We start from the raw sequence: 57,671 nt of genomic DNA on the forward strand, positions 1-57,671 counted from the left end.
GAAACCCTTCAAGACCTCAGAGGATGAGGATTTCCATGATCTGATCGCGGAGCGGTACGAGCGGTGCCCGACGATCATCACCAGCAATCTGGACTTCTCCGAATGGGGAGAAGCCTTCAACAACAAGCTCTTGGGGGCCGCGACCCTGGATCGCTTGCGGCACGGAGCATACAAGGTGGTCCTCGAAGGTCGAAGTTTCCGAAGCTCCAGGGAAGAGGCCATGATCAAAAACTGCGTTGCCGGTGCAGGGGAAAACAACTAGATGTTTAACACGTCCGAAGCCCGGAAACGCTGATCCAAGTGGCTCCATTAGGGGCGGACATGGGTGGCTCCATTAGGGCGGTCAATGACAACCTTGATCAAAATGGCTATAGCACCATTGACATCACCTGAGGAGCATTCGCCATTACAAGTCCAAAATGACCCAAGTTTGAAGGAATGATCCATCCCAGAGACGGGGTCAACTTGAAAGATATCTATCTTATCAGGCTCTAACGATAACGCAACAGAGGACCATGTGTCATTATAGTGAACAATGAGTTCAGAACCTGATGTAATAAAAGAACTATCACCAACATAAGCCCTAAACAATCCATGCGCTATAGCAACTAGAAAATCGAACTTGCTCATTTGCGGCTTAAAATGTTGTTGATCACTGTCAGCATAAGCACATAAATGAGTATCAACAAATTCTGGCTTAACCCACGCATTGATATCTAGGATTAATCCAGTCAAACTTTTATCAATTCTCTTCCAACTCAGCACATTTTTAGCAACAATTTGCGATACAACGTTAAGCCATGGGCTATGAAAAGGCCGCAACGAAAGGATTTGACTTTTTGAAACGGCAAAAGCAACATCACGTGAATGTACGTTATTTGCATTTTCCATTAAAGAGTCACTGCTACTACTAGAAATCCTGGCAGTCCCACGAATTTTATTACCGTTAGATTTAACTGCTTTTTCAGCAACAGTGTACAACACAACATGATCACGAAAAGAATTGATATTACTGCAAATTGCAATGCCAATCGAAAATGAAAGTTGAATATTATCTCCCGTAGATTGTTCAAAAAATGGACTATCCTTTGCCGACCTATACAATTCATATGCAACCAATAACGACTCATCTGCATGCTTTATAGGAAGCAAAAAAGAATATTCGTCACCGCCAACATGAAGAGCAATTCCATTTCTTTCTGCTGCATGCGCAATCAAACCAGACATATGATAAATCAGTATGTCACCGACAGCATGGCCATATTTATCATTTATTTCCTTGAATTTATCTAAATCAATATAGAAAAAGGCAACAGCTAACTCTTTGTGCAAATACCTAGATATCGTTTTATTCAAAAAAGATTTTGCTTGTGGCATGTGCAAAGAAGGTAAATTTGACTTGTCATCGCGTAAATCTGGCTTCCAAAACGCCTTTACAAGCTTTAACAATTCATTAGTACACTCATCCAAAACTTCAGACAAAATTTCAGGTTCAATTTCATTCTTTGGCCACAATTTTATTGTACAACTAGTTCTTCCTCCAACTCCCAATGGAACATTCTTAGAGCTCTTAGACTCACCATCTCCAGGTGATCCTGAAACTATTACAGGAAAACCAGAGGTATTGATTTCACAAATAAAACCATCCAGTGGGCAATTTGTATCCTGTAAAATACTGGTACACATTTCATAAAACTCATCATTTGAAATCAAATAATCATGAGATTCTGCAACGTTGCTTTCAATTGTCTTAAACCAAGTAGTCTCAATCATGACAAATTTTCCCTCCGTGAACATGTATTATCTTCACGAAAATACCTCCTCGCTTGCCGAACAACACGTAGGACTTCTATGGCACCTTTTTCAACATTATACTTACACTTATAATCACTATGACTTACGGCTTCATCAGATGAATGTCCTACACAAACACCTATGCCAGCCCATTCAAGCATTTCAGCATCATTATCATTATCCCCTAATGCAAGAACTTCATCCCTAGAGAGTCCCAATACTTTTGCAACTGAAACAAGGGCACTGGCTTTATTTGAACCGTGAGGTCGGATTTCAATATGTTTCCCCCCGCTAAAAGTTATAGATATCTCTTTGAAAGAAACAAGGGAATCGCGTGCAGCTTTAAGTACATCGAGACATTCACTATGAATTAATATTGCTGAAGCATTAAGATTTGGCAAATCATTCAAGTCCTTGCGCCAATCAACTGGAAGTCCATTAAATTCATTCTTAAATTGAGAACATTTTGTCCAACCGCACACTTTCTCCTGAAAATCAAACGGACTAATAAATAAATCTGAAGGGCTCAAAAAATAATATACAAGAACAGTGACTTGTGTTTGACCTAGAACACCCAATACCTCTCTCACCACTCTACGATCAATTGATTTATGCTGTATAATCTTTGTTGTTCCACAGCGCAAAACCACACTTCCATTATAAAGGACCATGGGCATTCCACGAGGAATTCCTATTTTCGACACAAGATTCGCAACACCTGAAAAAGCTCTGCCTGTAGCAATTGTTACTCCGACATCATACCTTGAGTGAGCAAGGCTACTGCGCAACTTTGCAATTACATTAAATATGTCAGATGCTCCTTGCTGAACAAGGGTTCCATCAAGATCCGCTGCTATAAGACGTATGCGACCAAAAGGCCGTGCATCTTCTGGAGTCAACCGGTCCCAACTAGGTAGTTCTTTAGGAATTTTCAACCAAGTACATCCTATGCTTTACAGACCGAGATCGTTTCGTGCTTGTATATCCGGTCGCATTGATTTCAAATTCAGTGACTAGACCATGGAGTTGAAGTATTTTTTTTGCATCCATAGGGCTTATAAAACCGTCATCGGAATAATGAAATACAAGCACCCTAAACTTAGAAAATTTCAATAAATCTTCTAACGCTTTCGTAGCACTTCTGGCGCTGTTAAATTTAGATCTGCGAAAATCATAGACAGGCATTCCTGACAAACCGGTCACAGCGGGCTGCAATCCCAGTGCAATCGTTTCTGGGAGATGATAATATCGCGCGTATGACCTTCCATTATACGGTGGATCGAGGTACAATATATCTGAACTATATGCCTTGACCATAGCACTTGCATCCATGCGGTAGGAACGACACCCCGATGCACCGATGCTCGGTGTAATCAATTCAAAACAAAATGGATTGCTTGCCTTTCTGTGCCAGGACTTTAGAAATGCATAGTATGTTCCGGCCGTATTTGCAACTTTATCCACACTATTAATCAATGATGCTATCAGAGTCGAATACTCATACTTTGTAAGCAGCCCTTTCTTTTTCCAGTTCAAAATCTTTATATAGCATGCATCAATGCGCCTAGCATTATATTTTGTAAAAAACTTCCTTTGTACCCCATATTCTCTTGTCAACCAGCCGGTCACAGGCTTTACTGCATTTAAATAATCTGTAATTTCCATTTCATTCGAAATTTTTAAAACTGATTTAAGCCTTTCAAATGTCGGACAGCTGTCTTGCTCAATCTTGGCGACTTGATAGGTATGTGCAAACTCAAGAATATCCCCTGTAATGACCGCATATCCCTTTTGTTTAAAATACGACCCTACAGTTCCTATCCCACCAAACGGATCACAAAAAGACCCCGATGGAATCTTTCCTGAGACTACGCTATAAATCTGCTCTACTACAGATGTTTTTGAGCCAAAATATCTCATCACCCACCTACAAGTGCAGACAGACATAGACAACTAACCGCGTAGACATAGCCATGAAATCCAAAGAAACATTACCGTATCATTCACCATTAATCTTTGGGTAGGGATTATCGTTAGAGGCACCTGCTACCTATCTCCCTCCCATCCGGTCGAAATTGCCGATGATGCAGAAGCCCATAAGGGATTTGGCTCATATCGGGAGGGGGCGTCAAGCACAGGTTGATTGGCAATCCCGTTTAGCTGTCAAACCTCGCAGCTGTGAGACTTCTGGGTGAGAGCTCACCTTGGGGTTAATTCGTCTTTGAGTTCTTCAATCTCGATGAAGATTAGTCCCAACACTGAGCTTGATCCCCCTAGTTTAACTACCATCTCGTAGAGCGTGGACTCTTATTGAGGAAACTGTGAGATGGGCGAGTTGTTGCCCCCTTAATTTCCTCTGGGTACCAATAGGGTACCAACAAGAAAAAGGGCCTACGGTGTTTATTCCGTAAGCCCTTGATTTCTCTGGTTGCGGGGGTGGGATTTGAACCCACGATCTTCGGGTTATGAGCCCGATGAGCTACCGGTCTGCTCCACCCCGCGTTGCTGAGAAAGAGGGTTTACGCCGGGGGCCCCTGGGTGTCAACGACTATTTCAAAAAACCTGAAAATAGTTTCTAGCCGCAGCACTTCTTGAACTTCTTGCCGCTGCCGCAGGGGCAGGGATCGTTGCGGCCCACCTTGGGGCCGGACGCCACCACGGGCTCCTTGGTGGACTTCACCTTGCCGTCCACATAGCGCCACTCGCCGCCCTTCTTGCGGAAGCGGGCGCGCTCGCGCATCTGCTGCACTTCGCCGTCCATCTCGAAGCTGGCCACGAATTCGACCTCGCCCTCCTCGTCTCCAGGGCCTCCGGCCTTGGTGGAGAGCACGGCCAGCCCCTGCCAGTTGGCCTTCTCGGACCACTCGCGCGCGCCGTCCTCGTCGAAGGAGGACTGCCAGCGCTGGTCCAGGGAGCGTTTCAGGTGGGCCATGTCGCCGATGGCGTAGGCGGTGTAGCGCGAGCGCATGAGCGCCTCGGCCGTGGGTGCGAGGCGCACGCCGGTCACGATGGGGCCGCAGCAGTCGCCGTAGGCCAGTTCGGAGCCGCAGGGGCAGGAATCAGTCTCGTTCATGTGTGTCACCAACCGGTTAGATAGCGTTCAACAGGTGCATAGTCGTCAGTCAGGACAAGGGCTCCGTCCAGCTCCGGCGCGGGCTGGCGCTGGTCCAGGCGCGCCTGCGCGGACTCGTCCGGGCTTATCCAGGGGCGCGGCGCGGGGCTCTTGAAGCAGACCAGCAGGACGTTCTGCATGTCGGTCTTCAAGCCGGGGCTCCAGGTCCTGACGGGGTGTACCTGCGGGAAGACCCGTGCGTATGTGGCGTAAAAGGATTTGTAAAGCCTGGAACGCGGGCCTTCCAGCGCGGTGATGGTGTTCACCAGCAGCACGCCGTCGTCGTCCAGTGCTGCGGCCAGACGCCGGGCGGTCTCCAGGGTGGCCAGATGGAAGGGGATGGACGCGTGGGAGTTGAACACGTCCACCACGATGGCGTCGTAGCGCCCGGTGTTGGCGTTCAGGAACGTCCGGGCGTCCTCATGGCGCACGTTCAGGCGAGGGTCGTCCGGCAGGAAGAAGTGCGCGCGGGCCAGTTCCGTGATGCCGGGATCGAGCTCCACCACGTCCACGCGCGCCTGCGGGTGTTTGCCCAGCACGTATTTCGGGAAGGCGTAGGCTCCCCCGCCAAGCACCAGCACCCGGCGCATGTCCGGCGCGAAGTGCGAGGCCAGGGTCAGATAGCGCGTGTAGTTGAGGGCCAGGGCCTGGGGATCGTCGGGGTAGACGCCGCCCTGCACGCCCTCCGGCCCGGTGCTCATGGCCAGCATGTCCCTGCCCGTGGTGAAATCGCGCGAGGGATAGACCAGCACCCGCTGATAGGGCGTGTCCACGTCGACGATCCCGCTGGCAGCCAACGAGCGCGCGTCGGAGGCCGCAAGCAGGTACAGGGCCACGAACACCCCGGCCAGCCCGGCCTTCAGGGGCCAGCTGCCTACGTGGCACAGGATGGAGGCCAGGGCCAGCACCCCGGCCATCAGGAAAAGGATGGCCGCGCTGCCGAACCAGGCGATCAGGAAGAAGCCGCCCGCGAAGGTGCCCACGATGCTGCCCATCGTGGACAGGGCGTACAGGCGGCCCACGGTGCTGCCCGCGCGTTCGGGGTCGGTCATGCGGATGCGCGCGGCAAAGGGGGCCACCATGCCGAGCAGTGTGGCCGCCGGGGCGAAAAGCAGCAGCACCGCCTGGAGCGACCCGGCGTGCAGGCCAGCGCCGGACGCCTGGATCATCTCCACCACGAAGGAGCGGGAAAAGCCGATGAGCGCCGTGCAGACCGCTGCGCCGAGGATGATCAGGGAGAGGGCCTTGGGATTGGGATGGCGGTCGGCGAGGCGTCCGCCCCACCAGTACCCCAGGGACAGCGCGCCCAGGATGACGCCGATGATGCTGGTCCAGACCACGGTGGACGTGCCGAGAAACGGCGCGAGCACCCGCGTGGCCGCCAGCTCGATGACCATGACCACCGCGCCGCACAAAAAGACCACCACTTCCAGCATGGCAACTCCTCAAAGGCGGACGGAGACGGGGAAGGCTGCGCCGGACGACAGGGGCAGACGGCGTCAACTCGACCCGGGCGTCCGCGACAGAAGGACGATCACAGTGCGGTGTGCGGAAGGTCCCGCACCCGGCAAAATATCTCCGGTCAGTCCGGCTTCCTGCCGATGACCACCCGGTCCAGCCCGGCGAGGTCGGGCAGCACGGCCACAGCCTCGAACCCGAACTCCGTGGCCTCCAGCAGGTGCTTCACGTCCTGGCCCTGCTTCCAGCCGATCTCCAGCATCAGCACGCCGCCAGGAGCCAGCCGTTTGAAGGCGGCGGCGACCACCGCAGGGTAGGCTTCCAGCCCGTCCTGCCCAGGCACCGGCACCAGCGCGGACTTGGGCTCGAAGGAGGCCACCTCCGGCGAGAGGGCCTCGTACTCTGCCTGGCTGACGTAGGGAGGATTGGACACGATGAGGCCGTAGCCTCCGGACACTGGCGGAAGCTCCGAAAAGGTGGCCTCCAGAAATTCCATGCGCTCGGCCACGTTGTGCCGGGCGGCATTGCGCCGGGCCACGGCCAGCGCGCCAGGGCTCAGGTCCAGGGCGGTGACGCGCGCGGACGGGAAACGGGTGGCCAGGGTGACGGCCAGGCAGCCCGATCCGGTGCCCAGATCGGCCACGGCCATCTCGGCGTCGCCGGGGAAGAGGCGGATGGCCTCCTCCACGATCAGCTCGGTCTCGGGCCTGGGGATGAGCACGTCGGGGGTGACCTCGAAGGCCAGACTGAAGAACTCGCGCTCGCCCACGATGTAGGCCACGGGTTCGCCACGGCCGCGCCGGGCGGCCAGCGGGCGCACAGCGTCCAGCTCCGAGGCCTGAAGGGGCCGGTCCATGTCCAGAAACAGGCCCATGCGGTCGAGCCCGAGGCCGTGGGCCAGGATCATCTGGGCCGACAGACGCGGGGAATCGACGTTCTTCTCGCGCAGGTAGGTTTCGGTCTTCTGGAGGATGTCTCGGACAGTGGGCTGTTTGGTCATTCCTGGAAGCTATCCTACCCCCGGCAAGTCGGGATTCCAAGCGTTTTCTGGCTTGCGCCGGGGGTGCGCCGGAGCGCGTCAGGCTGTTTGCGCCCTGCCCTGCCCCAGCTTCTTGCGGATGGTTGAAAAGAGTATCTCGGGCATGACCGGCTTGGTGAGATAGCCGTCCATGCCTGCCTCCAGGCAGCGCTCCTGGTCTCCGGACATGGCGCGGGCCGTGAGCGCCAGCAGGAGGATGGGGTTCGCGCCGTCGCGGCCCCGGATGGCGCGTGCCAGCTCGTAGCCGTCCATCACGGGCATCTGCACGTCCAGCAGGGCCACGTCGAACTCCTCGCGGCCAAGCATTTCCAGCGCCTCGGCCCCGCTCTCGGCCACCTGCGGCAGCATCCCGGCCATTTTGAGCAGTTCGGCGGTGAGCTCCCTGTTGAGGGAGTTGTCGTCCACCACCAGCACGCGCACACCCTTCAGGCGCTCGTCCTCTTCGGCGGCGCGCTCAGGGTGCCCGGACTCGGAGACGTCCAGCTCGAAGGGGGCGGTGAAGGAGAATTCGCTGCCCGCGCCGGGCTCGCTCTTCACGGTGATCTCGCCCTGCATGATGTCCACAAGCCGACGTACGATGGAGAGCCCGAGCCCCGTGCCGCCGAAGCGGCGCGACGTGGAGCTTTCCGCCTGGACGAACGGGTTGAAGATGTACGACCGCTGCTCCGGGGTCATGCCGATGCCGGTGTCGCTGATGGAGAACGACAGCATCACCACGCCTGGATTGGCCTGGGCGAAGCCGACCGTCACGCGCACAGCGCCCTGGCTGGTGAACTTGACGGCATTGCCCACCAGATTGATGAGCACCTGCTCCAGGCGCAGGCTGTCGCCTATGAGGGCGGTCGGCATGCCGTCCTGGATGTCGATGGAGAAGGCGAGGCCTTTTTCCCCGGCCTTGGCGGAGAAGATGTCCCCCAGGCGGTCCAGGACCTTTTTCAGGCTGAAGGACACGGGGCACAGCTCCATGCGGCCCGCCTCGATCTTGGAGAGGTCCAAAAGGTCGTTGATGACGCCCAGCAGCACGTGGCTTGCGGAGATTATCTTGTCCAGGTTGCCGCGCAGCTTCTCCGGCGGGTTCTGGCGCAGTGAGATTTCGGTCAGGCCCAGGATGGCGTTCATGGGCGAACGGATTTCGTGGCTGATGTTGGCCAGGAAGTCGCTCTTGGCCTGGCTTGCGGCCTCGGCCTTCTCGCGCGCGTCGATGAGGTCGAACTCCAGCTTCTTGCGGTCGGTGATGTCCGACACCAGCCAGAGCACGCTTGCCTCGCCAAACACGTCGATGAGCGCCGCCGAGGACAAAACGTGCATGATGGTTCCGGAACGCGCGCGCATGTCCAGCTCGCGGTTCAGCACCACACGGCTCTTCTGCACTTCGTCCAGGAGTTTCTGGCGCTTTTCGCGGTCCACCCACAGGCCAAGCTCCGCCGCACTGCGCCCCAGGATCTCCTCGGCGGAGAAGCCCGTGAGCGAACAGAATGCCTTGTTCACCTGAAGGATGCTGTTGTCGCGCAGGGAGGAGATGGCCACGGCCACCGGGCTGTACTGGAAGATGGCCTGGAAGCTCTGCTGGCTGTCGCGCAGTTCGGCCTCGGCCTTGACGCGCTCCTCGATCTCGACACGCAGCGACGCGGTCTGGCGGTCAACGGTTTCCTCAAGCTCCTTGCGGCGCGCCTTGAGGGCTGAGAGCCGCATGGAATAAATTCCGTACAATCCGGCCAGGACCAGAAGGGCCGCCACGCCCTTGAACCACATGGTCCGCCAGTAGGGAGGGACCACCGTCATGGTGACGGTCAGCGGAGTGCGGCTCCACACGCCCTCGTCGTTGGTGGCCTTCACCAGGAACACGTAGTCGCCGGGGTCGAGGTTGGTGTAGGTGGCCCGGCGCGTCGTGCCGCTTTCCACCCAGTCCTGGTCGAAGCCCAGCAGCTGATAGGCGTAGCGGTTCTTCGCCGGGTTCGTGAAGTCCATGGACGTGAACTCGAAGGTGACCGTCTGGGCGCTGGGCGTCAGCACCACGTCTGCGGGCTTGCCGCCAGCTTTCAACGGTCTGGGCTGGTTGTTGACGCGAAGCTCGGTCAGGGCCGCGTCGGGGGGGTGCTTGTTGGGCAGGACGTCCTTGGGGAAGAAGGAGTTCACGCCGGAAAAACCGCCGAAGAACATCTCCCCGGTGGCGCCCTTGTGAAAGGCGTTCATGTAGAATTCCACGCCGACCAGGCCGTCGCGGCGGGAATAGTTGCGTATCTCGCCGGTGGCGGGGTTCATGCGGGAGATGCCCTTGAAGGTGCTCATCCAGAGGTAGCCCTTCTCGTCCATGGCCATGCCCTGGATGCCGTCGTCGGCCAGCCCGTCGCGCTCGCCATAGCGCGTGGAAATCCTGGTGACCGGGTCGAAGCGGTTCAGGCCGTTGTCCGTTCCCACCCAGAGGATGCCGGAGGGGTCCTCGACGATGGGGGTCACCCGGTCGTTGGAGAGGCTCTGGGGGTTTGTGGGGTCGTGGCGCCAGTGCTCGAAAATCTTCGTGGACGGGTCGAAGCGGTTCAGGCCCGCGTTGGTGCCCAGCCAGAGCGCCCCGTCGCGCGTCTGGATGATGTGGCGGACCCGGTCGTGGCTTATGCTTTCCGGGTTCTTGGGGTCGTTCAGGTAACGCGTGACCTTTCCGGTCTGCGGGTCCAGGCGGTTCAGGCCGCCCTTGCTGGTCCCGGCCCAGATGATCCCGTCGCGGTCCTCGAAGATCCACCAGATCTTGTCCTGGCTTATGCTCTGGGGATTGCGGGGGTCGTGCACATAATGGGTGAAAGCGCCGCTCTCTCTGTCCAGGACGCTGATGCCCGACTCCACCGTGCCCACCCAGATGCGCCCACGGGAGTCCTCCATGACGCAGTTGATCTGGTCCTCGGCGAGACTGGCGGGATCGCGGGGATCGTGGCGGAAGCGTTCGACCACCTTCCTGGTGCGGTCCAAGCGGGCAAGGCCCGCGTAGCGTGTTCCCACCCACAGGCTGCCGTCGCGCCCCAGGTGCACCGCGCTCACTTCCTTGCCCGGCAGGCTCTCCTGGTCCCCCGGAATGTGCCGGTAGGAAGCGAACCAGCGCGAGCCGGGGATCAGCTTGTTCAGGCCGCCGGAGTATGTTCCGGCCCAGAGGATGCCGGAGGAATCCTCCAGAAGCGATATGACGTCGTTCTGGCCGATGGAGTCGGGGTCGTAGGGGTTGTGGCTGAAGACCTCGAACTTTCTTCCGGACCCGTTTTCCACCAGACGAGCAAGGCCCGCCGCCGTGGCGGCCCAGAGCGTGCCCCATCTGTCCAGCATGAGCTTGAACACGCCCGTGGAGGCCATGTGCGGCTCCACCGCGCCGGTGGCGAGGTTGAGCCGGAAAAGCCCGGCAACGTCGCTCACGATCCACAGGATGTTGCGCCCCTCGCAATAGATCTGGTTGATCTGGGCGTTTATGATGTCCTTGGCCATCTTCTCGTTCACGATGGAGACGAGCGACCCCGTCTCGGTGTCCAGCCGGAACACCAGCTTGCGCGAGGCGGCCCAGATCTGCCCCTTGTCGTCCTCGGTCACGGACACGATCTCGGTGGGGCCTTTGGTCTGGGGCTGGGACACGGGAATGCGGGTGAACACGCCGCTGGACTTGTCGAACACCGCCATTCCGGCGGCTGTTCCCACGCGGATGACGCCCTGGGAGTCCTGGTGGACGGCGTTCACCTCGTTGCTCGGGATGCTCGACGGGTTGGAGGGAACGTGGAGATAGTTGGCGAAGGAATCCGTGAGCGCGTCATAGCGCGACAGCCCGCCGCTTCGCGTGCCCACCCACAGCGCGCCGGACGCGTCCACGGTCAGGGCGCGGATGTTGGCGTCGGCCAGGGAGCCGGGTTTGCTGAGGTCGGAGGTGTAGAGCTTGAAGGTGTAGCCGTCGTAGCGGTTCAGGCCCGCATAGGTGCCCACCCACAGGAAGCCGGAGCGGTCCTGGGCCAGGCAGACCGCCGAGGACTGGGACAGGCCTTCCTCGACGCCGAAGTGCTGGAAACGGGGAGTAAAGCCGGACTGCGCCCAGGCGGAGTGCGGCGCGGCAAGGTATGCCCATGCAGCCAGGAGGCAGCCGAACAACCACCATGCGGCCCTGGCCCGGATGACAGGGATGTTGCAGTGGTCAAGCGGTGAATAATACTGCAAAATCGTCCCCAAACTTCATTATATTACATACGCACGCGAATCTTTGGCATGGCTTGGGAATGATGTAAAGCGTCAGGGACGGTGCGGCCTGCGCGTCTGCTGCCCCATGAGCGGCCTTGGGGCCGGAAATTCCGGCCCCGCTGTTCTCTCCAGGCTATTTTACCGGAGCGTCTTTTTTATAGGAAGCGATCAGAACAGCCTCGGCCACGGAATCCACGATATGGTCCCAGCCGATGAGGCTGTCGGTCCCGAACCGTTGCAGGGTGGCCATGAAATGCCCTCTGTTCCCGGCAAGGTACAGCTCGATCCCGCGCGTTTTGCACTTCTTGACGAACCCTTCCAGCGCGTTGATTCCGGTGGAATCGATTGTCTGGGCGTGGGTCACGTCCAGGATGAACACGCGCGGCTTTCTGGAGACGATGTCCAGGATGTCCTGGAAGCGGTCTGCAATGCCGAAGAAGAACGGGCCATCGATTTCATAGACCTGGATGTCGTCGTCAATGGCTGACTTTTCCGTAGGTATGGCGCAGGAATCCTTGGCGTAATTGGAATCCTCGCCGCCCGCCGAGATGTCGGACATGCGCACCGCCTCGTCCAGGTTGTCGCTGGCGGGCAGCCTGCACACGCCGATCTCGGTCATCTCGCTCATGCGGCGCATGAACAGCAGCGAGGCCAGCAACACGCCCACGTACACGGCCACGGTCAGGTCGATCAGCACCGTCAGGGCGAAGGTGGTCACCAGCACGGCCACGTCCGAGCGGGGCGCTTTCAGCAGCCGGGCGAACCTGCGGTATTCGCTCATGTCGTAGGCCACCACCAAGAGCACTGCGGCAAGGCTGGCCAGGGGGATGGCCGAGGCCACCGGCGCGGCCACCAGCACGAAGGCCACCAGCACCAGGGCGTGGACGCAGCCCGCGATGGGGGAGACGGCCCCGGCCTTGATGCTGGTCACGGTGCGGGCGATGGCCCCCGTGGCCGGAATGCCGCCAAAGAGCACCGAGGCGATGTTGGCTGTGCCCTGGGCCACCAGCTCCGCCGAGGAGTCGTGCCGGTCGCCGGTCATGCCGTCGGCCACCACGCAGCACAACAGGGATTCGATGCCCGCCAGCAGGGCGATGGTCATTGCGTCGGGCATCAGGGCCTTGATGGAGGCCCAGTCCAACGTGGGAGGCACGAAAGCGGGGAGCGAGCTTGGGATGCCCCCGAACCGCGTGCCTATGGTGTCCACCGGCAGCATGAAGGCCGCAGCCGTCACCGCGCCCACGGCCACGCCGAACACCGGCGCCGGGATGACCGGGAAGAAGCGCCGCGCCAGCAGTATCGCACCCAGAGACACCAACCCCACTCCCGCCGTGGCCGGGTCCACCCTGTCCAGGGAGGAGCCCAGCACCGACAGCTTGGGGATGAACTCGGCAGGCACCTGGGTGATCTTCATGCCCAGGAAGTCGGTGAGCTGGCTGAAGAAGATGAGCACGGCGATGCCGCTGGTGAACCCGGTGGTGACCGGATACGGAATGAACTTGATGAGCTTTCCCAGGCGCGCAAGCCCCATGATCACCAGCATGCCGCCCGCCAGCAGCGTGGTCATCACCAGCCCCTGGTAACCGTGACGGTCCACCACGCCCGCGATGATGACCACGAAGGCTCCGGTTGGGCCGCCCACGGCGAAGCGCGATCCGCCCATGAAGGAGATGATGAAACCGGCCACGATGGCCGTGAAGAGCCCCCGCTCGGGCGGCACGTGGGAGGCGATGGCGAAGGCCAGGGCCAGCGGCAGGGCCACCACGCCCACGGTGAGGCCAGCCAGGACGTCCCGGCTCAAATCGCGAGGCGAAAGGCCCCGGCGCAATACCTTGAACAACTTGGGCACGGGCCAGAGTGCCTGCCCGCGCCCGGAACGTATCTCAGTGTCCAAAACTCCCTCCTCAAGACCCAAGGCGGGTTGATGCCCGAAGACAACAGCTCGGTAAAATTAGGAAAATGCAAGGCTATTCTAAAACGGTCTGGAGCGTACGCTCTTTGTCCAGTATTTCAAGAGGGTATATTGAGCAAAAATTCCGCCTGAATGACTCTGATATTGTGAACGAAATGCTATTGCGGAGCTGTGACCCTGCGACAAAAGAAAAGCGCCCGGAGAGCATCATCTGCTCTCCGGGCGCTTGAGATTCCCGAAAGGGGCACCCGGCCTGGCGGTCCGATCAGGCGTTGTCGGCCTGGTTCTTGAGCGCCTCGGTCTGGTAGTGGTTGGTCAGGGCGTTCATCATGTCCTCGATGTCGCCATCCAGGATCTTGTCCAGGTTGTGCATGGTGTAGTTGATGCGGTGGTCGGTCATGCGGCCCTGGGGGAAGTTGTAGGTGCGGATGCGCTCCGAGCGGTCGCCCGAGCCCACCTGCTGGCGGCGGTTGGCCTCCACCACCAGGCGCTGCTTCTCCTGCTCCAGGTGCAGAAGGCGCGAGAGAAGCACCTTCATGGCCTTGGCCCTGTTCTTGTGCTGGCTCTTTTCGTCCTGGCAGATGACCACCAGGCCCGACGGAATGTGCGTGACGCGCACGGCAGAGTCGGTGGTGTTCACGCTCTGTCCGCCGGGGCCGCTGGAGCGGTACACATCCACGCGCAGCTCGTTGGGGTCCAGCTGCACGTCCACCTCGTCGGCCTCGGGCAGCACGGCCACGGTGGCGGCCGAGGTGTGGATGCGTCCCTGGGATTCGGTGGCGGGCACGCGCTGCACGCGGTGCGTGCCGGACTCGTACTTCAGGCGGCTGTAGACCTTCTCGCCGGAGATGCTGGCGATGATTTCCTTGTAGCCTCCGGTGTCCGAGGGAGATTCACTCATGATCTCCATCTTCCAGCGCTTGCGCTCGGCGTAGCGCATGTACATGCGGAAGAGGTCCGCCGCGAAGAGGGCGGCTTCCTCGCCGCCGGTACCGGCGCGGATTTCCAGGAGGATGTTCTTCTCGTCGAGTGGGTCCTTGGGCAGCAGCAGGAGCTTCAGCTCCTCCTCGAGCCTCGGGGTCTCCTCCTCGATGGCCGCGATCTCGGCCTTGGCCAGCTCGCGCATGTCGGGGTCGGAGTCTTCCAGCAGGAGGGTGTTCTCCTCCATGTCCTCGCGCAGCTTCTTGAAGCGGCGGTAGACCGCCACCACGTCGCCCAGGTCAGCGTGGGCCTTGGTGAGCTTGCGGTAGCGCTCCTGGTCGGAGACGGCGTCGGGGGAGGAGAGTTCCCTCTCCAGTTCCAGATATTTGGCTTCGATGCTTTCGAGCTTGGCGAACATGATGATGGGTCCGTTTTACTTGCGGCCCAGCGCGCCCTTGAGCGCGGCGATGGCCACCTCGATCTGGGCGTCGTCTGGCTCGTGGGTGGTGAGCATCTGCATGGCGAGGCCGGGGCAGGCCATGGCCTTGCACAGGATGTTCTTATGGAATTTCCCGGAGAACTTGATGATCTCGTAGGAAATGGCGCTGATGGGGACCATCAGCAGAAATTTCACGCCGATGATGTAGGCCTGCTTCAGGATTGCGTTCTCGGGCGACCACACCCCCAGCAACAGCGGCACCAGGAAGGTGTAGAGCACGATGGACACGCCCAGCACGAAGAGCAGGAAGGTGGTGCCGCAGCGCGGATGCAGGCGAGAGAAATCGCGCACCGCGCCCGGTGACAGCTCCACGCCGTTCTCGTGCGCCCAGATCACCTTGTGCTCCGCCCCGTGGTACTGGAACACGCGCCGGATGTCCGGGATGTAGGAGATGGCCAGGATGTAGCCCACGAACATCAGCAGCTTGAACAGGCCGTCCCACATGTGGAAGGACAGGGCCTCCGCGTCGCCGGAGAGCCCGAGCAGGTTCATGCCGATGGAAAAAACGTGCGGGGCCACCACGAACAGCAACAGGGCAAACCCGATGGCCGAGGCCATGGTCAGGGCCATGGCCCAGGGGGAGAGCTCGCCCTCGTCCTCGTCAAGCGAATGCTGGGCCGAGAAGTTGAGCGCCTTGATGCCGTTGACCAGCGTCTCCAGCAGCACTGGAAAGCCCCTGATGAAGGGTTTCTTCAGCCAGGCGGCGCGCGTCAGGGTGAACCAGGGGCGGGTCTCCACGAAAATCTCGCCGCTGGGCTTGCGCACGGCAATGGCCAGGCAGTCCTTGGAACGGATCATCACCCCTTCCATGACGGCCTGTCCCCCGACGGTATCGTTGGCTGCGAGCGCGTTGTTCATAAGCTCCATACAATAGGAAAAAGCGGCGCACGGAGCGCCGCTTCACGCTTGTGGGCCTGGGGGGACGGCACTGGGGACGAAACCGCCGACGCCTGCGGCGCATACGCTCCGCAGCGCGAGGCGCGAGCCCCGGAAACACCGCTTGCAATCCACGCGAAAACGGCGCGTCCGACGGGCATTCCCCCAGCCGGACGGCCGCGCAATACGATACAGGCCCCGCAGCGGCGCAGAACGCCTTCGCAGGACGCGTGGAACACTAGGCTTTCGGTTCCTCGAACTTCGCGTACTTCTTGCGGAAGCGGTCGATGCGGCCAGCGGTGTCCACGAAACGCTGCTTGCCGGTGTAGAACGGGTGGCAGTTGGAACAGATTTCAACCGTCACCGTCTCGCCCTTGGTGGACAGGGCATCAGCCTGGAATCCGCAGTTACAGACGAGTTTCGCCTTGTAAGTCTTGGGATGGATATCGCTCTTCATGAAAAGCTCCTTGATCAAATCGAAGACGGGACCTATACACCTGCCCCAGCCGGGTGGCAAGCGAAAAACGGACCTTTTCCGCGCGGGTTCTCCGTGCTAGAGACAGGGCCGTTCCCGCGCTGGAACACCACCGACGTTGCCAATACACGAGGGCAGCGCCCGCCCTCTGATTCCCCAACCAACCCCTCTCGAGGTCGAACCATGTCTCTTACCAGTAAAAACGCCATTGTCGCCACGTACCTGAGCACCCACGGGCAGGCCATCGCCGCCCATGAACACATGGGCGTGGAGGACATCCGCTCCGGCCTGGACGCCGGACGCATGGCCCTTCTGGCCAACCCTGCCCATAAGAATGTGTCGCCCACCCTGATCGGTCAACCCGCCCGGGTGAAAGTCAACGCCAACATCGGCACCTCCCCCATGATCAACAACGTGGAGATGGAGGTCCAGAAGCTGCGCCTGGCCGAAAAAGCCGGAGCCCACACCGTGATGGACCTCTCCACCGCCGGAGACCTGGACGTGGTGCGCGTGAGCATGCTGGAAGCCTCCCCCCTGCCCCTGGGCACGGTCCCGCTCTACTCGGTGGCCCAGCCCTACGTGGCGCGCGGACAGGACCCCAGCGACTTCACCGTGCAGGAGCTCCTGGAGGAGATCGAGAAGCAGGCCGAGCAGGGCGTGGACTTCATGACGCTGCACTGCGGCGTCACCGCGCGCGGCGCGGCCATGGCCTCCGACGGCCGCCGAATCCTTGGCATCGTGTCGCGCGGCGGAGCGCTCATGGCCCGCTGGATGAAGCGCCGCAATGTGGAAAACCCGCTGCTCACCCACTATGACGACCTTTTGAAGATCTGCCTCAAGCACAACGTGACCATCAGCCTCGGCGACGGCCTGCGCCCCGGCGCGGGCGCGGACGCAGGCGACGCGGCCCAGTGGGAAGAGGTTTCCGTGCTTGGCGACCTGGCCCGGCGCGCCGTGGAGCATGGCGTGCAGATCATGATCGAAGGCCCCGGCCACGTGCCCCTTCATCTGGTGCAGAGCCAGATCCAGGGCATCAAGCGCCTGACCAACAACGCCCCGCTCTACGTGCTCGGCCCCCTGACCACCGACGCCGCAGCGGGCTACGACCACATCGCCGGAGCCATCGGCGGCGCACAGGCCGCCTTCTACGGCGCGGACTTCCTGTGCTACCTGACCCCTGCCGAGCACGTCACCCTGCCCGGACCCGAGGACGTGTGGGACGGCGTGAAAGCCAGCCTCATCGCGGCCCAGAGCGCCGAGAACTCCCTTGGCCGCCCCTGGGCCGTGGAGCGCGACCTGGCCATCTCCAAGGCGCGCGCCGCCCTGGACTGGGAAGCCATGGCCGACAACGCCCTGGACCCCCACACCCTGCGCAAGCGCCGCAAGGACTTCCATCAGGAGAAGGAGTGCGCCATGTGCGGCTCCTTCTGCGCCATCCGCATGCTGGAAGGCGTGGATGAGGCCATGATCGTCTGCAAGAAGCACGACTAGCCGCCTCTCATCGCGAACGTGACGCAGCCCGGGGAACGCCAATGTTCTCCGGGCTGTTTCTTTTGGCATGTGCGCGTGATACACGGCGCCTATGAATCCCGCGTTCCATGGTATGGAGCGCAGCCCGACAGAGCCTGCCGGACAGTCCGGCAGCGGGCCTTCCGGCACGACCGGAACGCCCCCGAAGCCCGACAACAACGGAGAACCGCCATGCATACGCTCGTGCTCGTGCGCCACGGCCAGAGCCAATGGAACCTGGAGAACCGCTTCACCGGCTGGACCGACGTGCCGCTCTCGCCCCTGGGCGAGAGCGAAGCCCTGGCCGGGGCCAAGGCCATGATGGACGCAGGACTGACCTTCGACCTGTGCTTCACCTCGTATCTCAAGCGAGCGGTGAAGACTCTGGACATCATCCTGGAGGCCATGGACCTCATGTGGCTGCCGGTGACCAAATCCTGGAAGCTGAACGAACGCCATTACGGCTCGCTCCAGGGCCTGAACAAGGCCGAGATGACCGAAAAATTCGGCGAGAAGCAGGTGTTCGAGTGGCGCAGGAGCTACGACGTGCGCCCCCCCGCCCTGGAGAACGACGACCCGCGCCATCCGCGCTTCGATCCGCGCTACGCGGCGCTCACCCCGGAGGAACTCCCGGCGGTTGAGTGCCTGAAGGACACCGTGGCCCGCGTGATGCCCTACTGGCACGAGGTGCTGGCCCCCACGATTAAATCAGGCAGGCGCGTGCTGGTGGCTGCGCACGGCAACTCGCTGCGCGCACTGGTGAAATACCTGGACGCCGTAAGCGACGAGGCCATCGCGTCGCTCAACATCCCAACTGGCGTGCCCCTGGTGTACGAGCTCAGCGACGACCTCAAGCCCGTCGGGCACCATTACCTGGGCGACCCGGACGAGATAGCCCGCCAGATCGAGGCCGTGGCCAACCAGGCCAAAAAGAAATAACCGTAGAGACTTGCAAAATTCGCAGTAGGGGAACGCCTCCGGCGGCCAAAAGGCTGCGCCCTTTGGAATCCGCAATTATCCAAGGCAGTTATCGGATTGTCATTCTTATAGGAAGGGCGGTTCGATGTGTTTTGAAAGGCCTCACACGAAAAGCCGCCCGACGGTTCCCCGCCGGGCGGCCTTTATTTGCCGTATTGCCCGCATTTCGCGGCGTCAGCTCTTATCAGGCTCCTTTGGTCCTTCCGGCGCTCCAGGCGCTCCCGGTCCAGCGGGAGCTTCCGGAGTTCCCTGCCCTGCGGGCGCGAGGCCCTCTCGCAGCTGCGGCCTGCGGTCCTGCTCAGGCGGCAGCGGGGGTTCGGGGCGCTTAACCTTCCTGAGCTCCGGCTTTCGCCACGCCCTTCCGTCGCTGAACGAGTCCCAGCCCCAGCGCAGCCAGCCCAGCAGCGAGAACGCCATCCACAAGGACCAGGCCAGCATCACGCCCCGGTACCACCACAGGGACACCGAGAACACCTGCGCCTGGGGCAAGGTCTCGCCCACGCGGTCGAAGGACCAGATGAGCCTGTAGGCCGACGAGCCGTTGCCCATGATGTGCATGGTGGGCGAGCCCAGAAGCCCGGTGCGGATGGCCTCGAACAGGCAGGACAGGCCTATGAGGGTCAAAATCGCCAGCCCGATCTGCATGGCGTTGAAGCCGAACCAGTCGGAACTGGAGGATGCCTTGTACCCCCGGCGAAGGCCAAGCGCGATGATCCAGGCCACGGCCAGCAGGGCCACGCCCGGCGACACCTGCGTGAGCCCCAGGCCCAGAAGCAGCCACTGCCAGCGCCGAAGCGGCGTGAAGGGCAGGAACCCCAGGCCGAAGGCCACCAGGGCCGTGGCTCCCAGCGCGCTCCAGAACAGGATGGCCGGGGCCATGCGCGTGGCTCCGCGCGCCCAAAGAATCCAGCGGTCGCGGGGCATCTCCACGGTCAGCACGGCGTTCACAGCCTCGTGCCCCAGGCTGACAGCAGGCGTGGACACCGTGGTCAGCGACTCGCGCGGCTGCCTCCAGGACACCAGGACGGACTGCCTGCCCGGCGTGAGCGCCAGCCCGATTTCGCCGGGCTTGTCCCCGGACCAGGGCGAGGGTTTGCCGCCCACCACCACCCCGGTGACCTCGGCCTTCTCCGGCAGGTGCAGCACGTGCCGCCCGCCCAGGGCCGAGCGCAGGGCCATCTCCAGGGAGACGGCGTCCAGGCGCTCGCCGGGCGTCAGGCGAAGCTTGGCGGAGTCGATGGTCAGGCTCTGGCCGGGAGCAGGCGCGGGGCGCGTCACCGCGATGCGGGCCGTCTCGCCGGGCCAGGGCCGCCACAGGGGCGCCCAATGCCCCGAAGCGTCCAGGCTGGAGGACACCGGGATGCCCGAGAGCGCCACGTCCCAGGACGGGGCCGCCCGAAGCCGCCAGATCTCCACCCAGTTGACGCCCTGGGGTGCCGACAAGTCGAGCGCGGGCTGAATTTCCAGGCGCGAACGCCAGCTGAGCTGGCGCTGCCCTGCGCCCAATGCGGCCACGGCCTTGCCGTCCGCCACGCGCACGTCGCGGTCCAGCACGGACTCGCCGGGCAGGAGCGGCACCTGGATCACCACGGGCTCGCCGGTCTGGGTCAGGCGGCGCACGGTGGTCACGGCCTCCCAGCTGAGCCCGAGCTCCAGGGAGCGCTCCACTTCCAGGAACGGCTGGATGACCGCCGTGATCGCCGTAGCGGCGCTGCCCGGCTTGCCAGCCTGGGACGCGTCCTCCCGGCGGGAGAACTTGAGCCCCCCCTCCAGCGCGCCGTCAGGCCCCAGGCCCAGGACGCTCCATCCGGGCGCATCCACCACGGCCCGGCGCGTGGAGAACGGGGCCGAGATGCTAAACGACACTCCGGCGGGAGCCGCACCGCTCACGATGACCTTGTGCGGGCCGGGATCAAGCAGCGCCCACAATCCGCCGTTCTCGGCAAAGAGCACGGCAGGCTTTGAGTCCACGGTCACGGACTGGGGCCGCCAGCCGTCGCCCACCACGGGCAGCGGCAGGGCGAGCCGCGTGGCCGCCCCGGTCTCCAGGGTCAGGCGCAGGACTTTGGCGTCCAGCACCACGCCGAGCTCCGAGATTCCGGCGCAGTCCGGGAAGCAGTCCGACGGTTTGATGAGCCGGGCGCGCAGTTCATCAAGGATCTCCTTGGGCGGAACGCCGGACCGGAACGCCTCCTGCGATTCCGGAGCGGCCAGAAGCGCGCCGGGAGCCATGAGCAGGGCTGCGGACAGCATTGCCGCGAGGCAGGCAAGCTTGGCCGGGGAAGCTCCTGAGCTTCCTGAAGCGCCATCACCCGCCGCAGGCCCGGTTGCCTTCGAGCCCAGGAGCCCCCCCTCGCCGCGCAGACGCCTGAAGTCCGCCAGGAGCCACAGGGCGGCCAGCAGCAGGATCACCCGCGCAAAACACAAGGCCGCGTTCATCATAGGCGACACCAGGGTCAGGCGCACGGTCTGGGCCGGGTCCACCGGACCGTTCCAGGTAAGGCCCACGGTGCGCCAGTTCCAGTTGGGGATGCCCGGCCCGGTCTGGATCAGGCTGTTGGGGTCCTGCTCCAGGCCCTGGTAGGCATACGGGCCGGACGGCTCGCGCGCGGCCTTGCGCACCTCCTTGCGGGAATCCTTGGCCGCCATGGGCGCGGGAGCCTGGGCAGGAGCGGCAACGTCCTGGGATTCCATGCCTGAATCGAGGTCCGCCGCCCGCTCGGCCATGGTGGATATGAAGCGCACATCCTCCAGTTGCGGATAGACGCCCGTGCGTATCTGGCTGAACACGAAGGGCAGCGCCGCAAGCACCATGAGCCCGAGCGCCATCATGTGAAACGCCCTGGCCCCGCGCGCGGCCTTCTGCCAGGACTCCTTGGATGCCTGCCTGTCCAGGGCCTTCAGGATGCCCAGCGCCGCCAAAAGCAGGAGCCACAGCTCCACGGGCGCGGCCTGCTCGTGCTGGGCGGCCACCAGATAGGCCAGCAGCACGCCTCCGGCAGCAACGCCGCGCAGCTTCCAGGCCCCAAGCACCATGAAGAGCGTCAGGAAGATGTTCAAGAGGTTCCAGCGGCTCACCCAGGACTGGCTGACCGTATCCGGCCCCGAGGCGTGAAAGAGCCTCCAGCCCGGCGGCAGCTTCAGTTCCGCCGAAAGCGACGTGACCCCGGCCAGCCAGCCCGAAGCCGGGACAGCCGCCCCCGCGTCCGGATAGCGGGACTCGGCGGTCAGGTTCACGGCGGACTCGCGCAGTTCCACGCCCGGAAGCTTGTCCTCGCCCAGGAGCACCACTGGCAGGTCCTTCCCGGCCTGGGCCGCACGGCCAAGCTCGCCCGGCGCGTTCATGGACAAGGACCAGCCGTGGCGCAGCGCGCCGGACAGGCGGTCCTGCACGGTGAATCCCGCGCCGTCGAAATCAAGCCACAGGGTGCGGCGCACGTTCAGGTCGTCGCTGCGCGGCCCGGACTCCCCGCGCCGGATGACGTCCAGGGTAAGGACGGCGTCCTTTTCCGCAAGGAAGGCCGGGTATTTCTTCCAGGCGTCCGGCAACTCGGTGGTCTGGGGATCGATGGGGGCGAGCCCGCGCGGCTGGACGTCGCGCAGGGCGGGGTCGGCGGCGAAGGCCCAGATCTCGCGCCCGAACGGCGTGGTGGCCGGTCCCATGGCCTTCATGGGTTCCAGGGCGCGGCTTACTATCTCCAGGTCGTAGCGCCCGGCCCCGGCCTGGGCCAGCACCTGCCCGCCGGGGCCGAAGCCCACGGGCACCGGGGCCTGCACGGCCATGGGCTCGGTTCCCGGCGGCAGCAGGCCGTCCAGGGCGATGGTCCTGACCCTGCCGGAGACCTCCAGGCGGGCCAGGGTGGTGATCGTCATGGGCACGCCGTCGCGCAGGAGCCTGAACACCGCCACCTGGGCGGAATCCTCGGGGGCCTTGCGCTCGTCCTGGCGGGAGATGTCCAGCCTGCCGTCGGCCGCGAGCTTGGGGGCGGCCACGGCGACGCCGTCCACGGCGAGTTCCACCACGCCGGTCTGGGGCGCGATCCGCAGGGCCTGGGGCCTGCGTTTCCAGGGGAGCTGGCCTGAGACCTGATGCTCGCCGGGCTCCAGGCGTACGGCTGGAGTGCCGGACTGATCCAGCACGGCGGCGCTCTGGCCGTCCACCGTGACGCGCGCGGGCCATAGGCCGGGGGCCACGGGCAGCGGCGCGTTCATGGGCGAAAACACCCGCCATGTGGCCGTGAAGGACGCGCCGGAGCCGTCCACGACGAGGCTTATCCGGGTGGGGAACTGGCACTGCCTGCGGGCCGGGTCGGTGGCCAGGGGCGGACACTGGGCGCTGTCCTGCCCGTAGAGCACCCAGCCTTCCCAGGACCTGAGGTCCGGCGGCAGCCAGGCCCGCCCAGGCTGGCCCGGCGGCTGGGCCAGGGCGAAAATGGCGCAGGAGAGCACACCCAGCAGACACAACACGGACACAAGATACGGCGCGGCGCGAAATCGCATGACTGCTCCATGATCGACGGCGGTGTATTGATCTGCTATAAGACAATCTCTTTGATTTTGGAAACCAGAATGCCCGACCCCTCACTCTTTTCCACACTGCTCCTCGATTGGTTCCGGCAGGCCAGACGCCCGCTGCCCTGGCGCGAAAGCTACGACCCCTATCAGGTCTGGCTCTCGGAGGTCATGCTCCAGCAGACCCAGATGGACCGGGCCGTGGTCTATTTCAACCGTTTCCTGTCGCGTTTCCCCGACGTGTTCGCCCTGGCCGCCGCCAGCGAGGACGAGGTGCTGCGCCTGTGGGAGGGCCTGGGCTACTACAGCCGCGCCCGGAACCTGCGCAAAGCCGCCCAGGAGATCGCCGCCCGCCACGGGGGAATCGTCCCGGCTGACGCGCAGGCCCTGGCCGCGCTGCCGGGAGTCGGACGCTACACCACGGGGGCGGTGCTCTCCATCGCCCACCAGCAGGACGTTCCCGCCGTGGACGCCAACGTGGAGCGCGTGCTGGCCCGCGTGTACGACATCGCGGATTCCCCCAAGGAGCCAGCCGGAAAGAAGCGCTTCACCGAACTCGCCGCGTCGCTCATCCCCGCCGGAAAGGCCCGCGACTTCAACCAGGCCCTGATGGAGCTGGGCGCGCTGGTGTGCACGCCGCGAAGCCCGGACTGCGCCCGCTGTCCCATGGCCGGGATCTGCCGTGCCCTGGCCGCCGGAACGGTGGATGAGCGCCCCACCCTTCCTGCGTCCAAGGCCCCGGTGGCCATCGGCATGGGCACGGCGGTGATCGCGCACCAGGGACTGTATTTCGTGCAGAAGCGCAGGCCCGGCGGGGTCTGGGCAGGATTGTGGGAGTTCCCGGGCGGACAGATGGAACCGGGCGAGGCCCCGGAGGAGACTGCAATCAGGGAAGTACGGGAGGAAACCGGCTTCCAGGTGGAGCCCGTCGGCAAGCTGGCCGTCATCAAGCACGCCTACACCCGCTACCGGGTGACCATGCACGCCTACCTGATGGCCTTTCCGGAAGGGGTCACGCCTGCGGAGCCGGTGCTCACGGCGGCAACGTCATACCGCTGGCTGCCCTTCGAGGCGCTCGCCGGGCTGGCCTTCCCCACGGCCATGCGAAAACTGACCCAGGCCATGGAGCGCGACGCGAGGCTCACGCGATAATCCTGCGTTTATGAAAAACATGAACTTGTTTTTCATAAATAAATACCCTGGTTTTCCTGATTGGAACCTGACTGAGATGGGGGCGTGATGCTCCCGGCCCGGCAAGGCCCGGTCACGCGATAATCCCGCCTCAGGCAGCGGCCTTGATGGGCAGCAGCACCCGGAATCTGGTTCCCTTTCCAGGCGCGGATTCCACGGTGATGCTCCCCCTGTGGTTCTGGGACACGATGAAATAGGCCACCGACAGCCCGAGCCCCGTACCCACGCCGATGGACTTGGTGGTGTAGAACGGCTCGAACACGCGCTTGCGGATTTCCTCGGGCATGCCAGGCCCGTTGTCCTCGATTTCGGCCACGGCCATGCCGTTCTCCCGGCGGGTGCGCAGGGTGATGCGCGGCGGCGCGGACGGGGTCTCCCTCCCCGGCTCGTTGAGGGCCTGGGCGGCGTTCTTTAAGATATTGAAGAACACCTGCTCGATCTCCATGGACTGGCACTGCACCGGTCCAAGATCCGTGTCAAAGTCCCGCACTATCTCTATCTGACGAAAATCATATTGTTTTTTAAGGTCATAGTCGCCGCCAGCCAGCTCCACGGTCTTGTCCAGCAGTTCATCCAGACGGCACTCTTCGTAATCCCCGCCTGATTTGCGGGCGAATCCCAGCATGTTGGTGACGATGCGCGCGGCGCGCACCCCGGCTTCGTGAATACCCTCCAGGAACTCGTTCAGGCCGCGCCTTTGCATGTAGGCCTGCACGGCGCGCAGATCCACCCCCACTTCCCCGGCGATCTTGGCGTTGGCGGGCATGTCCGGGTCCAGCCTGCGGATTATCACCTGCAGCGCCTGGAGGATGGAGGCCAGGGGGTTGTTGATCTCGTGGGCCATCCCGGCGGCGAGCCCGCCCACGGAGAGCATCTTTTCGGTCTGCACCATCATTTCCTGGATGCGCACGCGCTCGGTGACGTCCTCCATCACGGCCACGGCGCCCGCCGCGTCCACGCCCGTGTCCTGCGGAACCGCGCTCATGGAGAGCACCGCGTGCCCGCCGGAGGGTTTGTCGTACCAGATGATGCGCCCCAGCACGGATTTCCGTCCGGCAAGGGCCTGGTGCATGGGCAGGTCGCCGGGGGCCAGGGGCTGGCCTTCGCGGGTGACGAACCGGCTGATCCAGGCGTCCCCCAACGCCTCCTGCGGGAACAGTTCCAGCAGGTCCAGGGCTCGCTGGTTCATATACACCACCCGACCAAAGCGGTCGAAGGTGGCGATGCCGACGGGGGTGGTCTCGGCCAGGGTGCGGTAGCGGTCCTCGGATTCACGCAGCCTGACCACGGCCCCACGGACGAAAGCCAGGGCCACGCCGACCACAGCCAGCACAGCCAGGGAGATGAGCCCGTTGAGCGCCGTGAGCTTGGCGGCCGGGCGCATGGTCTCCGCGCCGTCCGCCTCGACAGCCACCAGCCAGCCCGTCACTGGGTTGACCGCCGCCACGGCCAGCCGTTCGTCGCCTCCCCGCCCGTAGGTGACCATCTTCCCGCCCGCTGCGTCGCGCAGGGCCGAGACAACCTGGGGAAGCGGCGCGAACTGCCCCTCCCTGCTCCAGGAGGGCTTGGCAAGCATCGCCCCGCGCGCATCCAGGATGTAGGCCCCGCCCGTCTGCCCGATCCGGACCTGATCCAGGATTTCCCTGGCCAGCCTGTGGATGTCCATCACCAGGACCATGACCCCTTCCACGGTCCGTTCATGGTTGAACACCGGCGAGGAGACCACCAGCACGGGCAGCCCCGTGAGCTTGCCCACCTCCAGCGCCTCGAAAGCCGGCTGCCCGAGCAGGGAACGCTTGAAATAATCCCGGTCGGCCACGTTGATGACCCCGATCATGGCCGGAACGGACGCCGAAACCACGGAACCGTCCGGCAGGGCCAGGAAGGCCCTGTCATAGCTGGTATAGGGGATGCGCTCGGCAAGGCGCCTGTTGGCGGCCACCCTGGCGGAGCGCCCGAGGTAGCCCTCGATCAGGGCCAGGCGGAACACGTCCTCCTGGCCCCAGAAGCTTGCGGTGGCCTGAACGCTGCGGATCTTTTCGGAGACGTCGGCGTCGAGGAGCGTCAGGGCCTGGCTCATCTGGCCCAGGGCCAGTTCCTCCGCGGTGTTCTTGGTGTAATAGAAGGTGACGATCGTAGGCAGGCCCACGCCGAGCATGACCACGAACAAGATGGGAACCAGCGAACGAGTGATGAAGGAAGACCGCATCGCGCCACCGTCCTATTTGACCACTTCGCCCGCCGCTTCGATGATTTCGTAGGGGATGTCCACCTCGAGGCGCTCGGCGATCCTGAGGTTTACCATGATCACCCCCCTTTCATTGATGCGCATGGGCAGTCCGCCCGCCGCATCCCCCTTGAGCAGCACGCTCCTGGCCATGTTCGCGGCCAGGAACCCTTGTTCATGCCCAGCCTCCAGCACACCGCAGAGCACGTCGGACAGGGCGTAGTCCGCGAACCCAAGGGTGGGCTTCGCGTTCACCGACCGCATCCACGCGGCTGCCTCCTCAGGCGTGACCACTTTCCCGGTGCGCTCGTCTCGAAGCGAATGGTAAATTCCAAAAGCGACGGCATCCACGCCTGACTGGTACGCGATGACGCGTCGTTGCCACTCCTGGAAGGAGCCGACCGAATCGACGTGCCTGAGTTCCAGGGCGAAGGGGCCGCCTTTGGCCTGGTCATCCTCCATGTCCTTGATGACGTAGCCTGAGGACTCGGACGCGTCGGTCAGAAAGGCGACGGTGCGGATGTTCGGCAAAAGCCTCTTGAGCAGTGCGAACCCCTCCCGGAAGTGCCAGCGCTCGCGCACGCCCGAGACGTTGGAGGCGGGAAAACCGTAGAGGGAAGGCGGCGCGTTGAGGCCGCAGAAGATGACCTGCGGCGAGGGTTTGCCCTTGAGCGACGGCGCGACCACGTACTCCTGGGCCACGTCGTCCACGGCGATCACCACATCCGGGGAGAAGTCGGCGATGCGCGCCAGGGCCTGTCTCGCGGCCATTTCCAACGAGGGTTTGTCCGGACGGCGTTTGGCGTCCATGTAGAAGTAGTCGTAGACCACGTCCAGATCGCGCAGAGACTCCAGGATTCCCTGGTTTATGTTCTGGGTCCAGATGTACTCGGGATTGTAGCTGTGCAGGATGAAGACGTGCCGGCGCGCCCCCAGGGCCGAGCCCGAAGCTGAAGACTCCGGGCGGCCAGCCTGACCGCCATCCCCCAGAGCCGCCTGCGCGGTCAGGAGAAACAGCACGGCCAGGGCGGCCAGGGATTGACGACGCTTCATGGAGCCTCGCAAACGTGGTGAAATCACCAAAACCGTCAGGCAAAATGCACGACGGGACGTCAGGAGCGCATAACACGCAAGCGCTGCCAATGCACCAAGAACTACAGGGAACTACGCCGTCTTAAGGCTCCCCCGGAAGCTCTCCAGGTCCGTGACGCCCATCTCGCGGGCCACCCCCGGAAGCTGCTCCACGAGCCTGAAGCTGAAGTCCGGGCGTATGAAGTTGGCAGTGCCCACCTGGACGGCGTGCGCGCCAGCCAGGATGAACTCCAGCACGTCCATGGCCGAGGCGATGCCGCCCATGCCGATCACCGGCACGGTCACGGCGCGGCTCACCTGCCACACGCAGCGCAGCGCCACGGGTTTTATGGCCGGGCCGGAAAGGCCGCCCACCACGTTGGCCAGCCTGGGCTTTCGGGTGCGCACGTCCACGGCCATGCCGGTCAGGGTGTTGATGAGCGAGATGATGTCCGCCCCGGCGGCCTCAACGGCCTTGGCGATGGCCACGATGTCGGCCACGTTGGGCGAGAGCTTGACGATGACCGGCTTGTTCCCGGCGCGCTTCTTCACGGCCTCGGTGACCCTGGCCGCCTGGGCCGGGTCCTGCCCGAAGAGCACGCCGCCCTCCTTCACGTTGGGGCAGGAGATGTTCACTTCAAGCCCCGCCACGCCCTCCTCGGCGGCCAGCACCGAGGCAAGCTCGGCGAACTCGTCGGGGTCGCAGGCGTAGAGGTTGGCCAGGATGGGGGTCTCTCGCCAGGGCAGGAAAGGGAGCTTGTCCTTCAGGAACGTCTCCACGCCGCAGTTCTGGAGCCCGATGGCGTTCAACATGCCGGAGGGGGTCTCGGCCACGCGGGGCATGGGGTTGCCCGCGCGGGGCTTCAGGGACAGGCCCTTGACCACGATGCCCCCCAGGGTGCGCAGGTCGCCGTAGGGGGTGAACTCCTGGCCGTAGCCGAAGGTTCCCGAGGCGGTCATGACCGGATTCTTGAGGGATAGCCCGGCAAGGGCGACGCGAAGGTCCATCAAAGGCTCCTAGAGAGTTATTTCGTTCGACCAGAACACCGGCCCGCGCGTGCAGGTCTGCACCCGCTCCCCGGCCGGGGTCTCGGCCACGCAGCCCAGGCACGCGCCCACGCCGCAGGCCATGCGGTTCTCCAGGGAGATCTGGCAGCGCACGCCGTACTTTTCGGCGGCGGCCTTCACGGAGCGCAGAAATGGTGTGGGGCCGCAGGCCAGGGCCAGACCGCCCGCGTGCTCGGCCATGCGCTTCTCAAGAAGCTCCACGAAGCGCGGGATGTCCTCGGCGCTGCGATCCTGGAAGGACTCCGCGCCCACGGTCCGGGCCAGGTCCTCGTAGGGGTAGCAGGAGAGCGGCGGCCTGTGCCCGAACAGCAGCGACAGCTGGCCGGGGGTGGGGTGCACGGCGGCGTACTCCACGAAGGGCGCGATGCCGATGCCGCCCGCCAGCATCAGGGTGCGCACGCCCGGCTCCACGGCGAACCCGTGCCCGAGCGGCCCCCAGAGGGTCACCTTGTCGCCGGGCGAAAGCCTGGTCAGCGCCGAGGTGCCGCGTCCGGCCACCAGAAAGTTGAACACCAGCCTGTCGGGCAGCGCCCGGCAGATGGAAAGAGGCCTGGCCCACAGGGGATCGAACCCCCAGGACGCGGGCCGCAGCATGGCGAACTGGCCGGGACGGGCCTTGGCCAGTCCGGGGTTTTCCAGTTCCAGGAGCCACAACCCGTGCTCGCGCCCTTCCGGGCCGTGGGGGGTAAGGCTCAAAACCGTGACGTCTTTGCAACGATTATAGGGGATGGGCATGGCTCGCTCCTGCCCTGCAAACTAGCCTCAACCCGGCAATTAGTAAATCTCTTCGCCGGGCTGAAGGCCCTCCTTGTCCTCCGGGGTCTTTACGGTTACTAAGAACCGGTCCAGAGTCCGGAATACCCGGCCTTTCCGGGCCCAATCCCTTGACACATCCTGCCTCCCGCCGCATGTACATAGAATGTCGGCATAATCGTCCGAAGACGTAAGGGGGCGCTACTTGGAGCGGAGAGCGTCGATGAAGACACCTGAAGTGGGAGACAAGAACAAAATCTTCCACAAGGGACAGGTCATCTACAAAGAGGGCCAGTCCAGCAATGAAGCCTACATCATAAAGCAGGGCGCAATCGGGCTCTACCGCCTCTCCGGCAACAAGCGCATCAACCTGGGGATACTTCGTCCCGGACAGATCTTCGGGGAGATGGGCGTCATCAGCGAGGAGAAGCGCACCGCTTCCGCCGAGGCCCTGGAATACACCGAAGTCATCGTGCTGGACCAGAACCTCCTGCACACCCTGCTGCTCAAGAGCCCGCGCCCGGTCCAGATCATCACCTCCTACCTGGTGGAGCGCGTGCGCGCGCTGAACGCCCGCGTGGCGGACCGGCCCTGCTCCAACACCTTCGCCTCGGTGTGCAGCGTGATGCTCCTGGCCTGGCGCGCCGCCACCAAGTCCACGCCCAAGAGCGAGGCCACGCAGATCTCCACGGTGGAACTCTCCAAGACCATCAAGGAGATCCTCCTGGTGTCCCAGGTGGAGATCGACGAGATCTTCGAGAAGCTGGCCAAGGTCCACATCATCGACATCGTTGACGTCAAGGGCAGCTACTACCGCAAGGACCCGCTGCTTGGCACCATGAAGAAGTCCAGCGATTTCGTGAAGGAGCGCCTGCTCACGATCCCCGACGCCGACCGCTTTGCGCGCGTCTCCAAGAACATGGCCAAGGACCAGCAGGACGTGTGCGGCACCGACATGGAATTCATCGACCTCCATGAATTCGCCAAGGAAATCCAGGCCCAGCCCGGAGTTATCCTCAAGAAGCTGGCCTACGGCGAGATTCCCGAGACCTCCTTCTTCTTCCACAAGGCCTCCATCATGTCCTACGCCGCGCAGAAGGGACCCGAGTTCTTCCAGCGCGCCAAGCGCCCGCGCCTCAAGATCGAGGACCTGCAATCCGTGGACGACATCATCGCCGTGGACAACACCACCCTGGAGGAGGCCCTCTCCAAGCTGGGCTTCTACAAGGTCTCGGTGCTGGCGTCCCTGGCAGGTGAAGAGGCCCGCAACAAGATCTACGGCAACCTCTCCAAGAAGATCGCCGCAGTGGTCAAGGAGGAGGTCGCGAGGATGGACGGCCTGGACTCCGGCGAGGCTGCCGACATCGAAGAGGAACTGCTGACCATGATCAAAACCATGAAGGGGATTGCCGGGTGAACGTCGCCACGGTCATCGGTTTCGTCGCGGGCGTCATCATCCTGGGCGCGGCCACGTATTTCGCCACGGACTCCGTGCGGGTGTTCATCAACCTGCCGGGCCTGGCCATCGTGCTGGGCGGCACCCTGGCCTCCACCTTCATCTGCTTCCCCCTGAAGGAAGTGACGCGCGTGTTCACCATATTCCTCACGGCCCTGAAACGCGAGGAACTGCCCATCGGCAACTACATCGAGTCCATCGTGCAGATCGCCCGCGAGGCCTCGGCGCGCGGCAAGGTGCACCTTGAGAGGGCGCTGCCCGGCATCGAGAACGAGTTTCTGCAGAACGCCCTGCAGATGCTGGTGGACGGCTATTCGCGCGACGAGATCAAGGAAATCCTGGAGACGCGCATCGAGCAGACCTACCAGCAGGAGATCTCCTCGGCGGGCATCTACCGCACCATGGCCAAGCTTTCGCCCGCCTACGGGCTCATCGGCACGCTCATCGGCTTCATCGGCCTGATGCAGGCCATGGGCGGCGGCGGGCTCGGAGCGCTTGGCCAGCACATGGCCGTGGCCCTGACCACCACCCTCTACGGAATCCTGCTCTCCAACCTGATATTTTTGCCCATCGCCGTGAAGGTGGAGAAGCGCATCGAGGAGCGGGTGCTGCTCATGTGCGTCATCCGCGACGGCGTGCTCTTCATCAAGGACAAGGCCCCCGCGCCCATTGTCTACGACAAGCTCAAGGCCTACCTGCCGCCCCGCCGCTGGGCGTCCATCGGCATCCGGCCCAGTGTGGCGTCCTCAAAATAAATACATATTTATTTTGAGAACAGTGAACGTATCTTTTAACCCCGAAAGACATCTTCATGTTCTTCAGGGGCGCGACTAGGCACCGCCATGCTCAAGCTCTCGCAACTGCGCGGCAGACTCAAAGACGAAGACGAGGGGACGTGGTTCGTCTCGCTCGCGGACCTGCTGACCGTGTTGCTGTGCTTCTTCGTGCTGATGCTGTCGGTCTCCAGCCTGGATCAGGAGCGCTACAAGAAGGTGGCGCAGTCCATGGAAGACGCCATGAAGACCGAAAAAGCCAAGCGCGAGCAGGTTCAGGCCCAGGTACAGGCGCAGGGCAAGCGGCTGGGTTCCTCCCTGGCCGACGACCTCCCCACCGGCCCTGGCGGGCAGGTCTACCCCGTGCTCCCGCCGTCCCTGCCGCCGCAGGTCTACCAGAGCGCCCCCTCGGGACAGGCCGGGCTCACCGCCCAGACCGGCCCCGGTCTCGGCGACCAGTCCGGACAGGCCACGCGCCCCAAAACGCTCGAGGAAATCGGCGCGGAACTGGGCATGCGTTTCGCCCAGGACCCGGCGGGCGTGCAGATCGAAAAACGCGAGGGCGGCTTCGCCATCACCCTCAAGGGCGCGGTGCTCTTCGACAAGGCCAGCGCGGAGCTTACCCCCTCCTCCATCCCCTACCTCGACTCCATCGCGGCCTCGCTTCGCAGCACGCCCTACAAAGTGACCGTGGAGGGCCACACCGACAACCTCCCGATACAGTCGCTCATCTATCCGTCCAACTGGGAGCTCTCCGGCGCGCGGGCCTCGCGGGTGGCCCGCTACCTGATCGACCACGGCGTGGCCAAGGACCGCCTGCACGTGGCCGGGTACGCCGACACCCGCCCCGTGGCCCCCAACGACTCCGCCCAGGGCCAGCCCCTGCCGGAAAACCAGGCCCGCAACCGCCGCGTGGTCATACTGATAAACCCTTGACCAACGAAAGCGACACCCTGGACTGCGGCCGCGACGAGTCCTCCCATAAACTCAAGGGAATCTTCTCCTCTCCCGCCATGCCCGGTGAAGAACCCGACCCGGCCATCCCCAAGCGCTTCTGGTTCGCCAGGGAGCTGGGCGACGGTCTCATCAGCATCCAGCTGCTGGACGAGCACGGCCTGCCCACCCCCAAGCAGCACAGCATGCAGAAGGACCCCTTCCTGGAGAGCTTCACCCTGGAGCCGGACCTGGGCTACCGCCTGCTGACCCAGCGGGTGCTCACCGGCGACTACTTCCGCAAGCAAGGCATGAACCTCGAAGCCAAGATCGAGTACCAGAAGGTGCTGCGCATCGACGAGGAGAACATCCGGGGCAACTTCGGACTGGGCCTGACCTACCTGGCCCTCAACCAGCTCGAGAAAGGCCGCTACGCCTTCGAGAAGCTGGTCAGCATGGACGAGGCCTTCTCCGCCGAGCACAAGCACCTGTTCAACGACTTCGGCATCGCCATGCGCAAGAAGGGGCTGTTCGACGAAGCCCTGGCCTTCTACAACCGCGCCCGCACTCTCTGCTCCAACGACGAGAACCTGCTCCTGAACATCGCCCGCGCCTGGTATGAGAAAGGCGACATCGAGAACGCCTACCAGGGGCTTGCCGACTGCATCGAGCTCAATCCCGAGTTCCGCGAGGCCCTGGCCTTTCTGGCTTATCTGCGCAAGCACCGCATCTTCCCCAAGGACAAGGACCTGCGCGCCCACTTCGACCGCGAGGCCCTGAAGCGCAGCGAACTGGGGTCACTCCTGGACGGGGCCTGACACGGCGTTCTCAAAATACGTTCATACCTTGGGCCTAAGCCAAGGGAACCGTTCATTTGTTTGTGAGAATCACGAGTGACATGCAAAATTTGCAGTAGGTACGCCTCCGGCGGCCAAAGAGCTGCGCCCTTTGGAATCCAAAAGTATCCCAGCTTGCTACTGGATCACCCTTCTGTACGGGTGGCTGTGGGCGATAAGCTTTTCAAGAGTCTCAAATATTTCACATGCGCTGCACGCGCGGCGCGACGTTTCTGAAAAGCATCGCACTGGAAAATCCCGAAAATTCTTGTTCCGGCTGCCTGTCCAGGCTATTTGATGAACATTGCCCCGCGTCCGGGGCGTTCCATCAGACGCCAAGGAGCCGCCATGCCCGCCATTCTCTATATCAAGGCGTCCCCGAGGGGACCCCGCTCCCATTCCATCGCCGTGGCCGACGCCTTCCTGGAAGCCTACCAGGAGGCCAACCCCCAGTATCTGGTCACCACCCGCAACCTGTTCGAGGATGACCTGCCGCCCTTCGACGGTCCCACCTTGCAGGCCAAATACAACGTCCTTCACGGCCTGACCCACGATCCGGCCCAACAGCGGGCCTGGCAGCAGGTGAAGCGCTACGTGGACGAACTGAAGGACTGCGCCCGGATCGTCATGGCCGTACCCATGTGGAACTTCAGCCTGCCCTACCGGCTGAAACACTACATCGACTTGGTGGTGCAGCCGGGTTTGTCCTTCGGCGTGAACGAAGACGGCGCGTTCGGGCTCATCCCGGACAAACCCGTGTTCATCGCCTACGCCTCGGGCGGAGCCTACCCGCCCGGCAGCGGCGCGGCGGTCATGGACCACCAGAAGCCCTACCTGGAGATGATACTCGGGTACATGGGGCTGAAAGACGTGCGAAGCGTGCGCGTGGAGGCGACGCTCTCCAGCGACGCCCAGGTGGAGGAGAGCCGCTCCGGAGCGATTGCCAAGGCGCGGGAGATGGCGAAGGATTTCTAATCCTGGCGGGTTGCCCAGGGATATTTGAGGATATCCTGGGGCGCGACGCAACGGCGTGTCGGCGTGGCGTTCCAGCCAGATCACTGCTCCTGGATGACCCGCAGTTTTCCTTGAACACGGGCCTCTTGAATAATTCAAGAGGCCCGTCTCGTTACTGACATTGCCTTTCAATTCGAATGGTTGATGCAAATACTGAAGCGAGATGCAGGGCTGCATGAACCGGGAGACAAGAGGGCATGACAGCATGCATCTGCCGTGATCCGGATTGCGCATGACGCACAAGACTGGCATCTTGTTTCAATAAGGCAATGCAGCAGAAAAACTCCGAGTTATTTGCGTACAATTCCAACACATTGCCACACCACAAATTTTATTTAACATTTTATTAACCGCATTTTCCTTCATACAGCTATGCAACACCATCTTGATGAAGTATATACAGGAGCACATCCGAACATGCATCTGTCACAGACAGAGAGAGCGCAGAATATTGCGGTGTCGTATCAGGTGCTTGCTGGCGGGAGCTGAAATTACGAATCCGGCGGCCTTGGCGGAGGAGTCGGTTGTTTCAGCCAGCAACAGGCACTTTGAGACGTACGCCAATCCTGGCGCGGAAGCGGCAGGATCTGCAGCCAGCCGCACAGAACATACGACCCAAGGAGCTATCCCATGAGTTCAAAAAACAACGACAAGTCCGGCGGAAACAAGAAGCAGGCCAAGGGCAACATGCAGGAAGCCTCAAGGGGGTCAGGCAAAGACTCCAAGACGGAAGAAGCGGGCAGTACTGGCGCCGCCATGGGCAGCAGGGAAAAGAAGCTGGCCAAACTGGCCCAGAGGAAGAAATAGCCAACGGCGATACGGGGGCGATTCTTCAAGCGTGCCAGCTATCCTGAGCCCCCGGGAGTCGAGCAGAGCAACCGTGGACGGACCTCGGGGTCTGGCAAGTCGGGGCGAATGAGGACGGCTTCCCCGGACTCGTCCAGGACAAGCCCGTGTTCATCGCCTACGCCTCGGCGAGTCGTACCCGACGGGAAGCGGCGAGACGGTCATTGACCGCGACACGTCGATGTTCCCCTGCGAGCTTCGCAAAGACGGGCCTCTTGAGTTCTTCAAGAGGCCCGTTTGCATTCGACATCCTTGAACAGCACAAGGGATAAACACGACGCGCACCTGATACGGCAAGGCGAGATGGGCGAGGGAAGGCAAGGCTGCCGAGACCTGCTGGCAACCGCATTCCAGCGTACATATACGACCGACAAGCTGACGCAAAACAAATACAAATCAATGCCCAAAATAACAACTCGCCAAACGCTACTAACAAATACACCCAAACTTAACATTGCCTTGCGCCAACAAGCAACACTCTGCATACATATTTACTACAGATGAACAAAAAACAATCTTAATTACTTCCTAGTTACCTTCTGACAACACCAAGACTCACACGAGTCGACCACTGTTACAACTGCATGTCGTAAAAATTTACACCACAAAGTACACGACTACAATTTTCTCAACAATTTTAATGCACAAAAGCTGGCACACTTCATGCTAAACTTAAAATGTCATTACATATGCATACTCTGAAAACGTTCAACAGGCAGGGGTATATTTATGAAAAGAGTTTTACTTTCATTATTTGTAACTTGTTTAGTGTCGACATCTTCATGGGCTGCTTTCACCAATGGAGGATTTGAAACAGGTGACTTCACTGGATGGACGGTTTCTGGGTCAGGAGCTGGTCTTTCATCGGTGATAAGCAACGCCAGCCCCATGCTCTGGGGACAAACAACGAACATTGCTCCATACTACGGGAGCCATATGGCTCGCCTACAAGATCTCGTTGGAAACTACCATAGTACCACCATCTCACAGTCTTCAGCATTATCAGCGGCAGATTTGACGGAAACGCTGTATGTTCGCTGGGGCGCACTCCTCGTTGAGCCATCCAACTTGCATGATCTTGGGGCTCAGCCCGCCTTTGACATAATCATCCAAAAAAACGGAAGCAACATCGACGCCTTCCATGCTGATGCGCTTACCAAGCAAGGGGGCGGCTGGGCGGACTACGGTTACCTGGACGGAACCGCCTGGTACAAGACCGGCCTGTACACCTACGCACTTTCCAACTTTGACGCCGGAGACATCATCACCGTCATGATGACCGTCATCGACTGCGGCTGGGGCGGCCATGGTGGAGCGGCATTCCTTGATGGCATCGGAACCACTCCCCTGCCCCCGGTCACTGCCACTCCCGAACCCGGCACCATGGTACTCATGGCCATCGGTGTGGCCGGAGCCGCATATCTCAAGCGCAGGAGAGGCAACGCCAAGGCTTAACCGACCAAACGCCTGCAAATCGCCATCAACGCCCCGGCCTGATTCAACAGGTCGGGGCTTCACTTTTGTCAGTAAGGCACGACAATTGGGGGAATACGAAAAAGCCCGGCAGGAAGACCTACCGGGCTTGAGCACTCAGACCATGACAACTGGCGCGGGCTGAGACCGCGCTAAATATCCTGCATGCTGTCCAGCGTCCCGGTTGACGGCGGCCCGCCGGGCATCCCCGCCCCTTTTGGGGGCCTGAACTCCCTGTTGAACAGCTTCAGGTGCAGCTTCAGCCCCTCGGCGAAATTCGCGTTGATCCACAGGGCTTTCAAAAGCGCCTCCTGCGCGCCCTTCACGTCTCCCATGAAGAACTGGGCCTTGGCCATGTTGAAGTGGATGTTCTCGTCGTCTGGCGTCAGCTCCAGCGCCTGCCGGTAGGCGTGCAGCGCGCCGGGCAGGTCCCCGGCCTTTCGGAGCTTCACTCCGAGCGAGTTGAATGGGTTGGGGCTGGCGGCGTCGTATTTGAGCACCTCGATGAACAGCTCCTTGGTCTCCTCCAGCCGGTTGAAGTGGGCGAAGGTCTCTGCAGCCATCTGCAGGTAGGTCTTGTAGCCCTCCAGGTCGCCCTTGCCCTTGTAGGCCTCGGCCAGCCCCTTGTAGGCCTCCGCGAACAGCTCGTTTATCTTCACGGCCTTCTTGAAGGCGATGATGGCCTGGCCGTACTTCATCTTCACCAGGTACTTGCAGCCCATGTCGTAGTACTTCTGGGCCTGATTGTCCTCGCTGACCAGCTCCTCGAAGGTCTCGATGGCCTCGTCGAAGCGGCCCGCAGCCAGCAGCCTGCGGCCTTCGTTCAACTGGGCCTGCTCGATCTCCACCAGCCTGTCGATCTTCAGGGCGCGCAGCATGTGCCGCTGAAAGGTCTCCATGGAATAGGGGCGCAGCACGTAGCCGTCCACCCCGGCGGCGATGGCCTCCAGCACGCGTTCCTTCTGGCCCTCCTGGGTCACCATGACCACGGGGGTGTCCTTCAGGTTCATGTTCAGGCGCAGAAGCTTGAGGAATTTAAAGCCGTCCATGTCCGTGAGCTGCGAGTCCAGCACCACGAGGTCGACCTCCTGCATCCCCAGAAAGTCGATGGCCTCGGACCCGGAGGTGAACTGCTTGATCATGCCCGCCTTGAGCTGCTTCAGGCACTGGCGGTCGCGGCGGACGTGTTCCTCCAGGCCGGAAACGACGGCCACCACATCCAGTCTGACGGGGGAAGAGATCGGTTCCGGCACGGGGACTCCAAGGCGAAGGGTTGGGGGGGCGGCTGGCCCCGGGCTGAACGGGAAAAGTCTACTGATTCAGGACGTCATAAATCCTGTCGCCAATGCGCGTCAACTCCGGCGTGCGCGGCAGCAGGCCGCACAGCTCGTCCAGGTGGCCGCGCTCCAGGAACATCCGGCGCGAGGCCCTGAAGCTCAGGTCGAACACCCAACTCAGGAGCAGCAGCGTGAAGTCGTTGCGATAGCGCATGAGCGCGTAGTCGCCGATGCGCCCGGCCTCGATCTGGGCCACGATGGCCGGGGTGTAGCGCTCCGGGTCGTCCTCCACGTGCAGCATCACCACGTCGGACTCCTTGCCGCCGGGGCGCAGGTGGTCGAGCATGATGCGGATGATGTCCAGCTTGTCGCTGTCGCGCACCACGCGGGTCACCAGGGCCAGCTCATCCGAAATGCCCGTGGGCAGCTCGCGCCGGTTGTGCATGACCACCGCCCCCAGAACCAGGCCGCGCGTGGCGGGGGCCAGATCCGAGAGCGCCGCGTGCGCGCGCAGGGAGCGCACCCCCAGGTGGGCGTGGTTGGCGGACTGGGCGTCCTTGAAGGTCTTGTAGGCGCGATACTGCGGGAAGCGGCCCGCGTCGTGGTACAGGGCCGCCAGATGCGCGGCCCGCGCAAGCCCCGGCGACAGGTCCAGCGTGGGCGTGATGGCCCTGGCTTCGGCCAGGACCTTGAAGGAGTGGTCGCGTTTGAGCTCGATGTGCGCGTCGTCCTGCGGGTCTCCCGTCAGGAAGCTTCGCACGTGGTCCTCAAACCAGGCGATATGCGAATCGATCACGAAAACCTCGTAATATCGGGATGGCTCGGCATCACTGCATTATCAGGTTGGTATTTTCAAGAACAAACACTTGTCTCCAACCGGCATACTCTGTACAAATTTAGGAAAGTTTTTCGCCGACCCGGAGGACATGGATGAAAGCGCTTGTCGTTGAAGACGATTTCGCCAGCAGAAAGCTCTTGCAGAAGATACTCACCCCGTACGGCGAAGTGGACATCGCGGTCAACGGACTGGAGGCCATCGAGGCCTTCACCAAGGCGTTGGAGGGCGATGCCCCCTACGACCTGATCTGCATGGACATCATGATGCCCGAGATGGACGGGCAAGCCGCTCTCAAGCGCATCCGCGCCATCGAGCGCGAACGCAGCGTGCCCTCCATCCGAGAGTCCAAGGTCATCATGACCACCGCCCTGGACGACCCAAAGAACGTGGTGGAAGCCTACTACAAGGGCGGCGCGACCTCCTACGTGCCCAAGCCCATTGACCGGGCCATGCTCCTGCACCTGCTCAAGAACCTTAACCTGATCTCCTGATGTCACATAAACGCGCCACGGCCCTTCTCTTCACGCTGGCCGCCATGCTGGCGACCGGCATCGGGGACGCGTGCGCGTCCTCCTCGGAAGCGTTGCCCGGCCCCGCCCAGGCCCAGGCTCCGGGAGGAATCGGCATACTGGACCTGGTGTTCATAGGCATTGCCGTCTACGTGGTCTGGCGCATGCTCACCAACTCCGCTCGCCGCAAAAAGGGCGATGACGACTCCACCATCGACGTCACCCCCACCCGCGAAGACGGCGAGGCCCCGCCACAGGAGCGCCGCAGCCGCGCCGCCCAGGCCGCTTGGGAGTACCTGACCGGTGAAAAGGGGCCGGACATCCACCCCGAGGACAAGCAGGAAAGAGAGGAACAGGAGGCCACGCCCTCCGGCGAATTCAACGAGCGCGAATTCCTGCGCGGCGCGAAGATGATCTATGGGCGCATCCGGCAGTCCCTGGCCATGCGCAACATGGCGGACCTGCGCCAGTTCGCCTCGCCGGACATGATGCGGCGTTTCGAACAGATGGCCGAAGAGAAGCCGGATCGCGAGACCGTGGCCGTGATGCTGGTCGAGGCAACGGTGCTGAAGATCACCAAGGAAGACAAGCAGACCGTGGTGGACGTGGCCTATGAGGCCACCATCAGCGACGACCCCAAGACCAACGCGTCGCGGAAAGTGAACGAGGTCTGGAAATTCGTCAGGGATGACACGGTAGTGGATGGCAAGTGGTTGCTGGAGAGTATGGACTCCGTGAGTTAGCCTCCACCCGCAACGACCCTGCCGTCCGCCGGACCGGCCTGCCCCCGCCAGAACGAGGCCTTCCGGCCTCTTTTTTTTATCCCCCCTTGCCTCCCATGTCCCCTTCTTGCTTGCCAATTTCCAATTTATCTCTTCTGCGGCGAATTGCATCGGACAGTTATTTTCCTTTCGCGCGTTGACATTCTTTGAAAATAGGCCAACATATCCATCCTCTCCTTCCCTATACCTTGCCTGGAGGCCTGCAATGGCTATCACTGAACAGATTCAAGAGGCAATTTCCCCATGGTGGAAACAGGGCGTGATACTCACGTTGCTTATTGGCTTCTCCCTCCAGATATTTATTGCTGTTCGATCTTATGAAGATGCACCTCCTATTCCTGAGAAAGTACTTGATCAGTCCGGGCAGGTCGTCTTTACACGTGAAGACGTCATCACGGGCCAGCAGGTCTTCCTGAAATACGGCCTGATGGAGAACGGCTCGATCTGGGGCCATGGGGGCTACCTGGGCCCGGATTTCTCCGCGCTGTACTTGCACATTCTCGGCCTGGAAACGAACAAGACTCTGTCCAGGCAAATGTTCAAACGAGACTATTCAGAGCTCTCCGAGCCGCAAAAGGAAGTTGTATCCACTGCGGCATCATCCCTTTTGAAAGAAAACAGGTACGATCATAAAACACAGTCCTTGCTGTTTACCGCACCGGAGACGCAATCCTTCCAAGACCAGATCCCATACTGGACGGACTATTTCACCAATGTTGTCACCAATGGCGGGTTGCGATCAAAATACATCAGCGACCCCGGGGAGCTTCGCACGCTGACGGCATTCTTCGCCTGGACTGCCTGGGTGTCCATCGCCAACCGGCCCGGCGAGGACTATTCCTACACCAACAACTTCCCCTATGATCCCACGGTCGGCAACAAACCCACCAGCGCCGCCGTTCTCTGGAGCGCGCTCAGCCTAGTCACGCTGCTGGCGGCTACGGCCGGGGTGCTGTTCGCGTTCGGCAAATTCAACTATCTCGGGTGGAAAAGTTCAGGCGAGCACGTGCACCCCCGCATGCTCCCCGGAGTGGCCAGCGCGAGCCAGAGAGCGGTCATAAAATACTTCGTGGCCGTGGCCCTGCTATTCCTGGTGCAGGTCATGATCGGGGGAGCGACCGCCCATTACCGGGCCGAGCCGGGAGACTTCTATGGCTTCGACCTCTCCGCCATCCTGCCCAGCAACATCCTGCGCACCTGGCACCTTCAGTCTGCAATTTTCTGGATCGCCACCGCCTTCGTGGCGGGCGGCCTGCTCCTGGCTCATGCGCTGGGCGAGAAGGAACCCAGGGGGCAGCTCAAGGGCATCAACGCCCTGTTCTGGGCGCTTATCCTGGTGGTGGCGGGCAGCCTCGGCGGCGAACTTCTGGGCATCAACCAGGCCCTGGGGTCGCTCTGGTTCTGGTTCGGCCACCAGGGGTGGGAATACCTGGACCTGGGGCGATTCTGGCAGGTGCTGCTGGCCATCGGCCTGATCGGGTGGGTGGTCATGCTGCTTCGGGCCGTGGGCCCCGCCCTGCAGGACCCGCACCGCCGGGAGATCACCTCGCTCTTCCTGCTGGCTGCCCTGGCCATACCGGTCTTCTACATCCCGGCCTTTTTCTTCGGCACCACCACCAACTTCACCGTGGCGGACAACTGGCGCTTCTGGATCATCCACCTGTGGGTCGAAGGTTTCTTCGAGCTCTTCGTCACCGTGATGGTCTCCGTGATCTTCTTCCGGCTGGGCATCGTCTCGCGCCTGACCGCCACGCGTGTCATCTACCTGGACGCCATCCTGTTCCTGGGCAGCGGCATCGTGGGCACCGGCCACCACTGGTACTGGTCCGGCCAGACCAACCTGAACATGGCGCTCTCGGCCCTGTTCTCAGCCATGGAGGTGGTACCGCTGACGCTTCTGACCCTGGACGCCTGGGACTTCGTGAAGCTCACCCGCTCCGAGTGCGCGGTGTGCGGGCAGCGTGTGGACATCCCGCAGCGCTGGGCCTTCTATTTCCTCATGGCCGTGGGATTCTGGAACTTCGTGGGCGCGGGCATTTTCGGGTTCCTCATCAACCTGCCCATCGTGAGCTACTTCGAAGTGGGCACCATACTGACCACCAACCACGGCCACGCGGCTCTGATGGGCGTGTTCGGCATGGAGGCCATGGCGCTCATGGTGCTGGCATTCAGGCAGGTGCTGTCCGACGAGGAATGGAAACTCCCGGAGAAGTTCGTGCGCGTCTCGTTCTGGGGGTTGAACATCGGGCTTGCCCTGATGCTGGCGGGGAGCCTGTTCCCCGGAGGCGTCATGCAACTGTATGACGTGCTGCAAAACGGCTACTGGCACGCGCGCGGCCAGGAATACCTGAACCGGGACCTGACCCGGATGCTGGAATGGGCGAGAATGCCCGGCGACGTGGTGTTCATTGCCTTCGGCGCGGCACCCATGGCCGTGGCGGCGTGCCTGACATACCTGACCATGCGCAGGAGCAAGCCCGCGCTGGAGATGTAACGTTTACTTGACGTAAGGCGAATGCAAAAAAAGGGGCCTCACGGCCCCTTTCTTAATCTCTCTGATTCTCGCTTTTACTCGTCTACAGCGGAACGCCGTACTCCACCAAGTCCTTCTTCAACAATTCCAGAAGCCGCTTGCTCACCGGACCGGGCTTTCCGTCGCCCACGGGCCTGCCGTTGTACTCGACAATCGAAATGCACTGGGCGGTGGTCCCCAGTACGATCATCTCGTTGGCGACGTAGATGTCCTCTTCGCTGATGGTCTTGTAGCAATGCGGAATCTCGCCCTTGGCCAGTTCCAGCACGCGCAAGAGCGTGGTACCCGAAAGCGCGTTGTTCAGGTTGGGCACGCAGATGCAGCCCGACGCGTCGACAAGCGCGATGTTCTCGGTCGCGCCCTCGGCCAGGAAGCCCTGCGCGTCGAAGCACACCGGGAAGTCCTTGCCCTTGGCCGCCGCTTCTTTCTTCATGAGCACGTTGGGCAGGTAGTCGATGCTCTTGATGGTGGCCAGGTAGCTCTGCTTGGCCGGGATGGACGTGCGGAACGCCGTGACGCCCTTCTCATAGAAGGCCGCAGGCTTGGGCGTGTACTGGTAGGCCGCGATGTACAGGCTCGGCGTGGGGCATTCGGACGGATCGATGCCGAAGCCGCCGGGACCGCGCCCCAGCAGCATGCGGAAGAGCCCCTTGTCCACGCCCGTGGCGCGCCCGATCTCCAGGACTATCTCGCGCACTTCCTCCCACGGACAGGGCGGCTCGAGCCCGATGGCCTTGCCGGAGCGGCCCATGCGCGCCAGATGCTCGTCCAGCAGGTACACGCGTCCGTCCACCCACTTGATGGTCTCGAACACGCCGTCGCCCCGGTGCACCAGATGGTCGTCCCAGGGCATGAGCATGAGCTCCGGGTCCTTGCAGACCGCGCCGATGCGGTGTTCGTAGAAGGCCAGCACCTGCCCCGCGCCTGGGCGCGGGGCGGCGAGCATGCGTTCCAGATATTCCTTGGAGCCGAGAATTTCCATGTTTAGACCTTGAGCTTGCCCTTCACGATGAGCAGCTCGGCGATTTGCACGGCGTTCAGCGCCGCGCCCTTGCGGATGTTGTCGGACACGATCCACATGTTCAGGCCGGACTCCACGGTTTTGTCCTGGCGGATGCGGCCCACGAAGACCTCGTCCTCGCCGGCGGCCATGATGGGCATGGGGTACATCTTCTCGCCGGGGTTGTCGTACACCTGGATGCCGGGGGACTTGGCCAGCAGCGCCCGCGCCTGAGACGCCGTCACCGGCTTCTCGAACTCCAGGTTCACGGACTCGGAGTGGCCGTAGAACACCGGCACGCGCACCGTGGTGGCCGTGACCTTGATGGACTCGTCGCCCATGATCTTGGCCGTCTCCTTGATCATCTTGATCTCTTCGTAGGTATAATCACCCTCTGCGAAAACGTCGATCTGCGGCAGGCAGTTGAAGGCGATCTGGTGCGGGTAGACCTTCACCTCGGGGTCGATGCCGTTGAACATCTGGCGCACCTGGGTCTCGAGCTCCGCAATGGCCTTCTGGCCCGTGCCGGAGACGGCCTGGTAGGTGGAAACCACCACGCGCTTGATGGTGTAGGCGTCGTGCAGGGGCTTCATGGCCACGACCATCTGGATGGTGGAGCAGTTGGGGTTGGCGATGATGCCCGCGTGCCAGTCCACGTCGTCGGGGTTCACCTCGGGCACCACCAGGGGCACCTTGGGGTCCATGCGCCAGGCGCTGGAGTTGTCCACCACCACGCAGCCGCTCTTCACGGCGTGGGGCGCGAACGTCTTGGAGGTGGAGCCGCCAGCCGAGAACAGCGCGAGGTCAACGCCCTCGAAGCTCTTCTCCGTCATCTCCTGCACGGTCAACTCGCCGTCCTTGAAGGGGACGGTGGTTCCGGCGGAACGCGCGGAGGCCAGCGCGATGACTTCAGTGGCGGGGAAATCGCGCTGTTCCAGGGTCTTGAGCATCTCGCGGCCAACGGCCCCGGTGGCTCCTGCGACGGCGACGACGAGCTTGGACATGGTATTGCTCCTTGATGAAGAGAGAGATGCTGCTGGGGCTCCGCCCCAGACCCCGCTGGGACGCTGTCCCAGACCCTGCCAGGGCTCTGCCCTTGACCCGCCAGGGGGATGATCCCCCTGGACCCTCAGTTTGCTTCGCGTATGTGTGCGTCAGTTTTGGCCGTGGACTCGGGCCGGGGGCTGGAGGCTGTCCCGTCCGCGTCATGCGCGGCGGGCTCGAACCGATTTGAAGACGATTCGTCGCCCGCCGCGCATGCCGCGTCCGTTCCAACCTCCAACCCCCGACCGTCGCCGAACGACATGCTGCCGCGCTGAGATGCGAAGCCCACTAAACGTTTTTGAAGGAGAGTCCAGAGAGGAAACTTTTTTCAAAAAGTTTCCTCTTTGGCCGCCGGAGGCATCTTCTCTTCAAGTTTTACTATCTCTTCAAAAGAACCTGAACCGCCTACAGCTCCAGGCCGTTGACGATATCCAGGCAAGCCTGGGCCTTGTTGAGCGTGTACAGATGCACGCCCGGCGCGCCGCGCGCGATGAGATCGCGGCACTGCTCGCGGGCGAACTCCACGCCCAGCTCCCGCACGGCGCCAGCCCCGCCTTGGTCGTTGGCGGCTTCCAGGCGGGCCAGGTACTCCGCCGGGATGGTGGCCCCGCACAGGGAGAGGATGCGTTTCACCGAGGCCAGATTCAGAATCGGCAGCACGCCCGGAATGATGGGCTTGTCGATTCCCCTGGCCCGGCACCTCTCCACGAAGCGGAAATAATGGTCGTTGTTGAAGAACAGCTGGGTGATGATCACGCTGCCGCCCTTGTCGACCTTGAGTTTCAGATAGTCGAGATCCTTGTCTGCGCTCTCGGCCTGCGGGTGCGTCTCGGGGTATCCGGCCACGCCGATGCACAGGTCGGGGTAGGCCTCGTGGATGAACCCGGTCAGGTCCGAGGCGTACTGGAAGGCGGCGTTCTCGGGCTTGAAGTCCGGCTGGCCCTGGGGCGGATCGCCACGCAGCGCCAGGACATTGTCCACGCCCGCTTCGCGAAGCCCGTCCAGGAAGGAGCGCAGCGAGTCCTCGGATGCGCCCACGCAGGTCAGGTGCGCCATGGGATTTAAGCCCAGATCGCGCGAGAAACGCGTCACCAGCTCCAGGGTGTTGGCCTGGGTGGACCCGCCCGCGCCGTAGGTCACGGACACGAACGAGGGATTGAGTATGGAAAGCTTGCCTGCCTCGTAGAAGAAGGAAGGCCAGGCGTCCTTTTCCTTGGGAGGAAAAAATTCCAGGGATATGAAGCGCTTGCCCTGGGAGAGAAGATCATTGATACGCAAGAACGACTCCATGGGAGGATGGGAGTTCTCTATCAGGTGGCGGCCAGCGCCGACAACTCCGCAACGATGTCCCGGTCCGCTTCCAGAAAAGGCAGGCTGACGGCTTCAGCCGGGGTAAGCCAGCGAAGCCCCTGGCCTTCCAGAGGGTGGGGAACGCCTTTGAAATCACGGATATGAAAAAAAGACAAGTGCACAGTGATATTGGGGTATTCGTGAATTTTTTCCCGCCAAAATTCAGGCTGGCCGCTCTCGATGCCCAGTTCCTCGCGCAGTTCGCGCACCAGGGCGCAGGCCGCGTCCTCGTCGGGCTCGATCTTGCCGCCGGGGAACTCCCACTCGCCGGCGTGGGGCTTGCCCTCTGGGCGGCAGACGCCCAGGTAGCGCCCCTCCTGCCAGAGGATGCCTGCCACCACGCGGATCACAGGGCTTCCCGGCGCGCTTCCAGCACGGCGATCACGTCTTCCAGGTCGGCCAGCTCCATCACCAGCTTGTCCGACTGCTCCTGCAGGGAATGATACTCCTTGGAGAGCTCGGAGAAGCGGGCCGCATCGGCGTAGGTGGCCGGATCGGCCATGATCTGCTCCACCTCGGACTGGCGGGTCAGGATCTCCTCAAGCTGGACTTCCAGCGTGGAATAGCGGTCTTTTTTGGGCTTGAGCTCGCGGGAGATGGCGTTTCGTTCCTCGGCCTGACGACGTTTTTCCGCCTGGCGCGATTCGCGGGTCTCGCCCTTGGGCTTGGACGGGCAGGACAGCTCGCAGGCGGCCTTGGCCTCATCCTTCAGGTGGCGTTCGTAGGCCTCGTATCCGCCCAGGAACTCGGACAGGCCGTCCGGGCCGACGGTCCAGACCACTTCGGCGGCCTCGGAGAGCAGGTAGCGGTCGTGCGCCACGAACAGGATGGTGCCCTCGTAGTCGGACAGGGCGTTGACCAGGGCCTCCCGGCTTTCAAGATCCAGGTGGTTGGTCGGTTCGTCCAGCACCAAAAAGTTCGCCCGCGCCAAAAACAGGCTGGCCAGCACCAGGCGCGACTTCTCGCCCCCGGACAGGTCGCGCACGAAGCGGTCGAAGTAGTTCTCGCCCAGCATGAAGAGCCCGAGCACGCTGCACAGCTCCTCGGTGCTGGAGCGCGGGTCCGAGAGGCGGCGGATTTCGGACATCACCGTCTCGTTCTCGCGCAGGATCTCCGTCTGGTGCTGGCTGAAATAGCCCATGCGCACCATGGAGCCCATCTTCACCACGCCGCCGGTCAGCTTCAGTTCCCCGGTCAGGCATTTGAGCAGCGTGGTCTTGCCCGCGCCGTTGGGCCCGGCCAGGGCCACCTTCTGCCCCCGGTACAGGTTGAAGGTGAGCTTGGGCCACAGGGGAGCGCCCCCAGGAAAGGCGAACTCCAGGTCGGCCACGGAGAGGATGTTCTTGTCGGCGCGTGCGGGCTCGGGCAGCTTGAAATCGAGCGTCTTGCGCTTGCGCTCGATGTTGCCCGCCACGTTTGACAGCTCTTTTTGCAGCTTGTCCACGGCCTTCAACTTGCTCTGGGCCTGGCGCGCCTTGGTGGCCTTGGCCCCGAAGCGGGTGATGAAGGACATCTGGCGGTTGATGGCCCCGGAGAGCTGGGTGGCCTTGGCCTCCATCTGCTGCTGGATCTGGGCGCGCCACTCCAGGAAGCCGGAAAAGCTGTCCTGGCGGTAGATGGGCTTGTCGCCGCCCAGGAACAGCACGTGGGTGCCCACGCGGTCCAGGAAGATGCGGTCGTGCGCCACGAACACCAAAACGCCCTGGAAGCAGAGCAGGTACTGCTCCAGCCACTCCACGGCCTCCAGGTCCAGGTGGTTGGTGGGCTCGTCCAGCAAAAGGACGTCCGCCCCGGCCACCAGCACGCGCGCGAGTTTGGCCCGCTCGCGCCAGCCGCCTGAAAGAAGCCGCACGGGATTCGGCCAGGACTTCTCGGTGAATCCAAGGCCAGACAGGATGGACTTGGCCCGATGCTCCGGGTTGTAGCCCAGGGTGTGCTCCATCTCGGCCTGGCGCGCCGAGAGCTCGGCCAGGGCGTGCTCGTCGTGGGCGAGGCTCGCGTGCTCCCACTCGCGCCAGAACTCCTTCCAGGAGGGCAGCGCGCTCATCACCCAGGCCAGCAGGGGTTCGTCGAGTTCGGACCCGGCCAGTTCCTGGGCCACGTAGCCCAGGCGCACGCCGGGAGGCAGGATCACCCGTCCGGAGTCCGGCTCGGCCTCGCCCGCCAGAAGTCGCAGAAATGTTGATTTGCCGCAGCCGTTGGCGCCGACCACGGCGAGACGCGTACCGGCAGAGGCTTCAAGGCTGAAGCCCGCCAGCAGGTCGCGTCCGCCCAGGGACTTGGAGAGATTCTGAATGGTGATTTTGGACATAAGAAATGTGGGTCGGGACTATGCTCGCTCGCCCATGCCATGTCAAACCCCACGAGGCCCCTGCCCGGCAGGCCTTAACCCGCCCGGCGCCACTGGCCCTGAGGCCCGGTTGCGAGGGGCTTCCTCGCCCGGTCGGCCAAAGGGGCGGACCCCGCTGGCAGCACAGCGGGCTGACGCTTCCCGATCCGATCGGCCGTGGAACCTGAAGCCCGCTACTTCGCCTGCGCGGCCCCTTGCCGGTTGCGGGTTTTGTACTTGGGGTCGATCACCTCTTCCAGCCTGTCCGTAGCCGTAGGCGGCTGTACGGACAGCTTGGTGACGGCTTCAAGAGCCTCCGGCGAAATATCAAGTTCAACGGATGCCAGCGAGTCCTGAAGCTGCTCCAGGCTGCGCGCGCCGATGATGGGCGCGGTGACGCCGGGATGCGAGGCCACCCAGCGCACGGCCAGGCTCACGGGGTGCACGCCGATGGACTGCGCGTATCTGACGAACCGCTCGGCCACCTCGTAGTACACGGGGTCGCTGTAGCGGGTGTTGTACATCTTGTTCTCGGCGATGCGCCCCTGCGCCGGGGCCTGCCCGCGCGAGTACTTGCCGGTCAGAAGCCCGGCGGCCAGCGGGTTGTAGGGGATGACGCCCAGCTGCTCGGACATGGCCATGGGCAATATCTCCACCTCGGCCTGACGCTTCACCAGATTGTACATGGGTTCGATGCACTCGAAGCGCGCAAGGCCCCTGGCCTCAGAGATGCCGAGCGCCTTGGCCACCTGCCACGCGGCCCAGTTGCTGGCACCCAGATAGAGCACCTTGCCCTGGCGCACCAGGTCGTCCAGAGCGCGCAGGCTCTCCTCCATGGGGGTCATGGGGTCGAAATGGTGGATGAAGTAGACGTCGATGCGGTCGGTGTCCAGGCGGGCGAGGCTTTTTTCCACCTCGAGCATGATGTGCCGCCGGGACGCGCCCAGGCAATTCACGTCAGGCCCGGCCACCTGGGCGACCTTGGTGGTGACAACCATCTCGTCGCGGCAGCCCTTGAGCAGCTTGCCCAGGATGCTCTCTGCCAGCCCGCCGCTGTAGACGTTGGCGCAGTCGAAGAAGTTCACCCCGGCGTCGCGGCAGGCGTTGAACATGCGCCCGGATTCGGCCTCGTCGGCCTCCTTGCCGAAGGTCATGGCGCCAAAGCACAGCTCCGAGACCAGAACGCCTGTTTTTCCGAGCACTGTATACTGCATCGCCTCGCTCCCATGGATAACAATCAAGTGGTGCTGATCTTTTCGCTTTCCTCAAAAACGGCCCGCCGCCTCTGCCCCGTCGTCGGCCTTCTCCCCGCAGTCTCGTGTTGCGCTCTCAAAATCAATGCAGAGCCATTGCGAATAACAAGTCGATACTATTCTGTTATCCGTGGAAACCATGTCCATGGTATCAAGGACGCGGGGCCAACCCGAGCTCTCATGGCAATGACTGGCGAACCTTGGCGTCGTCCACAGCCTGCCGATACGGCTCCAGGATAGCCTGGACCACTCCCTCTTGTTTCATCTTCCTGAGTTCTTCCGCCAATAACGGGACAAGCTTTTCATGGCGGCGGTGGACATAATGATAGAGGTCATACGTGGCGATTGGAGGTTCCAGCTCGCGCATCGGCCCCATCTTCAGGGAATCCACCATGATCCACGCAGACGGGGAAAGCACAGCCACGTCACATATTCCATCGCGCAACAGTCTCAGCGCGTTCTCCAGCCCCAAGGCGCTTACACGGTTCATGCCCTGTGTGCCCTGCTCGTACAGTTTGAGTCCGTGCATGTAACAAATGCTGTACGGGCGCAGGCTCTCCCATCCCGCTACCGGGAAGGTCGTTCCCGTGGTGAAGGCCTTCACCTTGACCGAGACCACAGACTCGGGAACACGCACCAGATTGGGATACAGAGCTTCGAGCCCTTCAATCCTGACGGTTTCCCCGTCGGTGAGCCCACTGTCGGCGACCCGCAATGCGCGTTCCGCAGGCAGCGGCACGGCGACAATCTCAAAGCCGAGCCGCCTGTATGCTTCCTGCAGGATCGGAAAATAGTGGAGAGTCCCCGTATCGTCTGCGATCTGCGAAATCTTGAACGGTTCCGAAGAATACGCCAGCCCCCTGCCCAAGAGGACTTGGAGGGTGACGAGCACAAGATACACCGTGGAGAGGGCGTGGGTCGGCATGGTCGCTCCGGGTATTCTGTACGACTTGAACAATTGCTGATCAGGCAGGGAAAGGCAAGCGTGTCTTCTTCCGCGAGGGGAAATCCCCCCAATCTAGGCATGTGAGAAATCAACTCACGCGAAAATTGACAATGAAAATCATTTTCAATAGACGATGGCCAACACGACCGCAGGAGGAGAGATCATGACCGTCCCCGTCCGCCGAAAGCTCTGGGAGCACGAGGACTATCAGTGCCCCATTCTGGGAACCTGCCTGAGCATGACCGAACTTCGCAAGCTGGCCCGCAAGCTGGACGTCACCGTGCAGCCCTCGGCCACCGACTACGAGCTGCACGTCTTCTTCGTGCACGAGTGCCGCAAGGAAGGCCCCATAGCCAGCTACATACACAAGTACCTGGACAAGAAATACCGCAAGCACATCCGCTTCTTCGCCAAGGCCTCCGAGCCCACCGCCCTGGAGGCCATGTGGAAGCACTCGCTGAAATCCGGCGACATCCCAGGCCCCTTCTGGGCGCTGATGTCCCACCCGGACACGGGCACGTCGCTTTCGCGACGGGCCTTCGGCGAGATCCACATGCTCTCGCACCTGATGGGAGCAGCCAACCGGGCGGACCTCAAACGTCTGGGCAAGCTGGAATCTCGCGTGGACGAACTGAGCCAGGCGCTCTCGCGCGTGCAGGCACTGAGGAGGTCGCAGAAGATGGAATGGGCCGTGCGCGTACGCGAACTGGAGGACAGGCTGGAGTCCGAGCGCCAGGAGCGCCTGAAGCTGTCGCGCATGGTGCGCGAGTCCGCCCTGCCCCGCTCCGAGCCTGCCCCGGCGGACGCCGCTGCGCTGCGCGACCAGCTGGAGGCATCCCAGAACGAGACGCGCCGCCAGGCCGCCATCATCGAGGAACTCTACCGCGAGAACGCGCAGTTGCGTGAGCGCCTGGAGGACGTGAGCGCCGACCTTGAGCGGGCTGAACTCGAACTGGTGCGGGTGATGCCCTGCGCCGAAGGCGGGGGCTGCCTGAGCGGCGACGCCTGCCGCCAGGGCTCGCGCCAGGTAAGCTCCTGCCGGGAGGCGTCCTGCCCCGCCTGCTCTGACGGCACCGACGGCTCCTGCCCGCAAGCCCAGGACTGCGACGTCGCCGACTGCCCTGCCCTGTCCGGCAAGAAGGTGCTGTACGTCGGCGGCCGGTGCAATCTGGTGCGCCACTACCGCGAAATGGTTGAGCGCATGGGCTGCCGCTTCCACCATCACGACGGCGGCGTGGAAAACTCCACCTCGGAACTCTACGGCAAGCTGGCCGCCGCAGACGTGGTGCTCTGCCCGGTGGACTGCGTGAGCCACGAAGCCTGCCAGAGCGTCAAGAAAGCCTGCAAGCACTGCATGAAGCCGTTCATGATGCTTCGGAGCTCCGGCCTCTCTGCCCTGGCGCGCTCCCTGGACCAGCTGGCGGAACGGGCGAACTGAACGGCTCCTGCCGCAACCAGGCAGGATACAAGAGCACTCCACCGGTTTCATTGAGATCACCTGGGCCTGCCCCCCATGCGGAGCAGGCCCGCACATGACCAACAGTCTGGAAAAATGGTCGATGCGATGTATACTGCCCGCATGATGCGAAAGATACCCGTTCTTCTTCTGTCGCTTATGCTGGTGGCAGCCCTGGTCCTGGCGGGCAAGGGCCATTACCTGTCACCCGGCCAGGTGGACCTCTCCAGGGTGCTGGCCCCGCCTCCGGCCAACGATTCCCGGAGCACCCGCGCCGAAATCGAAACCATGCTCTCGCTGCAACAGGCCCGGACCCCGGCTCAGGAAGCCGCCGCCAAGGCAGACCGGGAGATGTCGCCGTTTCCCTTTGCTGACGTGCTCGGGCCACGGTTCGTAAAGGACAAGCTGCCCAACACGGCGGTGTTCTTCGAGAAGGTCCTGTCCGACCAGCGCCTCTTCGTGTCACCGGCCAAGAAGCACTTCAACAGGCCCCGGCCCTACGTGCTGGACCGCAACGTGGAACCCAGCCTCTCCAGGCCGCACAACGAGTCCTACCCCAGCGGGCACAGCACCTGGGGCCACCTTGCGGGCATCATCCTGGCCAACATGGTGCCCGAAAGGGCGGCGCAGCTCTACGAGCGCGCCGGTCTCTATGCACAGCAGCGCGTGCTTGGCGGCGTGCACTACCCGAGCGACGTGGAGGCCGGGAAAATCGCCGCAGCCGTAATCGCCTCGGCGCTGTTTCAGAGTCAGGCCTTCCAGGAGGATTTCGCCAAGGCCAAGGCCGAGGTGCGCGGCGTGCTGCACCTGGACGGCGCGCCCGTGTCCGCCGGATAGTAACCCGCACAGGCCGCAACGCGACTCACAGTATAAGGCCCGTTTTCGACCGGAAACCTCATCAGGCTTATGTCCACGCAACAAGCCACGGCATGCACAAGGGGAGATTTCGCATGATGAACCTGAAACGCTACCGGACGCACACCGGACACGAACCCGTGACCGAATGGATCGAGAGCCTGCCCGACAGCACCGCGCGCAACCGCCTGACGGCACAGATCGAAAAGCTGCGCTCCGGAATGCCGACCGAGTGCCGCAAGCTCGGCGACAACGTGTACGTGGTCCGCCTGGACGCAGGCCCCGTGGTGCCCCAAGAAGCGTCCCCGGACAAGGCCCAGAAAGTCCGCCTGGATACCGAACACGGCGTGCGGCTGTATTTCGGACGCAAGGGTGAATCCCTGCTGCTCCTGCTGTGTGGCGCGGGCAGCTGGACCAAGGCGGCAGAGCGCGACAGCGCCCTGGCCTTCATGGCCGACTTCGAGACCGGATCACGCCGCGACGCCTGATGCCTCCGGCGGCCAGAGAGGGCGCTGCCCTCTCTGGACTCTCCCGCCAGGGGGATGATCCCCCTGGACCCTCAATTAGCTTCGCGGGCAGCACCGCTACGCATCAGATATCCCGCGCAAGAGGCATGAAGCGCGCAAAGCCGCGCTTCATGCCTCTTGATTCGCAAACCGCCGTCTTCAGTTTGCCAGCCCTGCTTTGGACGTTCCCAACCAGGCAAGTAGTGTCTTCATTCCGGCGTGCTTTTCGTCGCAGCAGAACGCACGTTGCGGGGGCGGAGGCTGTAACGGGAATGTCCCGCGCGGCGGGCGACGAATCGTCTTCACATCGATTCGAGCCCGCCGCGCGGGACATGGACATTACAGCCTCCGCCCCCGCACACCGAATCCAGCCCGCCCGCACACGACGCGAAGCGGAAAGCCGGGTCCAGGGGAGGCTTCTCCCCTGGCGGGTGCAGGGCAGAGCCCACCGGGTCAAGGGCAGAGCCCTTGCGGGTGCAGGGCGGAGCCCTGCCAGAAGTCGCCCGGCTTACAGGCCCTTCGCGGCCATGTAGCGGATCAGATCGCCGACCCGGCAGGAATAGCCCCATTCGTTATCGTACCAGGCCACGATCTTGGCCAGCACGCCGTCCTGGACGGACGTGAACTCCGACTCCACGATGCCGGAGCGCGGGTCGCCCTTGTAGTCCGAGGAGACGAGCGGCTCCTCGCTGTAGCCCATGATGCCCTTGAGCGGCCCTTCCGCCGCAGTTTTCAGAACATCGCGCATGGCCTGGGTGTCGGTGGGCCGCTCCAGGATGGCCGCAAAATCCACGACAGATACCGCAGGGGTGGGCACGCGCAGCGAATAGCCGCTGAACCGCCCCTTGAGTTCCGGGATCACCAGGGCCACGGCCTTGGCCGCCCCCGTGGAGGTTGGGATGATGTTGCAGGCGGCGGCCCTGGCGCGGCGCAGATCCTTGTGGGGCAGGTCCAGAATGCGCTGGTCGTTGGTGTAGGAGTGGATGGTGCACATCACGCCGGACTTGATGCCGAAGGCCTCGTGAACCACCTTGGCCACAGGGGCCAGGCAGTTGGTGGTGCAGGAGGCGTTGGAGATGATGTTGTGCTTGGCCGGGTCGTACTGGGCCTCGTTGACCCCCAAGACGATGGTGATGTCCTCGTCCTTGGCCGGTGCGGAGATGATGACCTTCTTCGCGCCCGACTCCAGGTGCATGGAGGCCTGGGGGCCGGTCCTGAAGATGCCTGTCGATTCAACCACCACGTCCACGCCGGTCTCGCCCCAGAGGATGTTCTTTGGGTCGCGCTCCTTGAAGCAGCGCACGCTCCAGTCCCCCACGGCCATGTCGTCGCCCTCGGTGCGGATGTCCACGGCGAACCGGCCGTAGTTGGTATCGTAGGACAGCAGATGGGCGTTGGTGTGGGTATCGAAGAGATCGTTGACGGCCACCACCTCGGCAATGTCCTTGTGCTGCTCGTAGAGCGCCTTGAGCACCTGGCGGCCGATGCGGCCGAATCCGTTGATGCCGACTTTTACCTTGCTCATGGAGACCTCTTTAGTCCTCGAAGGTTTGATACTGGAAGGCGGTGAGCAGCTCATAGTCCGACTTGAGCGCCTGGTGCAGCCGGGCGTTCTCTATGGCTATGGCCGACAGGTTGGCCATGATGATCAAAAATTCCACCTCGGATTCGCAGAAGTCGCGCTCTTCAGCGGAATAGACGCGCATGACGCCGATGATCTTCTTGTCTTCGAGCTTTAGGGGAACCACAAGCACGGACTTGATGCCCTCGGTCTTGGCGGCATCCTTGTACTGGAAACGGTCGTCGGTGGAGGCGTCGCGCACGTGCACCGTGGCCCCGGCCAAAGCCTCCTTGTCCAGCTTGCTCTTATTCACCTCGACCTTGCCCTTGCGCAGATACCCCTTGGACAGCCCGAAGGACGCCCCAGGGAGGAGGTTTGCGCCGGAACGGTCCAAAAGCCTGAGCGAACAGGCCTTTACCTCCAGCGCCTTGGCGGTCTGCTCGGCTATCCTGCCCAGCAGTTCCATGGGTTCCAGGCTCGAGTTGATTACCCGGATGGCCTCGTATAGCGTCTTGAAGTAGCTTCTTTCGCAATCCAGCATGCGGCTCTCCTTGCTGTTATTGAGCTTTCATGGACTACATGCACCATATTCCGACGGAATGACACTCAGATTACGCCTAATGCGCGCGCATTTTCACGCAGGACCATGGCCGAGTTGGCCAGGGCCTGATGTTGCTCCTCGGATAGCATGGATTCCAGCACCAGTTCCACCCCGCCCGCCCCGACCACGCAGGGCAGCGACGGGCAGACGTCCGGCAGGCCGTGCATGATGTCCATGGCCTCGCCTTCCGCCTTGGCCGCGTTTGCATCGACGAGTACCAGCTCCCCCACCAACCGCTTGAGGCTGAGGGCGAACGCGAACCCTGCGCCCACGTTTCCGATACCCACCACGGCAATTTTCGACTGCCCGGCTGTGTCCATTCTTTCCATGACGACTCCTCCATGAAGAGCGGGCAGCTGTCCGGAATAGTGCTTCGGCCCCCACCTTCAATTATGTCAAGATTGACATGTTAGCTTGAAGTCCGTCAATGAGGATATGAACGCCCAGGAACAAGCCCGGTCGAGGCTGACCGCATTGCCTGGCATCCAGGCTGGACCGACACAGCCAGGGGACTCGATCTGCATGCATCGCGAACGAATCCGTCGATTGCACGGTCACGAGGGGCGCCGCTACTGCGGTTTCAGTTCCAGCCGACTGCACAGCGTCATTCGTTTTTCCGCACGTTTCCATCCAAACAGCAGTTTGCGAAGGCGCTGGACTACGACTCATGCTTGACTTAGCGTAACATCCCTATGAGGCAGTTCGTCATTTTCAGCAGCGCCCAGGCCGCCGCATCTTCGACACGCTGGTCATGCAGCCATGGACGTTCCATGCTCAGGTTCATCTGCCTGTGCGTCTGTTTTACTCTCTTCCTGTGTTCGCACCACCGCCCGCTGCTGGCAAAAACGACCATTTCTGTTTCGGCCACAATAAACCTCGAAATGAGCTATTTGGCCTTCATGGACAACAGGACACCAGGGCAAGTGTCCTCTTTCAGTTCCCCCTATGCTTCCCGTAACGTGGTGAGCTTGGTCCTCATGCAGAAGGCGCTGCTTCTCGGGGGTATGGACGACGTCGAGTTTGAATTCCACGTCGTGCCGAACTCGGAGAGGGAAAGGACCGAGGTGAAATGCGGCCGAGTGGTCGTGGGTTCGCAGGACTATTGGGACTATGATTTCGATGATACGGTGTACAAAAGTGATCCCGTCATTACCGACGGCACATTCGAAAAGGGCATGTACACATATCCTTCGAACGCACCCATGCTTTCCGTGCAGAACGGGAAAGAACTCAAAGACCGTTCCGCGGTGATCGTGGGAACCTGGAAAGGCGACGTCGCGTTGCTGCGGTCGCTTGAGGTCAAGGATGTCCACGCCGTTTACGAATTGCAGACGATTGCGAAGTTTCTGAGTCTGGGCAGGGCGGACTTCACGCTTCTGGAATTCTCGTCCAAACCGGATATGTCGGTTTCAATTTCCGGGCTCCCCCTGGTTCCGGTTCCCGGCATCAAGGTGGTCCTGCCGGGCAATCGCTGCTGGATGGTCTCGAAGAAGCATCCTCTCGGGGACCAGGTGTTCAAGGCCCTCGGCATCGGGCTCAAAAGGCTTCAGCAGGAGGGAACCATCAGGCGGGCGCTCACCGAGAGCGGCTTCTTCCAGAAGAGAGCGAAAGGCTGGCGGGTCATCAACAGGGAAGAGTAAGCGGCAGCCACGCGCGGCTGGCAGCAAAACACTAAAGGGAGGGCCGCAAGGCCCTCCCTTTCCGTATTCGGGGAATCAATCAGCGCAGCGTCCCAGGGACGCCGCACTTTGCCGGACACGGCTCCGGGAGCCGGTCCGGCAGTCACCAAAGCGACCCTAAAGGCGCTCGGCCACCAGGTCGCCCATCTTCACGCAGCCCACCATGGTCTTGCCCGGCTCCATGATGTCGCCGGTGCGGTAGCCTTCCTTCAGGATGGAGGTCACG

The 57,671-nt window shown here is 62.3% G+C and carries 47 protein-coding genes and 1 tRNA gene (1 of these 48 running past the window's edge); 18 read left to right on the plus strand and 30 right to left on the minus strand.

The window, feature by feature from the left end:
* Positions 1-262, plus strand: a 262-nt coding sequence (locus G453_RS0115080) for an ATP-binding protein (protein ID WP_027191719.1), incomplete at its 5' end; no start/stop codon positions are given.
* Between the two features lie 47 nt (positions 263-309).
* Here G453_RS0115080 and G453_RS27330 read toward each other — a convergent pair.
* From G453_RS27330 to rpmE, 12 genes are all read right to left on the minus strand, one after another.
* Positions 310-1,773: a GGDEF domain-containing protein gene (locus G453_RS27330; RefSeq protein ID WP_169725344.1), complete on the minus strand. Its 1,464-nt coding sequence runs from the start codon at positions 1,771-1,773 to the stop codon at positions 310-312.
* Entirely contained in the window at positions 1,770-2,729 is a 960-nt protein-coding gene (locus G453_RS27335) for an HAD-IIB family hydrolase (RefSeq protein ID WP_169725345.1), read from the minus strand. The genes G453_RS27330 and G453_RS27335 overlap by 4 nt, the downstream gene beginning before the upstream one ends.
* Positions 2,716-3,714 carry a DNA adenine methylase gene (locus G453_RS27340; RefSeq protein WP_169725346.1) on the minus strand — a complete coding sequence of 333 codons (999 nt, stop codon included), beginning with the start codon at positions 3,712-3,714 and terminating at the stop codon, positions 2,716-2,718. Before G453_RS27340 ends, G453_RS27335 begins: the two co-directional genes overlap by 14 nt.
* A 505-nt stretch (positions 3,715-4,219) precedes the next feature.
* A tRNA-Met gene (locus tag G453_RS0115090) sits at positions 4,220-4,296 on the minus strand.
* A 73-nt stretch (positions 4,297-4,369) separates the two neighbouring features.
* Positions 4,370-4,867, minus strand: coding sequence for a YchJ family protein (locus G453_RS0115095; protein WP_027191720.1), 498 nt, complete (start codon positions 4,865-4,867; stop codon positions 4,370-4,372).
* 5 nt (positions 4,868-4,872) lie between these two features.
* Entirely contained in the window at positions 4,873-6,342 is a 1,470-nt protein-coding gene (locus G453_RS0115100) for a fused MFS/spermidine synthase (RefSeq protein WP_027191721.1), read from the minus strand.
* A gap of 146 nt (positions 6,343-6,488) precedes the next feature.
* A complete protein-coding gene (gene prmC, locus G453_RS0115105) occupies positions 6,489-7,364 on the minus strand; it encodes a peptide chain release factor N(5)-glutamine methyltransferase (protein ID WP_027191722.1) in 876 nt (291 codons plus the stop codon).
* A 78-nt stretch (positions 7,365-7,442) separates the two neighbouring features.
* Positions 7,443-11,582, minus strand: a complete 4,140-nt coding sequence (locus tag G453_RS24430; protein ID WP_169725347.1) for a two-component regulator propeller domain-containing protein — start codon at positions 11,580-11,582, stop codon at positions 7,443-7,445.
* A gap of 154 nt (positions 11,583-11,736) precedes the next feature.
* Entirely contained in the window at positions 11,737-13,497 is a 1,761-nt protein-coding gene (locus G453_RS0115115) for a SulP family inorganic anion transporter (protein WP_235731771.1), read from the minus strand.
* A 283-nt stretch (positions 13,498-13,780) separates the two neighbouring features.
* Complete coding sequence (gene prfA, locus G453_RS0115120; protein ID WP_027191724.1) at positions 13,781-14,854, minus strand: peptide chain release factor 1; 1,074 nt, start codon at positions 14,852-14,854, stop codon at positions 13,781-13,783.
* Positions 14,855-14,869: 15 nt separating this feature from the next.
* A complete protein-coding gene (locus G453_RS0115125; protein ID WP_027191725.1) occupies positions 14,870-15,802 on the minus strand; it encodes a DUF1385 domain-containing protein in 933 nt (310 codons plus the stop codon).
* A gap of 247 nt (positions 15,803-16,049) precedes the next feature.
* Positions 16,050-16,268, minus strand: a complete 219-nt coding sequence (gene rpmE, locus G453_RS0115130; protein ID WP_027191726.1) for a 50S ribosomal protein L31 — start codon at positions 16,266-16,268, stop codon at positions 16,050-16,052.
* Between the two features lie 201 nt (positions 16,269-16,469).
* Here rpmE and thiC point away from each other — a divergent pair, with 201 nt between their 5' ends.
* Both thiC and gpmA read left to right on the plus strand, forming a co-directional pair.
* On the plus strand, positions 16,470-17,777 hold the full coding sequence (gene thiC, locus G453_RS0115135) for a phosphomethylpyrimidine synthase ThiC (protein WP_027191727.1): 1,308 nt from the start codon (positions 16,470-16,472) through the stop codon (positions 17,775-17,777).
* Positions 17,778-17,987: 210 nt separating this feature from the next.
* Positions 17,988-18,734, plus strand: a complete 747-nt coding sequence (gene gpmA, locus G453_RS0115140; RefSeq protein ID WP_027191728.1) for a 2,3-diphosphoglycerate-dependent phosphoglycerate mutase — start codon at positions 17,988-17,990, stop codon at positions 18,732-18,734.
* A 213-nt stretch (positions 18,735-18,947) separates the two neighbouring features.
* On the opposite strand, the gene G453_RS24435 is transcribed toward gpmA, so the two are convergent.
* Positions 18,948-23,273, minus strand: a complete 4,326-nt coding sequence (locus G453_RS24435; RefSeq protein WP_051272487.1) for a hypothetical protein — start codon at positions 23,271-23,273, stop codon at positions 18,948-18,950.
* Between the two features lie 69 nt (positions 23,274-23,342).
* On the opposite strand from G453_RS24435, the gene mutY reads away from it, so the two are divergent.
* On the plus strand, positions 23,343-24,437 hold the full coding sequence (mutY, locus tag G453_RS0115150) for an A/G-specific adenine glycosylase (RefSeq protein ID WP_027191729.1): 1,095 nt from the start codon (positions 23,343-23,345) through the stop codon (positions 24,435-24,437).
* A gap of 130 nt (positions 24,438-24,567) precedes the next feature.
* On the opposite strand, the gene G453_RS26530 is transcribed toward mutY, so the two are convergent.
* The 4 genes from G453_RS26530 to G453_RS0115170 form a co-directional block, all read right to left on the minus strand.
* Positions 24,568-26,685 (minus strand): sensor histidine kinase, encoded by a 2,118-nt coding sequence (locus G453_RS26530; protein ID WP_051272488.1) that lies wholly within the window; start codon positions 26,683-26,685, stop codon positions 24,568-24,570.
* Positions 26,686-26,697: 12 nt separating this feature from the next.
* Positions 26,698-27,756, minus strand: coding sequence for an ABC transporter substrate-binding protein (locus tag G453_RS24445; protein ID WP_084502399.1), 1,059 nt, complete (start codon positions 27,754-27,756; stop codon positions 26,698-26,700).
* A 111-nt stretch (positions 27,757-27,867) separates the two neighbouring features.
* On the minus strand, positions 27,868-28,782 hold the full coding sequence (locus G453_RS0115165; protein WP_027191730.1) for a dihydroorotate dehydrogenase: 915 nt from the start codon (positions 28,780-28,782) through the stop codon (positions 27,868-27,870).
* Positions 28,783-28,791: 9 nt separating this feature from the next.
* Complete coding sequence (locus G453_RS0115170) at positions 28,792-29,577, minus strand: iron-sulfur cluster-binding protein (protein WP_027191731.1); 786 nt, start codon at positions 29,575-29,577, stop codon at positions 28,792-28,794.
* Between the two features lie 241 nt (positions 29,578-29,818).
* On the opposite strand from G453_RS0115170, the gene G453_RS0115180 reads away from it, so the two are divergent.
* The 7 genes from G453_RS0115180 (at position 29,819) to G453_RS27345 (ending at position 36,908) form a co-directional block, all read left to right on the plus strand.
* The gene (locus G453_RS0115180) at positions 29,819-31,012 is read left to right on the plus strand and encodes a Crp/Fnr family transcriptional regulator (protein WP_027191732.1); all 1,194 of its coding nucleotides are present in this window, start codon (positions 29,819-29,821) and stop codon (positions 31,010-31,012) included.
* Positions 31,009-31,806 (plus strand): motility protein A, encoded by a 798-nt coding sequence (locus G453_RS0115185; protein ID WP_027191733.1) that lies wholly within the window; start codon positions 31,009-31,011, stop codon positions 31,804-31,806. Before G453_RS0115180 ends, G453_RS0115185 begins: the two co-directional genes overlap by 4 nt.
* 87 nt (positions 31,807-31,893) lie before the next feature.
* Positions 31,894-32,760, plus strand: a complete 867-nt coding sequence (locus tag G453_RS0115190; protein WP_027191734.1) for an OmpA family protein — start codon at positions 31,894-31,896, stop codon at positions 32,758-32,760.
* The gene (locus G453_RS24450) at positions 32,757-33,575 is read left to right on the plus strand and encodes a tetratricopeptide repeat protein (protein ID WP_051272489.1); all 819 of its coding nucleotides are present in this window, start codon (positions 32,757-32,759) and stop codon (positions 33,573-33,575) included. Before G453_RS0115190 ends, G453_RS24450 begins: the two co-directional genes overlap by 4 nt.
* 366 nt (positions 33,576-33,941) lie before the next feature.
* Complete coding sequence (locus G453_RS0115200) at positions 33,942-34,568, plus strand: FMN-dependent NADH-azoreductase (protein ID WP_027191735.1); 627 nt, start codon at positions 33,942-33,944, stop codon at positions 34,566-34,568.
* 669 nt (positions 34,569-35,237) lie between these two features.
* Positions 35,238-35,414: a hypothetical protein gene (locus G453_RS28085; RefSeq protein ID WP_156920960.1), complete on the plus strand. Its 177-nt coding sequence runs from the start codon at positions 35,238-35,240 to the stop codon at positions 35,412-35,414.
* Positions 35,415-36,182: 768 nt separating this feature from the next.
* Positions 36,183-36,908: a PEP-CTERM sorting domain-containing protein gene (locus G453_RS27345; protein WP_084502401.1), complete on the plus strand. Its 726-nt coding sequence runs from the start codon at positions 36,183-36,185 to the stop codon at positions 36,906-36,908.
* Positions 36,909-37,078: 170 nt separating this feature from the next.
* Here G453_RS27345 and G453_RS0115215 read toward each other — a convergent pair whose 3' ends face one another.
* Positions 37,079-38,179 (minus strand): tetratricopeptide repeat protein, encoded by a 1,101-nt coding sequence (locus tag G453_RS0115215; protein ID WP_235731772.1) that lies wholly within the window; start codon positions 38,177-38,179, stop codon positions 37,079-37,081.
* 58 nt (positions 38,180-38,237) lie between these two features.
* Complete coding sequence (locus G453_RS24455) at positions 38,238-38,999, minus strand: HD domain-containing protein (protein ID WP_043646012.1); 762 nt, start codon at positions 38,997-38,999, stop codon at positions 38,238-38,240.
* 134 nt (positions 39,000-39,133) lie between these two features.
* Between G453_RS24455 and G453_RS0115225 the strand changes: the two genes are divergently transcribed.
* From G453_RS0115225 to G453_RS0115235, 3 genes are all read left to right on the plus strand, one after another.
* Positions 39,134-39,532, plus strand: coding sequence for a response regulator (locus G453_RS0115225; RefSeq protein ID WP_027191738.1), 399 nt, complete (start codon positions 39,134-39,136; stop codon positions 39,530-39,532).
* Positions 39,532-40,293, plus strand: coding sequence for a TIM44-like domain-containing protein (locus tag G453_RS0115230; protein ID WP_027191739.1), 762 nt, complete (start codon positions 39,532-39,534; stop codon positions 40,291-40,293). The genes G453_RS0115225 and G453_RS0115230 overlap by 1 nt, the downstream gene beginning before the upstream one ends.
* 244 nt (positions 40,294-40,537) lie before the next feature.
* A complete protein-coding gene (locus tag G453_RS0115235) occupies positions 40,538-42,826 on the plus strand; it encodes a nitric-oxide reductase large subunit (RefSeq protein ID WP_027191740.1) in 2,289 nt (762 codons plus the stop codon).
* 82 nt (positions 42,827-42,908) lie between these two features.
* Here the strand turns inward: G453_RS0115235 and G453_RS0115240 are convergent, their stop codons facing one another.
* The 7 genes from G453_RS0115240 to G453_RS0115270 all read right to left on the minus strand — a co-directional run bounded on the left by G453_RS0115240 (position 42,909) and on the right by G453_RS0115270 (position 50,766).
* Positions 42,909-43,847 (minus strand): aminotransferase class IV, encoded by a 939-nt coding sequence (locus G453_RS0115240; RefSeq protein ID WP_027191741.1) that lies wholly within the window; start codon positions 43,845-43,847, stop codon positions 42,909-42,911.
* 2 nt (positions 43,848-43,849) lie between these two features.
* Complete coding sequence (locus G453_RS0115245) at positions 43,850-44,869, minus strand: aspartate-semialdehyde dehydrogenase (protein WP_027191742.1); 1,020 nt, start codon at positions 44,867-44,869, stop codon at positions 43,850-43,852.
* 445 nt (positions 44,870-45,314) lie between these two features.
* Entirely contained in the window at positions 45,315-46,187 is an 873-nt protein-coding gene (metF, locus tag G453_RS0115250; protein ID WP_027191743.1) for a methylenetetrahydrofolate reductase [NAD(P)H], read from the minus strand.
* Positions 46,188-46,219: 32 nt separating this feature from the next.
* Entirely contained in the window at positions 46,220-46,609 is a 390-nt protein-coding gene (locus G453_RS0115255) for a (deoxy)nucleoside triphosphate pyrophosphohydrolase (RefSeq protein ID WP_027191744.1), read from the minus strand.
* Positions 46,606-48,570 carry an ABC-F family ATP-binding cassette domain-containing protein gene (locus G453_RS0115260; protein WP_027191745.1) on the minus strand — a complete coding sequence of 655 codons (1,965 nt, stop codon included), beginning with the start codon at positions 48,568-48,570 and terminating at the stop codon, positions 46,606-46,608. The genes G453_RS0115255 and G453_RS0115260 overlap by 4 nt, the downstream gene beginning before the upstream one ends.
* 212 nt (positions 48,571-48,782) lie before the next feature.
* Entirely contained in the window at positions 48,783-49,802 is a 1,020-nt protein-coding gene (locus G453_RS24460; RefSeq protein ID WP_051272490.1) for an aldo/keto reductase, read from the minus strand.
* A 217-nt stretch (positions 49,803-50,019) separates the two neighbouring features.
* Complete coding sequence (locus G453_RS0115270; protein WP_027191746.1) at positions 50,020-50,766, minus strand: type 2 periplasmic-binding domain-containing protein; 747 nt, start codon at positions 50,764-50,766, stop codon at positions 50,020-50,022.
* 184 nt (positions 50,767-50,950) lie between these two features.
* Here G453_RS0115270 and G453_RS0115275 point away from each other — a divergent pair, with 184 nt between their 5' ends.
* The 3 genes from G453_RS0115275 to G453_RS0115285 all read left to right on the plus strand — a co-directional run bounded on the left by G453_RS0115275 (position 50,951) and on the right by G453_RS0115285 (position 53,586).
* A complete protein-coding gene (locus G453_RS0115275; RefSeq protein ID WP_043646014.1) occupies positions 50,951-52,225 on the plus strand; it encodes a DUF2325 domain-containing protein in 1,275 nt (424 codons plus the stop codon).
* Between the two features lie 141 nt (positions 52,226-52,366).
* Positions 52,367-53,080: an acid phosphatase gene (locus tag G453_RS0115280; RefSeq protein WP_235731774.1), complete on the plus strand. Its 714-nt coding sequence runs from the start codon at positions 52,367-52,369 to the stop codon at positions 53,078-53,080.
* 113 nt (positions 53,081-53,193) lie between these two features.
* A complete protein-coding gene (locus G453_RS0115285; protein ID WP_027191749.1) occupies positions 53,194-53,586 on the plus strand; it encodes a hypothetical protein in 393 nt (130 codons plus the stop codon).
* A gap of 526 nt (positions 53,587-54,112) precedes the next feature.
* Here the strand turns inward: G453_RS0115285 and gap are convergent.
* From gap to G453_RS29190, 3 genes are all read right to left on the minus strand, one after another.
* A complete protein-coding gene (gene gap / locus G453_RS0115290) occupies positions 54,113-55,129 on the minus strand; it encodes a type I glyceraldehyde-3-phosphate dehydrogenase (protein ID WP_027191750.1) in 1,017 nt (338 codons plus the stop codon).
* 10 nt (positions 55,130-55,139) lie between these two features.
* Complete coding sequence (locus G453_RS0115295) at positions 55,140-55,706, minus strand: GAF domain-containing protein (RefSeq protein WP_027191751.1); 567 nt, start codon at positions 55,704-55,706, stop codon at positions 55,140-55,142.
* Positions 55,707-55,771: 65 nt separating this feature from the next.
* On the minus strand, positions 55,772-56,095 hold the full coding sequence (locus G453_RS29190) for a lactate/malate family dehydrogenase (protein ID WP_027191752.1): 324 nt from the start codon (positions 56,093-56,095) through the stop codon (positions 55,772-55,774).
* Positions 56,096-56,536: 441 nt separating this feature from the next.
* On the opposite strand from G453_RS29190, the gene G453_RS0115305 reads away from it, so the two are divergent.
* Positions 56,537-57,406, plus strand: coding sequence for a hypothetical protein (locus G453_RS0115305; RefSeq protein WP_027191753.1), 870 nt, complete (start codon positions 56,537-56,539; stop codon positions 57,404-57,406).
* 156 nt (positions 57,407-57,562) lie between these two features.
* Here G453_RS0115305 and leuB read toward each other — a convergent pair whose 3' ends face one another.
* On the minus strand, positions 57,563-57,671 hold the 3' end of the coding sequence (gene leuB, locus G453_RS0115310; RefSeq protein WP_027191754.1) for a 3-isopropylmalate dehydrogenase. It continues 965 nt past the right edge of the window; only the last 109 of its 1,074 coding nucleotides appear in the window; the start codon falls outside the window, past its right edge — the gene reads right to left on this strand; it ends in the stop codon at positions 57,563-57,565.

The organism is Fundidesulfovibrio putealis DSM 16056 (genome assembly GCF_000429325.1).
Lineage (GTDB): Bacteria > Desulfobacterota > Desulfovibrionia > Desulfovibrionales > Desulfovibrionaceae > Fundidesulfovibrio > Fundidesulfovibrio putealis.

Bases quoted from the DNA above. Each gene is read 5' to 3' on its own strand.
- G453_RS27330 (WP_169725344.1), bottom strand. From the start codon at position 1,773: ATGATTGAGACTACTTGGTTTAAGACAATTGAAAGCAACGTTGCAGAA.
- G453_RS27340 (WP_169725346.1), bottom strand. From the start codon at position 3,714: ATGAGATATTTTGGCTCAAAAACATCTGTAGTAGAGCAGATTTATAGC.
- G453_RS0115095 (WP_027191720.1), bottom strand. From the start codon at position 4,867: ATGAACGAGACTGATTCCTGCCCCTGCGGCTCCGAACTGGCCTACGGC.
- G453_RS0115100 (WP_027191721.1), bottom strand. From the start codon at position 6,342: ATGCTGGAAGTGGTGGTCTTTTTGTGCGGCGCGGTGGTCATGGTCATC.
- prmC (WP_027191722.1), bottom strand. From the start codon at position 7,364: ATGACCAAACAGCCCACTGTCCGAGACATCCTCCAGAAGACCGAAACC.
- prfA (WP_027191724.1), bottom strand. From the start codon at position 14,854: ATGTTCGCCAAGCTCGAAAGCATCGAAGCCAAATATCTGGAACTGGAG.
- G453_RS0115125 (WP_027191725.1), bottom strand. From the start codon at position 15,802: ATGGAGCTTATGAACAACGCGCTCGCAGCCAACGATACCGTCGGGGGA.
- rpmE (WP_027191726.1), bottom strand. From the start codon at position 16,268: ATGAAGAGCGATATCCATCCCAAGACTTACAAGGCGAAACTCGTCTGT.
- thiC (WP_027191727.1), top strand. From the start codon at position 16,470: ATGTCTCTTACCAGTAAAAACGCCATTGTCGCCACGTACCTGAGCACC.
- gpmA (WP_027191728.1), top strand. From the start codon at position 17,988: ATGCATACGCTCGTGCTCGTGCGCCACGGCCAGAGCCAATGGAACCTG.
- G453_RS24435 (WP_051272487.1), bottom strand. From the start codon at position 23,273: ATGCGATTTCGCGCCGCGCCGTATCTTGTGTCCGTGTTGTGTCTGCTG.
- mutY (WP_027191729.1), top strand. From the start codon at position 23,343: ATGCCCGACCCCTCACTCTTTTCCACACTGCTCCTCGATTGGTTCCGG.
- G453_RS26530 (WP_051272488.1), bottom strand. From the start codon at position 26,685: ATGCGGTCTTCCTTCATCACTCGTTCGCTGGTTCCCATCTTGTTCGTG.
- G453_RS24445 (WP_084502399.1), bottom strand. From the start codon at position 27,756: ATGAAGCGTCGTCAATCCCTGGCCGCCCTGGCCGTGCTGTTTCTCCTG.
- G453_RS0115165 (WP_027191730.1), bottom strand. From the start codon at position 28,782: ATGGACCTTCGCGTCGCCCTTGCCGGGCTATCCCTCAAGAATCCGGTC.
- G453_RS0115170 (WP_027191731.1), bottom strand. From the start codon at position 29,577: ATGCCCATCCCCTATAATCGTTGCAAAGACGTCACGGTTTTGAGCCTT.
- G453_RS0115180 (WP_027191732.1), top strand. From the start codon at position 29,819: ATGAAGACACCTGAAGTGGGAGACAAGAACAAAATCTTCCACAAGGGA.
- G453_RS0115190 (WP_027191734.1), top strand. From the start codon at position 31,894: ATGCTCAAGCTCTCGCAACTGCGCGGCAGACTCAAAGACGAAGACGAG.
- G453_RS0115200 (WP_027191735.1), top strand. From the start codon at position 33,942: ATGCCCGCCATTCTCTATATCAAGGCGTCCCCGAGGGGACCCCGCTCC.
- G453_RS28085 (WP_156920960.1), top strand. From the start codon at position 35,238: ATGAGTTCAAAAAACAACGACAAGTCCGGCGGAAACAAGAAGCAGGCC.
- G453_RS27345 (WP_084502401.1), top strand. From the start codon at position 36,183: ATGAAAAGAGTTTTACTTTCATTATTTGTAACTTGTTTAGTGTCGACA.
- G453_RS0115225 (WP_027191738.1), top strand. From the start codon at position 39,134: ATGAAAGCGCTTGTCGTTGAAGACGATTTCGCCAGCAGAAAGCTCTTG.
- G453_RS0115230 (WP_027191739.1), top strand. From the start codon at position 39,532: ATGTCACATAAACGCGCCACGGCCCTTCTCTTCACGCTGGCCGCCATG.
- G453_RS0115235 (WP_027191740.1), top strand. From the start codon at position 40,538: ATGGCTATCACTGAACAGATTCAAGAGGCAATTTCCCCATGGTGGAAA.
- G453_RS0115240 (WP_027191741.1), bottom strand. From the start codon at position 43,847: ATGGAAATTCTCGGCTCCAAGGAATATCTGGAACGCATGCTCGCCGCC.
- G453_RS0115245 (WP_027191742.1), bottom strand. From the start codon at position 44,869: ATGTCCAAGCTCGTCGTCGCCGTCGCAGGAGCCACCGGGGCCGTTGGC.
- G453_RS0115260 (WP_027191745.1), bottom strand. From the start codon at position 48,570: ATGTCCAAAATCACCATTCAGAATCTCTCCAAGTCCCTGGGCGGACGC.
- G453_RS24460 (WP_051272490.1), bottom strand. From the start codon at position 49,802: ATGCAGTATACAGTGCTCGGAAAAACAGGCGTTCTGGTCTCGGAGCTG.
- G453_RS0115270 (WP_027191746.1), bottom strand. From the start codon at position 50,766: ATGCCGACCCACGCCCTCTCCACGGTGTATCTTGTGCTCGTCACCCTC.
- G453_RS0115275 (WP_043646014.1), top strand. From the start codon at position 50,951: ATGACCGTCCCCGTCCGCCGAAAGCTCTGGGAGCACGAGGACTATCAG.
- G453_RS0115280 (WP_235731774.1), top strand. From the start codon at position 52,367: ATGATGCGAAAGATACCCGTTCTTCTTCTGTCGCTTATGCTGGTGGCA.
- G453_RS0115285 (WP_027191749.1), top strand. From the start codon at position 53,194: ATGATGAACCTGAAACGCTACCGGACGCACACCGGACACGAACCCGTG.
- gap (WP_027191750.1), bottom strand. From the start codon at position 55,129: ATGAGCAAGGTAAAAGTCGGCATCAACGGATTCGGCCGCATCGGCCGC.
- G453_RS0115295 (WP_027191751.1), bottom strand. From the start codon at position 55,706: ATGCTGGATTGCGAAAGAAGCTACTTCAAGACGCTATACGAGGCCATC.
- G453_RS29190 (WP_027191752.1), bottom strand. From the start codon at position 56,095: ATGGAAAGAATGGACACAGCCGGGCAGTCGAAAATTGCCGTGGTGGGT.
- G453_RS0115305 (WP_027191753.1), top strand. From the start codon at position 56,537: ATGCTCAGGTTCATCTGCCTGTGCGTCTGTTTTACTCTCTTCCTGTGT.